General features: G+C 70.7%; 42 protein-coding genes and 2 tRNA genes. 15 read left to right on the top strand and 29 right to left on the bottom strand.

From position 1 onward, the window contains the following. From ACFYY2_RS28660 to ACFYY2_RS28725, 14 genes are all read right to left on the bottom strand, one after another. On the bottom strand, nt 1-204 hold a 204-nt coding region (locus tag ACFYY2_RS28660; protein WP_388748267.1), incomplete at its 3' end, for a hypothetical protein. A gap of 229 nt (nt 205-433) precedes the next feature. Then, on the bottom strand, nt 434-1,213 hold the full coding sequence (locus tag ACFYY2_RS28665) for a TIGR03936 family radical SAM-associated protein (RefSeq protein WP_388748269.1): 780 nt from the start codon (nt 1,211-1,213) through the stop codon (nt 434-436). Between the two features lie 122 nt (nt 1,214-1,335). Continuing rightward, complete coding sequence (locus ACFYY2_RS28670; protein ID WP_388748271.1) at nt 1,336-2,469, bottom strand: hypothetical protein; 1,134 nt, start codon at nt 2,467-2,469, stop codon at nt 1,336-1,338. A gap of 75 nt (nt 2,470-2,544) precedes the next feature. Next, nucleotides 2,545-4,470: a TIGR03960 family B12-binding radical SAM protein gene (locus tag ACFYY2_RS28675; RefSeq protein ID WP_388748273.1), complete on the bottom strand. Its 1,926-nt coding sequence runs from the start codon at nt 4,468-4,470 to the stop codon at nt 2,545-2,547. 50 nt (nt 4,471-4,520) lie between these two features. Beyond that, nucleotides 4,521-6,050, bottom strand: coding sequence for a CHAD domain-containing protein (locus ACFYY2_RS28680; RefSeq protein ID WP_388748275.1), 1,530 nt, complete (start codon nt 6,048-6,050; stop codon nt 4,521-4,523). Between the two features lie 51 nt (nt 6,051-6,101). Beyond that, entirely contained in the window at nt 6,102-7,292 is a 1,191-nt protein-coding gene (gene rodA / locus ACFYY2_RS28685; RefSeq protein WP_388748277.1) for a rod shape-determining protein RodA, read from the bottom strand. After that, nucleotides 7,292-9,469 carry a penicillin-binding protein 2 gene (mrdA, locus tag ACFYY2_RS28690; RefSeq protein WP_388748279.1) on the bottom strand — a complete coding sequence of 726 codons (2,178 nt, stop codon included), beginning with the start codon at nt 9,467-9,469 and terminating at the stop codon, nt 7,292-7,294. Before mrdA ends, rodA begins: the two co-directional genes overlap by 1 nt. Nucleotides 9,470-9,542: 73 nt before the next feature. Then, nucleotides 9,543-10,205: a rod shape-determining protein MreD gene (gene mreD, locus ACFYY2_RS28695; protein WP_388748281.1), complete on the bottom strand. Its 663-nt coding sequence runs from the start codon at nt 10,203-10,205 to the stop codon at nt 9,543-9,545. An 11-nt stretch (nt 10,206-10,216) separates the two neighbouring features. Then, nucleotides 10,217-11,263: a rod shape-determining protein MreC gene (gene mreC / locus ACFYY2_RS28700; RefSeq protein WP_388748283.1), complete on the bottom strand. Its 1,047-nt coding sequence runs from the start codon at nt 11,261-11,263 to the stop codon at nt 10,217-10,219. Between the two features lie 98 nt (nt 11,264-11,361). Next, nucleotides 11,362-12,381 carry a rod shape-determining protein gene (locus ACFYY2_RS28705; RefSeq protein ID WP_073746922.1) on the bottom strand — a complete coding sequence of 340 codons (1,020 nt, stop codon included), beginning with the start codon at nt 12,379-12,381 and terminating at the stop codon, nt 11,362-11,364. A 293-nt stretch (nt 12,382-12,674) separates the two neighbouring features. Next, a complete protein-coding gene (gene ndk / locus ACFYY2_RS28710) occupies nt 12,675-13,088 on the bottom strand; it encodes a nucleoside-diphosphate kinase (RefSeq protein ID WP_033299402.1) in 414 nt (137 codons plus the stop codon). An 86-nt stretch (nt 13,089-13,174) separates the two neighbouring features. Further along, complete coding sequence (locus ACFYY2_RS28715; RefSeq protein ID WP_388748286.1) at nt 13,175-13,543, bottom strand: DUF4233 domain-containing protein; 369 nt, start codon at nt 13,541-13,543, stop codon at nt 13,175-13,177. A gap of 3 nt (nt 13,544-13,546) precedes the next feature. Further along, complete coding sequence (locus tag ACFYY2_RS28720; protein ID WP_388748288.1) at nt 13,547-15,070, bottom strand: bifunctional folylpolyglutamate synthase/dihydrofolate synthase; 1,524 nt, start codon at nt 15,068-15,070, stop codon at nt 13,547-13,549. Between the two features lie 124 nt (nt 15,071-15,194). Further along, nucleotides 15,195-17,816, bottom strand: coding sequence for a valine--tRNA ligase (locus ACFYY2_RS28725; RefSeq protein WP_388748290.1), 2,622 nt, complete (start codon nt 17,814-17,816; stop codon nt 15,195-15,197). A gap of 138 nt (nt 17,817-17,954) precedes the next feature. Between ACFYY2_RS28725 and ACFYY2_RS28730 the strand changes: the two genes are divergently transcribed. Beyond that, the gene (locus tag ACFYY2_RS28730) at nt 17,955-18,959 is read left to right on the top strand and encodes a hypothetical protein (protein WP_388748292.1); all 1,005 of its coding nucleotides are present in this window, start codon (nt 17,955-17,957) and stop codon (nt 18,957-18,959) included. Nucleotides 18,960-19,026: 67 nt separating this feature from the next. Here the strand turns inward: ACFYY2_RS28730 and clpX are convergent, their stop codons facing one another. From clpX to ACFYY2_RS28755, 5 genes are all read right to left on the bottom strand, one after another. Continuing rightward, nucleotides 19,027-20,328: an ATP-dependent Clp protease ATP-binding subunit ClpX gene (gene clpX / locus ACFYY2_RS28735; RefSeq protein ID WP_329037264.1), complete on the bottom strand. Its 1,302-nt coding sequence runs from the start codon at nt 20,326-20,328 to the stop codon at nt 19,027-19,029. A 156-nt stretch (nt 20,329-20,484) separates the two neighbouring features. Continuing rightward, a complete protein-coding gene (locus ACFYY2_RS28740; protein ID WP_388748295.1) occupies nt 20,485-21,168 on the bottom strand; it encodes an ATP-dependent Clp protease proteolytic subunit in 684 nt (227 codons plus the stop codon). A gap of 67 nt (nt 21,169-21,235) precedes the next feature. Further along, entirely contained in the window at nt 21,236-21,841 is a 606-nt protein-coding gene (locus ACFYY2_RS28745; protein WP_327122356.1) for an ATP-dependent Clp protease proteolytic subunit, read from the bottom strand. 273 nt (nt 21,842-22,114) lie between these two features. Then, nucleotides 22,115-23,506 (bottom strand): trigger factor, encoded by a 1,392-nt coding sequence (gene tig / locus ACFYY2_RS28750; RefSeq protein ID WP_388748297.1) that lies wholly within the window; start codon nt 23,504-23,506, stop codon nt 22,115-22,117. Between the two features lie 150 nt (nt 23,507-23,656). Beyond that, nucleotides 23,657-23,733, bottom strand: a tRNA-Pro gene (locus tag ACFYY2_RS28755). Between the two features lie 179 nt (nt 23,734-23,912). Between ACFYY2_RS28755 and ACFYY2_RS28760 the strand changes: the two genes are divergently transcribed. Then, a tRNA-Gly gene (locus tag ACFYY2_RS28760) sits at nt 23,913-23,986 on the top strand. Between the two features lie 54 nt (nt 23,987-24,040). Here the strand turns inward: ACFYY2_RS28760 and ACFYY2_RS28765 are convergent. After that, nucleotides 24,041-24,235 carry a hypothetical protein gene (locus ACFYY2_RS28765; RefSeq protein ID WP_145801539.1) on the bottom strand — a complete coding sequence of 65 codons (195 nt, stop codon included), beginning with the start codon at nt 24,233-24,235 and terminating at the stop codon, nt 24,041-24,043. Nucleotides 24,236-24,714: 479 nt separating this feature from the next. Between ACFYY2_RS28765 and ACFYY2_RS28770 the strand changes: the two genes are divergently transcribed. Beyond that, nucleotides 24,715-25,878, top strand: a complete 1,164-nt coding sequence (locus ACFYY2_RS28770) for an acyltransferase family protein (RefSeq protein ID WP_388748300.1) — start codon at nt 24,715-24,717, stop codon at nt 25,876-25,878. A gap of 61 nt (nt 25,879-25,939) precedes the next feature. Here the strand turns inward: ACFYY2_RS28770 and ACFYY2_RS28775 are convergent, their stop codons facing one another. After that, nucleotides 25,940-26,440 (bottom strand): HD domain-containing protein, encoded by a 501-nt coding sequence (locus tag ACFYY2_RS28775; RefSeq protein ID WP_388748302.1) that lies wholly within the window; start codon nt 26,438-26,440, stop codon nt 25,940-25,942. 151 nt (nt 26,441-26,591) lie between these two features. On the opposite strand from ACFYY2_RS28775, the gene ACFYY2_RS28780 reads away from it, so the two are divergent. Continuing rightward, complete coding sequence (locus ACFYY2_RS28780; protein ID WP_388748304.1) at nt 26,592-27,770, top strand: cation:proton antiporter; 1,179 nt, start codon at nt 26,592-26,594, stop codon at nt 27,768-27,770. 120 nt (nt 27,771-27,890) lie between these two features. Here ACFYY2_RS28780 and ACFYY2_RS28785 read toward each other — a convergent pair whose 3' ends face one another. Further along, entirely contained in the window at nt 27,891-29,036 is a 1,146-nt protein-coding gene (locus tag ACFYY2_RS28785; RefSeq protein ID WP_388748306.1) for a PP2C family protein-serine/threonine phosphatase, read from the bottom strand. Between the two features lie 105 nt (nt 29,037-29,141). Between ACFYY2_RS28785 and ACFYY2_RS28790 the strand changes: the two genes are divergently transcribed. Next, a complete protein-coding gene (locus ACFYY2_RS28790) occupies nt 29,142-30,374 on the top strand; it encodes a GNAT family N-acetyltransferase (RefSeq protein WP_388748308.1) in 1,233 nt (410 codons plus the stop codon). A 32-nt stretch (nt 30,375-30,406) separates the two neighbouring features. Here the strand turns inward: ACFYY2_RS28790 and ACFYY2_RS28795 are convergent, their stop codons facing one another. Further along, a complete protein-coding gene (locus tag ACFYY2_RS28795; protein ID WP_388748310.1) occupies nt 30,407-31,228 on the bottom strand; it encodes an Fpg/Nei family DNA glycosylase in 822 nt (273 codons plus the stop codon). A 74-nt stretch (nt 31,229-31,302) separates the two neighbouring features. Further along, nucleotides 31,303-31,791 (bottom strand): ribose-5-phosphate isomerase, encoded by a 489-nt coding sequence (locus tag ACFYY2_RS28800; protein ID WP_388748312.1) that lies wholly within the window; start codon nt 31,789-31,791, stop codon nt 31,303-31,305. Nucleotides 31,792-32,042: 251 nt separating this feature from the next. On the opposite strand from ACFYY2_RS28800, the gene ACFYY2_RS28805 reads away from it, so the two are divergent. After that, nucleotides 32,043-33,482 carry an amino acid permease gene (locus ACFYY2_RS28805; protein ID WP_388748314.1) on the top strand — a complete coding sequence of 480 codons (1,440 nt, stop codon included), beginning with the start codon at nt 32,043-32,045 and terminating at the stop codon, nt 33,480-33,482. A gap of 119 nt (nt 33,483-33,601) precedes the next feature. Here the strand turns inward: ACFYY2_RS28805 and ACFYY2_RS28810 are convergent, their stop codons facing one another. Then, entirely contained in the window at nt 33,602-34,195 is a 594-nt protein-coding gene (locus ACFYY2_RS28810) for a biotin transporter BioY (protein WP_388748316.1), read from the bottom strand. Nucleotides 34,196-34,453: 258 nt separating this feature from the next. On the opposite strand from ACFYY2_RS28810, the gene ACFYY2_RS28815 reads away from it, so the two are divergent. From ACFYY2_RS28815 to ACFYY2_RS28825, 3 genes are all read left to right on the top strand, one after another. Continuing rightward, complete coding sequence (locus ACFYY2_RS28815) at nt 34,454-35,848, top strand: amino acid permease (protein WP_388748318.1); 1,395 nt, start codon at nt 34,454-34,456, stop codon at nt 35,846-35,848. 119 nt (nt 35,849-35,967) lie between these two features. Next, complete coding sequence (locus tag ACFYY2_RS28820) at nt 35,968-37,383, top strand: amino acid permease (RefSeq protein ID WP_388748320.1); 1,416 nt, start codon at nt 35,968-35,970, stop codon at nt 37,381-37,383. Nucleotides 37,384-37,419: 36 nt separating this feature from the next. Beyond that, the gene (locus ACFYY2_RS28825) at nt 37,420-38,070 is read left to right on the top strand and encodes a CatB-related O-acetyltransferase (protein WP_388748322.1); all 651 of its coding nucleotides are present in this window, start codon (nt 37,420-37,422) and stop codon (nt 38,068-38,070) included. On the opposite strand, the gene ACFYY2_RS28830 is transcribed toward ACFYY2_RS28825, so the two are convergent. Continuing rightward, nucleotides 38,058-39,023, bottom strand: coding sequence for an ArsR/SmtB family transcription factor (locus ACFYY2_RS28830; RefSeq protein ID WP_388748324.1), 966 nt, complete (start codon nt 39,021-39,023; stop codon nt 38,058-38,060). The genes ACFYY2_RS28825 and ACFYY2_RS28830 overlap by 13 nt on opposite strands. 59 nt (nt 39,024-39,082) lie before the next feature. Here ACFYY2_RS28830 and ACFYY2_RS28835 point away from each other — a divergent pair, with 59 nt between their 5' ends. Continuing rightward, complete coding sequence (locus ACFYY2_RS28835) at nt 39,083-40,270, top strand: MFS transporter (RefSeq protein ID WP_388748326.1); 1,188 nt, start codon at nt 39,083-39,085, stop codon at nt 40,268-40,270. Nucleotides 40,271-40,418: 148 nt separating this feature from the next. Continuing rightward, nucleotides 40,419-41,060 (top strand): superoxide dismutase, encoded by a 642-nt coding sequence (locus ACFYY2_RS28840; protein WP_388748328.1) that lies wholly within the window; start codon nt 40,419-40,421, stop codon nt 41,058-41,060. A 124-nt stretch (nt 41,061-41,184) separates the two neighbouring features. Here the strand turns inward: ACFYY2_RS28840 and ACFYY2_RS28845 are convergent, their stop codons facing one another. From ACFYY2_RS28845 to ACFYY2_RS28855, 3 genes are all read right to left on the bottom strand, one after another. Next, on the bottom strand, nt 41,185-42,654 hold the full coding sequence (locus ACFYY2_RS28845) for a pyridoxal phosphate-dependent decarboxylase family protein (protein ID WP_388748330.1): 1,470 nt from the start codon (nt 42,652-42,654) through the stop codon (nt 41,185-41,187). Beyond that, on the bottom strand, nt 42,644-44,017 hold the full coding sequence (locus ACFYY2_RS28850) for an MFS transporter (protein ID WP_388748332.1): 1,374 nt from the start codon (nt 44,015-44,017) through the stop codon (nt 42,644-42,646). The genes ACFYY2_RS28845 and ACFYY2_RS28850 overlap by 11 nt, the downstream gene beginning before the upstream one ends. Nucleotides 44,018-44,139: 122 nt before the next feature. After that, nucleotides 44,140-44,790: a DsbA family protein gene (locus ACFYY2_RS28855; RefSeq protein ID WP_388748334.1), complete on the bottom strand. Its 651-nt coding sequence runs from the start codon at nt 44,788-44,790 to the stop codon at nt 44,140-44,142. Nucleotides 44,791-44,922: 132 nt separating this feature from the next. On the opposite strand from ACFYY2_RS28855, the gene pepN reads away from it, so the two are divergent. The 4 genes from pepN to ACFYY2_RS28875 all read left to right on the top strand — a co-directional run bounded on the left by pepN (nt 44,923) and on the right by ACFYY2_RS28875 (nt 53,406). After that, on the top strand, nt 44,923-47,514 hold the full coding sequence (gene pepN, locus ACFYY2_RS28860) for an aminopeptidase N (protein WP_388748336.1): 2,592 nt from the start codon (nt 44,923-44,925) through the stop codon (nt 47,512-47,514). 172 nt (nt 47,515-47,686) lie between these two features. Further along, nucleotides 47,687-48,694: a hypothetical protein gene (locus tag ACFYY2_RS28865; RefSeq protein ID WP_388748338.1), complete on the top strand. Its 1,008-nt coding sequence runs from the start codon at nt 47,687-47,689 to the stop codon at nt 48,692-48,694. 187 nt (nt 48,695-48,881) lie between these two features. Next, nucleotides 48,882-52,190 (top strand): S8 family serine peptidase, encoded by a 3,309-nt coding sequence (locus ACFYY2_RS28870; protein WP_388748340.1) that lies wholly within the window; start codon nt 48,882-48,884, stop codon nt 52,188-52,190. Between the two features lie 187 nt (nt 52,191-52,377). After that, nucleotides 52,378-53,406, top strand: a complete 1,029-nt coding sequence (locus ACFYY2_RS28875; RefSeq protein ID WP_388748342.1) for an aspartate-semialdehyde dehydrogenase — start codon at nt 52,378-52,380, stop codon at nt 53,404-53,406. The last annotated feature ends 143 nt before the right edge of the window (nt 53,407-53,549 follow it).

A 53,549-nucleotide genomic window follows, 5' to 3' on the forward strand; every position in this document is an offset into this window, starting at 1 on the left:
CGGGGCGGCCTCTTCGGGTTCGGTGGCGGCCGGCACGGCCGGCGTGGCCGGCGTGGCCTCCTCGGCGGGGGCCGTGCCCTGCGCGCCCGACGGCGGGCCGGCGGGGCGGGATGCCGCACGGCGCCTGCGGCGCGGCGGCAGCTTGTCCCCGGGGGTGTTGTCTTCGGTGTTACCGGTCGGGCCGGTTTCGTTCTGCTCGTGCATGCGGGCGGTTCTCCCGTCGCGCTCCCGGGCGCCACACCTGGTTCCGGTCCGACGCGATGCGCGCGGTGTGCGCGGTACCGCCGTCCGGGGCGCGGGCGCCGCACGGGAGCTGATGTCTGGCTCGCCGGTTCCGTACGCGCTGCGCACGGCCTGGCGAAAGTCTTATGGGGCGGTGCGCGGCCCGACCCAGGTGGCTCCCGAGTCGAAGGGCTGCGCTACGACGACCGCCTTACGCGGAACCCGTACCTTCCGGCGCCGTCGCGGCGGCGGCCGGATCGGCCGTGGAAACGGCCGGGGCTGCCTCGCGGTCGGGCGCGAGCGGGTCGGTCACCGTGCCGGACTCCTCGTCGAAGAGACCCTGCGCCAGCCTGGTCACCGCTGCGGGGACCGGCGGCGTCAGGTCGGCCACGGCTCGGAGACCTGATAGGACGTCGTCGGGTCGCACGGCAGGTGTCACGTGCCGCACTACCAGCCGCAGTATCGCACAGGGCCTGTCCCCGGGCCTATCGGACTGCGGATCAAGGGCCTGCAGGTCGGCGACGGCGGCGCGGGCGTCGAAGCTCCGCATGCCGTTCTTCGCCCGGCGCTGGACCTCGACGGTCTCGGCGTCCAGGAAGGCGGCCACGGCCCTCTTCGCGTCCTCGACGCCGACGCCGTCGAGCCGCATCTCCCACACCGAGGCGGTCAGACGTTCGGCGAGGCCGGAGGTACGGACCTCGACCGCGTCGATGACGTCGAGTCCGTCGGGCATCGACGCGTCGAGCAGCCCGCGGAGGGTCTCGGGGTCCCGCGCCTCGGTGAGCGCGATCTCCAGGAACTCGGCCTCGCTGCCCGTGCCCGTGGGGGCGGCGTTGGCGTACGACACCTTGGGGTGCGGGGTGAATCCGGCCGAGTAGGCCATGGGAACCTCGGAACGGCGCAGGGCCCGCTCGAAGGCACGCTGGAAGTCTCTGTGACTGGTGAACCGGAGGCGGCCCCGCTTGGTGTAGCGCAGTCGGATGCGCTGCACCGCCGGTGCGGGCGGCGGGCCTTCGGGCTGTCGCTTGCCCAGTGGTTCTTCTCCTCGGTGCGGGGCGGCCGCGGTGGCGTGCCGCCCACGAAGTACAGGGTGCCCCGGGGTGCCGTTCCGGCTCACCCCCGCTCGACGGTTCTACCGACCTGCGGGGAGATCTCGGACGCGGGCGCCGCGCTGGGGACAGTCGTTGTCCTACCCAGGGTACGCGCCGCGGACCCTCCCGTTTTCCGCGCGTCCCCGACCTGCGGCGCTCCCACCAGTGCGCGCCATGCGTCGTGGCGTGCCGCACGCAGCGTCTCCCGGGCCGAGGACAGCACTCCGCGGACCGCGCGGCCCGCGTCCAGTGCGGCCTGCCGGGCGGGAGCCCAGACCGCGTCGCGCAGGAAGTGGCCCACCGGCGTGCACAGAGTGCGGTAGACCCACACGGCCGGGACGCCGACCAGATGCCGGGCCAGCCAGGCCAGCACCCGGCCGGCCGCGCGCGAGACGAACCCCGCGATCCGCCAGGCGACACCGACGGCGGCCACGATCTCCCGGCCGAGGGGGGCCAGGACACGTCGGTACACCCAGGCGACCGGATGCACCAGAAGGGTCGTGAACAGCCACACGACACCGGTCCACAGCCCCTGCCCCAGAACCGCCATCCCCCGCCCCACCAAGCCCAGCACCCATGCCACGCCTCGTCCCAACGGCGTCAGCACACTCCCGTACACCCACACCACCGGAAGCACGAGCAAGGTCGTCACCAGCCAGGCCGCAGCGATGCCGAGCGGCCTGAGGAGGTAGCGCCACACTCCGACCGAGGGCCACACCAGCAGCAGGGTGACGAGCGCGGTCGCCGCCGGGACCAGCAGTCGGGTGTACGTCCACCGCAGCCCGTGCCAGGCCGGGACAAGCACGGCCGAGTGGAGCCACGCCAGCGGGACGACGACCCCGTACCGGACGACCGGCACGACGACGTAGCGCCACAGCCCCACCCAGGGCCATACGAACAGGGCCGTGGCGAGCCAGGCGAGTGCCTTCACGGCAGGAGCGAGCACCTGGTCGCGGAACCAGTCCGCCGCCCGGGACAGGGGGCGCAGCAGCAGCCGGTCGAGGAGGCGGCCGCCGGCCACGAGCAGGTCCCACAGCATGCGGACCGGCAGGACGAGCACCAGCACCACGATCCGCACCGGGATCCTGACGAGGGTGGTCAGACAGCCCTCCCCGCCCTCGTACGGCGCGGGAGTGCGGTGCTTGTCGAGGTCCATGCCGGTAAGGACGCGAACGCCCGGCCCAGGGTTTCCCGGGCCGGGCGTTCGTCACCGGGCTGTCACCCGGAGGGTCTACTTCACGACCGTGAGCGGCAGCAGCTTCTTGCCGGTCGGGCCGATCTGGATGTCCAGGTCCAGCTGCGGGCACACGCCGCAGTCGAAGCACGGCGTCCAGCGGCAGTCCTCGACCTCGGTCTCGTCGAGCGCGTCCTGCCAGTCCTCCCAGAGCCAGTCCTTGTCGAGCCCGGAGTCCAGGTGGTCCCAGGGCAGGACCTCCTCGTACGTCCGCTCGCGGGTGGTGTACCAGTCGACGTCCACGCCGAAGGCGGGCAGCGTCTTCTCGGCGCTCCTCATCCAGAGGTCGTAGCTGAAGTGCTCGCGCCAGCCGTCGAAGCGGCCACCGGACTCGTAGACGGCGCGGATGACGGAACCGACGCGGCGGTCGCCGCGGGAGAGCAGGCCCTCGACGATGCCGGGCTTGCCGTCGTGGTAGCGGAAGCCGATGGAGCGCCCGTACTTCTTGTCGTCCCGGATCTTGTCCCGGAGCTTCTTGAGCCGGGCGTCGGTGTCCTCGGCGCTGAGCTGCGGCGCCCACTGGAAGGGGGTGTGCGGCTTGGGCACGAAGCCGCCGATGGAGACGGTGCAGCGGATGTCGTTCTGCCCGGAGACCTCGCGGCCCTTGGCGATCACGTTGACCGCCATGTCGCCGATCTGGAGGACGTCCTCGTCGGTCTCGGTGGGCAGGCCGCACATGAAGTACAGCTTCACCTGGCGCCAGCCGTTGCCGTACGCCGTGGAGACCGTACGGATCAGGTCCTCCTCCGAGACCATCTTGTTGATGACCTTGCGCATGCGCTCGGAGCCGCCCTCGGGGGCGAAGGTGAGACCGGACCTGCGGCCGTTGCGGGTCAGCTCGTTGGCCAGGTCGACGTTGAAGGCGTCGACGCGGGTGGAGGGCAGCGAGAGGCCGATCTTGTCCTCGGTGTAGCGGTCCGCGAGGCCCTTGGCGATGTCGCCGATCTCGCTGTGGTCCGCGGAGGAGAGCGACAGGAGGCCGACCTCCTCGAAGCCGGTGGCCTTGAGGCCCTTCTCGACCATCTCGCCGATGCCGGTGATGCTTCGCTCCCGCACGGGGCGCGTGATCATGCCGGCCTGGCAGAAACGGCAGCCGCGGGTGCAGCCGCGGAAGATCTCGACGGACATCCGCTCGTGGACGGTCTCGGCGAGGGGCACGAGGGGCTGCTTCGGGTACGGCCATTCGTCGAGGTCCATGACCGTGTGCTTGGACACGCGCCACGGGACACCGGACTTGTTGGGCACGACTCGGCCGATGCGGCCGTCGGGGAGGTACTCGACGTCGTAGAAGCCGGGGACGTAGACGCCGCCGGTCTTCGCGAGGCGGAACAGCACCTCCTCGCGGCCGCCCGGGCGGCCCTCGGCCTTCCAGGCGCGGATGATCTCGGTGATCTCCAGGACGGCCTGCTCGCCGTCGCCGATCACCGCGCAGTCGATGAAGTCGGCGATCGGCTCGGGGTTGAACGCGGCGTGGCCGCCCGCCAGCACGATCGGGTGGTCCACGGTCCGGTCCTTGGACTCCAGCGGGATTCCCGCGAGGTCCAGGGCCGTGAGCATGTTGGTGTAGCCGAGCTCGGTGGAGAAGCTCAGGCCGAACACGTCGAAGGCGCCGACGGGGCGGTGGCTGTCCACGGTGAACTGCGGGACCCGGTGCTCGCGCATCAGCTCCTCTAGGTCCGGCCACACGCTGTACGTGCGCTCGGCGAGGACGCCGTCGCGCTCGTTGAGCACCTCGTACAGGATCATGACGCCCTGGTTGGGGAGCCCGACCTCGTAGGCGTCCGGGTACATGAGTGCCCAGCGGACGTCGCATTCGTCCCACGGTTTGACGGTGGAGTTCAGCTCACCGCCGACGTACTGGATGGGCTTCTGCACATGCGGGAGCAGAGCTTCGAGCTGTGGGAAGACCGACTCGGCAGACATCTGAGGACCTTCGTAGCTGGCAGGGGTGACCATCAAGCGTAACCCGGTGCTCAGCCTTCCAGTGCCGCCCGCAGCCGGGGCCGCGACGCCCGCGCCCACGCCTCGGGCAGTTCCCGCTCCCGTTCCCGCGCCGCCGCCTCCTCGCGGCCGTACAGGACTCCCCAGGTGAAAGCGGACTCCCCAGCTCCGTGGGCCTCCACCGCGAGGGCGCGCAGGGCCTCCCGGGCCATGACGCTGTCCTGGTGGTCGCCCAGGACCGTCTGCACGGACTTCATCCGGCGGGAGAACTTCTTCGCGGGCCGGCCCAGCGCCGGCCTGGCCGCGTCCGCCGCGTAGCGCACGCGCTTGGTGGCCTTGCGCGCCTCGTGCATCGCCACGTCACGCCCCGGGCCGGGCGGCAGGTCGAGCGCGTGGCCGACCCGGGCGGCGAGGCGGGCGTAGTCCTTGAGCACCGCGCGCGGCAGGGCGTCCCCGGGGTCCTGCGCGGCACCGCGCCGGAGCGGCGGATCGCCGACGAGGGCGTCCAGGGCGTCCAGCAGGTCCAGGTAGCGCCCGCTGTCCAGGGCGTCGGCGACCCGGCGCCGCGCTCCGGCGTCCGCGGCGGCGGAGGACCGCTCCAGCCGGGCGCTCACCGGGCCGAGGACCAGGGTGTCCGGCAGCCCCGCGACGCCGGAGCGCAGCCGGGCGTCGAGGACTTCCCGGTCGCGGCCGGCCCCGAGCTCGCCGGCCAGCCACTTGAGTTCGTCGCGGAGCGGATCGGTGACGGCGCGGTCGAGGATCCCGCGGTACGTCCTGAAGGCGCTGCGCAGCCTCCGCGTGGCGACCCGCATGAGGTGGACGGCGTCGGGCAGGTCGCGGCGCACGGCGGGATCGAGCCGGACGACGGCTTCAGTCTGGTGGCGTACGTAGGCGAGCACGTGGTCGCCGGCGGTGCGCGGCGCTCCGGCCGCCGTCGCGGGCTCGCGCCGCTTCCCGGGGGCCGTCTCGGCCAGTGCCCTGGCGAGCTTGGACGGGGAGGCGGACGGCTGGACCCCGGCCTTGCGCAGCCGCCGCTCCACGGCGTCGAGGACGGCGGGGTCCACGTCGTCGGCCAGCTCGACCTCCAGCTCCGTCCAGGCCGCGGTGGTACCGCGGCCTTCCTCCGTGAGGCGCTCGGCGAGGACTTCGTCGACGCTCAGTTCGGCGAGCAGGGCGCCGTCCTCGTCGAGGAGGTGGTGGACGTCGCGCGCGGAGAGGATCCGCACGACGGGGACGACCTCCGCGTGGCGCACGCGGGAGCGGAGCAGTCCGGCCAGCTCGGCCGGCAGGTCGTCACCGAGCGGCGCCCGGATCTCGTCACGGACGTCGGCGGACACGGGGAACTTGAGGTGCCATCCGGCGTCCCCGCCGCCGGTCCGGCGCCTCAGCGTGAGGGATCCGGCGGCCAGGGAGAGGTCTTCGGTGTCGTAGTAGACGGCATCGAGTTCGCTCGGGCCCCGGTGGACGACGGCCGAGACCCCGGCCGCACGGGTCAGGTCCGGCAGCCGGGTTCCGGGAGTCGCGTCGTACTTCCGCTCGACCTCGCGCTTCGAGTCCGCCATAGGACGAATCTATCCGCGATCGGCCCCGTCATGCAGGGCGGTCCTCCGGGCTCAGGCCGTTATCGGCCGCTGCACCCGGATCGACTGGAGCAGACCGATCGCCACCCAGACGGCGAACATCGAGGACCCTCCGTAGGACACGAAGGGCAGCGGGAGGCCCGCCACCGGCATGATGCCCAGCGTCATGCCGATGTTCTCGAAGGACTGGAAGGCGAACCAGGCGATGATCCCGGCGGCCACGACCGTGCCGTACAGCTCGGTGGTCTCCCGGGCGATCCGGCAGGCGCGCCACATGATGACACCGAGCAGCACGATGATCAGTCCGGCCCCGAGGAAGCCGAGTTCCTCGCCGGCCACGGTGAACACGAAGTCGGTCTGCTGCTCCGGGACGAACTGCCCCGTCGTCTGCGAACCGTTGAAGAGGCCCGTCCCCGAGAGACCGCCGGAGCCGATCGCGATGCGGGCCTGGTTGGTGTTGTAGCCGACTCCGGCCGGGTCGAGCGCCGGGTTGGCGAAGGCCGCGAAGCGGGCGATCTGGTAGTCGTCGAGCACGCCGAGCTGCCAGACGGCCAGCGCGCCCGCCGTGCCCGCGCCGAGGAGTCCGAAGATCCAGCGGTTGGACGCCCCGGACGCGAGGAGCACGCCGAGCACGATGACGGCCATGACCATGACGGAGCCGAGGTCGGGCATCAGCATGACGATCCCCATCGGGATGACGGCCACACCGAGGGACTTGGCGACCGTCCGGTGGTCGGGGTGCTGCTGGTCGCCCGCGTCGACGCGGGCCGCCAGCAGCATCGCCATGCCCAGGATGATCGTGATCTTGGTGAACTCCGACGGCTGGAGCGAGAACCCGCCGGGCAGGAGGATCCAGGCGTGCGCGCCGTTGACGGTCGCGCCCAGCGGGGTGAGGACCGCGAGGACCAGCAGCACCGAGATGGCGTAGAGGACCGGCACCGCGCCCCGGAGGGTGCGGTGGCCGAGCCAGATGGTGCCGATCATCAGCGCCAGGCCGATGCCCGTGTTCAGCGCGTGCCGGAACAGGAAGTAGTACGGGTCGCCGTGGGTCAGCGAGTCCCGCCCGCGGGTCGCTGACCAGACCAGGAGCGAGCCGACGAAGGAGAGCGCGACCGCCGAGCCGAGCAGCGGCCAGTCCAGCCGCCGCACGACGGAGTCGCGGGCGGTGAGTCTGGCCCAGGCGGAACGCTCGGGGGCGTAGCGCGAGACGGAGAAGCCTGCCATCAGTCCCGCCTCCCCGGGGCTCCGGCGACGACGGCGGCGAGAGCCTGCGTGCCGTCCTCGGCGGGCGGCTCGGGGACGTAGGGCTTGATCTTCGGCGACTCGATCTGTCCGTCGGGCTTGATCCTGGGCAGGGTCTTCTGGGGCTTCGGCAGGAGGGCCTTCTTGAGGTTCTGCTTGCCGGCGGAGTCGAGCCCGTAGAGCGCGTTGTAGATGTTGCGCACGGCGGGACCGGAGGCCCCGGAACCCGTACCACCCTGAGAGATCGTCATGACGATCGAGTAGTCCTTGGTGTACGTGGCGAACCAGGAGGTCGTCTGCTTGCCGTAGACCTCGGCCGTGCCCGTCTTGGCGTGCATCGGGATCTTGTCCTGGGGCCAGCCGCCGAACCGCCATGCGGCACTGCCCCGGGTCGCGACTCCCGCGAGGGCTTCGTCTATCTCGTCGCGCGTGTCTCCCTTGAAGGGCAGCTTGCCGTGCGCCCGGGGCTTGATCTCCTGGACGGTCCTGCCGTCGCCGCTGACGATCGCCTTGCCGACCGTCGGGTCGTACAGGGTGCCGCCGTTGGAGATCGCCGCGTAGATCGTCGCCATCTGGATCGGGGTGACGAGCGTGTCGCCCTGGCCGATGGAGTAGTTGACGGAGTCACCGGCACGCATCTTGTAGCCCTCGATGCAGCCTTCGTACGCGATCTTCTCGACGTACGTGCCGTCCTTCTTGCCCTGCTTGCACCACGACGTCTTGTTGGCGTCGTAGAAGCTCTGCTTCCACTGGCGGTCGGGGACCCGGCCGGAGACCTCGTTGGGGAGGTCGATGCCGGTCTCCTTGCCGAGGCCGAACTGGTGGGCGGTCTTGTAGAACCAGTCGCCGGGGTTCTTCTTCGGCTTGTTGCCGCCGTCCTTCTGCCACTCCCTGTGCGCCAGGCCGTAGTACACGGTGTCGCAGGAGACCTCCAGGGCACGGCCGATGGTGATGCTGCCGTAGCCCTGGGACTCGAAGTTCTTGAAGGTCTGGCCGCCGATGGAGTACGAGCTCGGGCACGGGTAGTTGCCCTTGAACGGGTAACCGGCGTTGACCGCGGCGGTCGAGGAGATCACCTTGAAGATGGAGCCCGGGGCCGCGGTGCCCTGGATGGCCCGGTTCAGCAGCGGGAAGTTGGACTTCTTGCCGGTGAGCTTGGCGTAGTCCTTGGCGGAGATGCCGCCGATCCAGGCGTTGGGGTCGTACGTCGGCAGGGACGCCATCGAGACGATGCGGCCGGTCTTGGCCTCCATCACGACGACCGCGCCGGAGTCGGCCTTGTAGAGCTCGTTGGTGTTGCGGTCCATCTCCTTGCGGGCCGTCTCCATCGCCTTGTTGAGCTCGTACTCGGCGACGGCCTGGACCCGGGCGTCGATGGACGTGACGACGCTGGCACCGGGCTCGGCCTCGTCGTTCTGCGCCTGGCCGATGACCCGGCCGAGGTTGTCGACCTCGTAGCGGGTGACACCGGCCTTGCCGCGCAGTTCCTTGTCGTAGGTGCGCTCCAGACCCGAGCGGCCGACCTGGTCGGAGCGCAGGTAGGGCGAGTCCGTGTCCTGGGCCTTGGTGACCTCGTCGTCGGTGACCGGTGAGAGGTAGCCGAGCACCTGCGCGGTGTTGGCCTTGCCGGGTGCGGCGTAGCGGCGCACGGCGGTGGGTTCGGCGGTGATGCCGGGGAAGTCCTCCGCGCGCTCGCGGATCGTGAGGGCCTGCTGCGTCGTGGCCTCGTCGGTCACCGGGATCGGCTGGTAGGGCGAGCCGTTCCAGCAGGGCTGCGGGGTCTTGGCGTCGCAGAGCCGGACCTTGTCCTGGACGTCCTTGGCCTTCATGTCCAGGACGTCGGCCAGCCGGGTGAGCACCCCGACGCCGTCGTCCTTCATCTTCATCAGCTCGGTGCGGCTGGCGGAGACGACGAGGCGGGTCTCGTTGTCGGCGAGGGGCACGCCGCGCGCGTCGAGGATCGCTCCCCGGACGGCGGGCTGCACGACCTGCTGCACGTGGTTGTTCTTGGCCTCGTCCGTGTACTCCTGCCCGTTGCGGATCTGGAGGTACCAGAGCCGCCCTCCGAGCGTCAGGAGCAGCGAGAAGACGAGGACCTGGACGACGACGAGACGGATCTGGACCCGCTGGGTCCGTCCGGTCTCCGGAATGTTGCTCACGGGGCACCCCCGGTGGTGGTCGCGCCGCGGTCACGGGGGTCGCCCCCGGTGCCCGTCCGGTGCCGGTACGGCCTCACAGTCGCTTGACCCCCTTGATCCTTCCTGCGCGTGCGGCGCGGCTGCGTGCGGCCCTCAGGCGCATCCCGCCCCGCTGGCTGCCGATCCGCAGCCCGGTGCCCGAGGCCAGCCAGCCGGCGGCGACGTCACCGCTGCCGGAGCTGTCGGCCACGGGGTCGTTCTCGGTACGTCTGGCGAGCGCCATGATCAGCGGCACGGTGAAGGGCGCGAGGAGCAGGTCGTACACGGCGGCGGTGAACAGCAGGCTGCCCAGGCCCACATGGCGGGCCGCGGTGTCGCCCACGAGGGCGCCGACCCCGGCGTACAGCAGGGTCGATCCGATCGCCGCGGCGACGACGAACGCCATCGGGGTGAACGCCGACTTCAGCTGGCCGTTCTCGGGGCGGGCGAGGCCGGCGACGTAGCCGATGACGCAGAGCACCAGGGCGTAGCGCCCGGCCGCGTGGTCGGCGGGCGGCGCCAGGTCGGCGAGGAGGCCCGCGCCGAAGCCGATGAGGGCGCCGCTGACGGGCCCGTAGACGAAGGCGAGCCCGAGCACGACGAGGAGCACCAGGTCGGGCGTGGCGCCCGGGAGCTGGAGACGGGCGAGCACGGAGACCTGGATGACGAGGGCGACCACGACCAGGGAGACGGAGAGCAGCGTCCGGTTGATACGCATGGGGATCAGCTCTATTCCTGGTCGTTCGCCGCGTCACCGGCGGGTGTGTCGGCGTTCGCGGAGGGGCTGCCGGAGGCGTCCGTGCCGGGCTTCTCGTTGACGTTCCCGACGACCTTCCCACTGGCGTCGACGAGGTCGCCGTTGGGCTGCACGGTGACCGTGACGGTCGGGGTGGGCTTGGGCTTCTCCGGCTTCTTGGGCTGCTTCGGCAGGACCATGTCGCGGGGGTCCTCCCGGGGCGCCTGGACGACGACGCCGACGATGTCGAGCTTGGTGAAGCCGACGAACGGGCGGACGTAGACGGTCCGGGTCAGGTCACCGCCCGACGGGTCCACGCGCACGACCTGTCCGACCGGCACGCCGGGGACGAAGGGCTTGTCCTTGCTGGATCCGAAGGTGACCAGCCGGTCGCCCTTCTTCACCTCGGCCTTGCCGTTGAGGAACTGGACCGAGAGGGGCCGGGAGCCCTGTCCGGTCGCGAAGCCGAGCTCGTCGGTCTTCTCCAGACGGGTGCCGACGGTGAAGTCGGGGTCGTTGGCCAGCAGGACGGTCGCGGTGTTCGGGCCCACCGTGGTGACCCGGCCGACGAGTCCCTCGCCGTTCAGCACGGTCATGTCGCGCAGGATGCCGTCGTTCGTCCCCGCGTCGATGGTGATGGTCCAGGAGAAGCCCTGGGCCGCTCCTATGGCGATGACCTCGGCGCCCTTGATGCCGTACTGGCCGGCTCCGGCGCTCTTGAGCATGGTGTCCAGCTGGCGGACCTTGCTGGTGTTGCGGTCGTCGCTGCCGAGCCTGGTCTTCAGCGCGGCGTTCTCCTGCTCCAGGGCCGCGATCCGGTCGTGCCGGTCACCGGACTCCCGTACGGCGCCGATGGCGTTGCCCACCGGGTCCACCGCTGCCGCGACGCCGTTCTCCACCGGTCCGAAGACCGTGGCGGCGGCCTGCCGGGCCCCGTCGACCGGTGACTCCTCGCCACCGCGGATATCGACCGTGATCAGGGCGAATGCGATGGCGATCAGCAGCACCAGGAGCAGCCGGCTCTCTCGTGTGTCCCTCACGTGCGGCGGCCGTGCCTTCCTCGTCGGAATGTTCGTGCCTGTATACCAACGTTCCGCCGTACGGGGCGGTTTGCGCCCGTACGGCGGAACATCGTCTTCTACCTTCGTGGCTGGGCGTCCAGCACCTGCTGCAGCGCCTCGAACTCCTCGACGCACTTGCCGGAGCCGAGTGCCACCGAGTCCAGCGGGTCCTCGGCGATGTGGATCGGCATGCCCGTCTCGTGCCGCAGGCGCTCGTCGAGACCCCGCAGGAGCGCGCCGCCGCCGGTGAGGACGATGCCGCGGTCCATGACATCACCGGAGAGCTCCGGCGGGCACTTGTCGAGCGTGGTCTTCACGGCGTCGACGATCGCGTTGACCGGCTCCTCGATGGCCTTGCGGACCTCCGTCGCCGAGATGACGACGGTCTTGGGCAGGCCCGAGACCAGGTCGCGGCCGCGGATCTCGGTGTGCTCGTCCTTCTCCATCTCGAAGGCCGAGCCGATGGTGATCTTGATCTGCTCCGCGGTCCGCTCACCGAGGAGGAGCGAGTACTCCTTCTTGATGTGCTGGATGATCGCGTTGTCCAGTTCGTCACCGGCGACCCGGATCGACTGGGCAGTGACGATTCCCCCGAGCGAGATCACGGCGACCTCGGTGGTGCCGCCGCCGATGTCGACGACCATGTTCCCGGTGGCCTCGTGGACCGGCAGTCCCGAGCCGATGGCCGCGGCCATGGGCTCTTCGATGATGTGCACCTGGCGGGCGCCCGCCTGCGTCGACGCCTCGATGACGGCGCGTCGCTCGACCCCTGTGATGCCGGAGGGCACACAGACGACGACCCGGGGGCGGGCGAGGTAGCGGCGCTTGTGGATCTTGAGGATGAAGTAGCGGAGCATGCGCTCCGTGATCTCGAAGTCGGCGATCACGCCGTCCTTCAGCGGCCGCACGGCAACGATGTTGCCCGGCGTGCGGCCGATCATCTTCTTGGCCTCGGCGCCGACCGCCAGGATTCCGCCGGTGTTGGTGTTGATGGCCACGACGGACGGCTCGTTCAATACGATGCCGCGCCCCCTGACGTACACCAGCGTGTTGGCAGTCCCGAGGTCGATAGCCATGTCACGGCCGATGAACGACATTGAGTTCCCCTTGTTCCCCATGAGGATGCGTCGGGCCTTCCCAGAAAGCGAAGAATGGCTTGTTTTAGGTAGGCGAGGGTTGGCGCTGCGGGCGTGGAAGCTTCCATCGTAGTGCCGTATGCACGGACACAGCGCGAGGGTCCTTCGCCATGACGAGCGGAACGGCTGCCCGTTCCACCCATGGTGACGTTACGTCGGAGGGATGCGTTCCCGCGATACGGGACCCTATGCCGAAGGGCGACCGAATTACTTCGGTCGCCCCAGGTCATGAGCGCTGTTTGGCGGAGCCGAAGTCAGGAAAGGCCGGGAAAGAAAAGCTTGAGTTCTCGCTCTGCGGACTCCTCGGAGTCCGAGGCGTGGATGAGGTTCTCGCGGGTGACCGTGCCGAAGTCACCGCGGATCGAGCCGGGCGCGGCGGCGATCGGGTCGGTCGGGCCGGCGAGCGCGCGGACGCCCTCGATCACCCGCTCGCCTTCGGCCACAAGAGCGACGACGGGGCCGGAGGCCATGAACTCGACGAGGGGCTCGTAGAACGGACGGCCCTTGTGCTCGCCGTAGTGCTGCTCCAGGGTCTCCTGGTCGAGCGTGCGCAGCTCCAGCGCGGTGATCGTCCAGCCGGCCTTGCGCTCGATGCGGCCGACGATCTCGCCGATCAGCCCACGCCGGACGGCGTCGGGCTTGAGAAGGACGAGGGTGCGCTGGGTCATGTGCGGCTCCTTGCAGAACTTTCGGTGCGGGTGAGGGCGAGATTACAGGGCTGTGGGAGTGGTCCGACGGCCGGGCTCACTCTGCGTCATCCTTGGGCCGGAGCCTGGGCGCTCTCCTGCGCCTCGGCCTGCGCCGCCCACCGTGCCTTCGCCTCGTCGATCTTGCGGCCGTAGTGCACGGACGCCCACCACAGGGCGCCGAAGGCGATCCCGAGGATGTACATCATCGGGACGAAGAACCCGCTCAGGACCAGCGCGATCTGCAGCGCCCAGCCGAGCTGGACGCCGCCGGGCCTGGTGATCACGCCGCACAGCAGGAGGGACACCAGCATCCCGGCACCGCAGACCGCCCACACCGTGCCCATGGACATGCCGTCCAGCTTCATCGCCACGAGTCCGGCGAAGCCGATGACGAAGAACTCCCCGATCAGCGTCGATGCGCAGAGCGTACGCACAGGTCAGCGCCTTCCCAGGAGCAGCCGGGCCTCGCCGACCGTGATCACCGAACCGGTCACCAGGACGCCGGCGCCCGCGTATTCGGCCTCCTCCTCGGCGAGGGTGATGGCCGCCTCCAGGGCGTCGTCCAGACGGGGCTCGACCTGGACGCGCTCGTGGCCGAAGACCTCCACGGCGATCGCGGCCAGCGCGTCCGCGTCCATGGCACGCTCGCTGGAGTTCCGGGTGACGACGATCTCGGCGAAGATCGGCTCGAAGGCTTCGAGGAGACCGCGCACGTCCTTTCCGTCACTGGCGCCGACGACGCCGATGAGGCGCGTGAAGTTGAACGCCTCACTGACCCCCTCCGCGGCCGCGAGGGCGCCGGCCGGGTTGTGCGCCGCGTCCAGGACGACCGTCGGGCTGGACCGCACGACCTCCAGGCGGCCCGGCGAGAGGACCGAGAGGAAGGCCTTGCGGACCACCTCGACGTCGAGACTGCGGGCCTGCTCGGCACCGATCCCGAAGAACGCCTCGACGGCCGCGAGCGCCACCACGGCGTTGTGCGCCTGGTGGGCGCCGTACAGCGGCAGGAAGATGTTGTCGTACTCACCGCCCAGGCCCCGCAGGGTCAGCAGCTGGCCGCCGACCGCGATCTCCCGGGAGACGATGCCGAACTCCATGCCCTCACGGGCGACCGTGGCGTCGACCCCGACGGCCTTCTTCAGCATCACCTGCGCGGCGTCGACCGGCTGCTGGGCCAGGATCACCGTCGCGTCCTGCTTGATGACGCCGGACTTCTCCTCGGCGATCTCGGCCGGTGTCGTGCCGAGCCGGTCCGTGTGGTCGAGGGAGATCGGTGTGATCACGGCGACCGAACCGTCGATGACGTTCGTCGCGTCCCAGGTCCCGCCCATGCCGACCTCGACGACCGCCACGTCGACCGGCGCGTCCGCGAAGGCCGCGTACGCCATGCCGGTGATCACCTCGAAGAAGGAGAGCCGGTACGGCTGCTGCGCGTCGACCATCTCGACGTACGGCTTGATGTCGTCGTACGTCTCGATGAAGCGCTCGGCCGTGATCGGCGCGCCGTCCAGGCTGATGCGCTCGGTCACCGACTGGACGTGCGGGGAGGTGTAGCGGCCGGTACGGAGCTCGAAGGCGCCGAGCAGCGCCTCGATCATCCGGGCCGTGCTGGTCTTGCCGTTCGTCCCCGTGATGTGGATCGAGGGGTAGGCGCGCTGGGGCTCGCCCAGCACGTCCATCAGGGCGGCAATCCGGGTCACCGACGGCTCGAGCTTGGTCTCGCCCCAGCGGCCGGCGAGCTCCTCCTCCACCGCGCGCAGCGCTCTGTCCGTCTCGGGGTCGGCGGGGCGGTCGGGCACCGCCTCGGCCTGCGGCGGACCGGACTGGGTGCGCAGCGTGCGGCTCCCGGCCTCGATCACCGCCAGGTCGGGGTCGCGCTGGGTCTCTTCGTCGACGATCTCCGCGAAGGTGTCCTCGGGATCTGACGCGTCGTGCCGGTCTGAAGGGCGGGGCTCACTCACAGGGCCAGTCTACGGATGGCGTCGGACATCGCGCGCAGCGCCCGCCGCGGTACGCCGCCGGGGGCACGGCGAAGCCCCCGCGCTCCCGGTCGGTCGGGGGCACGGGGGCTCCGTGTTCAGGTCATCAGCCCTGGGGCAGATTCGCCAGCTGGGCGGTGATCCGCTCGATGTCGGCCTCCGCCTTGCCGAGCCGGCCGCGGATCTTGTCGACCACGTTGTCCGGCGCCTTGGCCAGGAAGGCCTCGTTGCCGAGCTTGCCGGTGGCCTGGGCCTTCTCCTTCTCGGCCGCGCCCAGGTCCTTCGTCAGGCGCTTGCGCTCCGCCTCGACGTCGATCGTGCCGGACAGGTCGAGGGCGACCTTGGCCCCGGCGACCGGCAGGGTCGCCGTCGCGTGGAAGTCGTCCCCGGCGGGCTGCAGGCGCAGCAGCTGGCGGATGGCGGCCTCGTGCGGCGCGAGCACCGTGCCGGTGACCGTCAGCTCGGCCGGGACCTTCTGGCCGGGCTGGAGACCCTGGTCGGAGCGGAAGCGGCGGACCTCGGTGACGACCTGCTGGACGAGCTCGATCTCCTTCTCGGCCGCGTCGTCGCGGAAGCCGCTGTCCTTCGGCCAGTCGGCGACGACGACCGACTCCTGGCCCGTGAGCGTGGTCCAGAGCGTCTCCGTCACGAACGGGACGATCGGGTGCAGCAGGCGCAGGGTGACGTCCAGGACCTCGCCGAGGACGCGCGCGGAGACCTTGGCCTGCTCGCCGCCGGCGAAGAAGGTGGTCTTCGAGAGCTCGACGTACCAGTCGAAGATCTCGTCCCACGCGAAGTGGTAGAGCGCGTCACTGAGCTTCGCGAACTGGAAGTCGTCGTAGAACGCGTCGGCGTCGGCGACGGTCTTGTTCAGCCGGGACAGGATCCAGCGGTCGGTGGCCGAGAGCTGCTCGACGGGCGGGAGGTCGCCCTCCACCGTGGCGCCGTTCATCATCGCGAACCGGGTGGCGTTCCAGATCTTGTTGGCGAAGTTCCGGGACGCCTGGACCCAGTCCTCGCCGATCGGGACGTCGGTGCCGGGGTTGGCGCCCTTGGCCAGGGTGAAGCGGACGGCGTCGGAGCCGTAGGTGTCCATCCAGTCCAGCGGGTCGACGACGTTGCCGAAGGACTTCGACATCTTCTTGCCGCGCTCGTCACGGACGAGACCCGTCAGGGCGATCGTCTTGAACGGGACCTCGCCGTCCATGACGTACAGGCCGAACATCATCATCCGGGCGACCCAGAAGAAGATGATGTCGTGGCCGGTGACCAGGACGTCGGTCGGATAGAACTTCTTGAGGTCCGGGGTCTCCTCGGGCCAGCCGAGCGTGGAGAACGGCCACAGGCCGGAGGAGAACCAGGTGTCCAGGACGTCGGTGTCCTGGGTCCAGCCCTCGCCCGTGGGCGGCTGCTCGTCGGGGCCGACGCAGACGACCTCGCCGTCGGGGCCGTACCAGACGGGGATGCGGTGGCCCCACCAGAGCTGGCGCGAGATGCACCAGTCGCGGAGGTTGTCGACCCAGTCGAAGTACCGCTGCTCCATCTCCTTGGGGTGGATCTCGACCCGGCCGTCGCGGACCGCGTCGCCGGCGGCCTTCGCGAGGGTCTCGACCTTGACCCACCACTGCAGCGAGAGGCGCGGCTCGACCGTCGTGCGGCAGCGGGAGCAGTGGCCGACGGAGTGGACGTACGGACGCTTCTCCGCGACGATCCGGCCCTGCCCGCGCAGCGCGCCGACGATGGCGGAACGGGCCTCGAAGCGGTCGAGCCCCTCGAAGGGACCGGGGACGGTGATGACGCCCCGCTCGTCCATGACGGTCATCGACTCCAGGCCGTGGCGCTGACCGATCGCGAAGTCGTTCGGGTCGTGCGCCGGGGTCACCTTGACGGCGCCGGTGCCGAACTCAGGGTCGACGTGCGTGTCGGCGACGACCGGGATGGTGCGGTCGGTGAGGGGCAGCTTGATGCGCGTGCCGACGAGGTGGGCGTAGCGCTCGTCGTCGGGGTGGACCGCGACGGCGGTGTCACCGAGCATCGTCTCGGCGCGGGTCGTGGCGACGACCAGCGTGTTCTCGCCCTCGCCGTACTGGATCGAGACGAGCTCGCCGTCGTCGTCCTGGTAGTCGACCTCGATGTCCGAGATGGCCGTCAGACAGCGCGGGCACCAGTTGATGATGCGCTCGGCGCGGTAGATCAGGCCGTCGTCGTACATCTTCTTGAAGACGGTCTGGACGGCGGCCGAGAGGCCCTCGTCCATGGTGAAGCGCTCCCGGGACCAGTCGACGCCGTCACCGAGGCGGCGCATCTGCCCGAGGATCCTGCCGCCGTACTCCTCCTTCCACTGCCAGACGCGCTCGACGAACTCCTCGCGGCCCAGGTCGTGGCGGGACTTGCCCTCCTCGCCGAGCTGCTGCTCGACCTTGTTCTGGGTGGCGATGCCGGCGTGGTCCATGCCGGGGAGCCAGAGCGTCTCGTACCCCTGCATCCGCTTGCGGCGGGTGAGGGCGTCCATGAGCGTGTGCTGGAAGGCGTGGCCGAGGTGCAGGGAGCCGGTGACGTTGGGCGGCGGGATGACGATCGTGTACGGAGGCTTCTCGCTCTCCGGGTCGGCCGTGAAGTAACCGCGCTCCACCCAGCGCTCGTACAGCTTCCCCTCTACCTCGGCCGGCGCGTACTGGGTCGGCAGTTCGGGGATGCTGGCTGGCTGCTGCGCTGCGTTCTCGGTCACGGCACACAGTTTAGGGGCGTCACAGTCCTGCACTGAAACCGGTTTGCTGAGTAACGGTGTGCCCCCGGACGCCCTGTGCGGACGCGGCTTCCGTCAGGATGTGCGGAACGCATAAGCATTCTGGAGGGGGACAGCACCATGAGCCACAACCAGCCGGGTCCGTACGGCGGTCAGCCGCCGCAGGGCCAGCCTGGACCGTACGGCCAGCAGCCGGGCCCGTACGGCCAGCAGCCCGGCCCCTACGGCGGTCCGCCGCCCCAGGGGCCGCCGCAGGGCCAGCCCGGCTACGGCTACCCGCAGCAGGCCCCTCAGGGCGTTCCGCCGCAGCCCGGCTACGGCTACCCGCAGGGCCAGCAGCCGGGCCCGTACGGCCAGCAGCCGCCCACTCCCCCGTACGGCGGCCAGCCGGCGTACCCCGGCATGCCTCCGCAGCCGGGCGCCCCGAAGAAGAAGACGGGCCTGATCATCGGCGCGGCCGTGGTGGCGCTGGCCGTGGTCGCGGGCGGTGTGTACTTCTTCACGTCGGGCGGAGGCAGCGCCAACGGCGACGTGGCGGACTCCACCAAGGGCTACAAGCTGACGCCCGCCGCCTCGGTCGACGACTACAAGAAGGACTCCAAGGAGTCGGCCTCGGGCCCGATGACGGGCACGGAGAAGAAGGACGCCGAGGCCCTGGGCATGAACAACCCCCAGAAGGCCGAGGCCCAGTACGCGAGCGGCGACCTCGCGAAGAACATGCTCACGACCAAGATGCTGATGCTCAGCGGCGCCTGGGGCGAGGTCTCCGATCCGGCGAAAGCCGTCGACCGAATGTTCGGGCAGGCCAAGGCCGGGATCTCCGAGAGCGACAAGGACGCGGAGATCTCCCTGGTCGGCAGCCCCAAGAACGTGACGCCGCCCGGCTTCAAGGGTGCGCTGATGAAGTGCCAGGACATGAAGATGCTCAACTCCAAGGCGGACGGCACCCCTACGGGCGGTCCCAAGGAGATGGTCATGCCGGTCTGCATCTGGGCCGACTACAGCACTGTCGCCGCCGTGATCGGCTTCGACATCGGCGGTGCCATGACCAACAAGCCGATGACCCAGGACGAGGTGGCCGCCCTCGCGGCCAAGCTGTACAACACCTCGCGCACCAAGGTCTGACCCTCAACGCCGAAGGGGCGCCCGGCCGTCGGCCGGGCGCCCCTTCGCGTGTGTCGTTGCGCCGCCGCTACGCGGACTTCTCGTGGCGGCCGCCGCCCTCGTTCTTGCCGATCGTGCGCGGCTCGCGCGGGACCAGCGTCGGGTTGACGTTGTTGCGGACGACGTCCGGGGTGATGACGACGCGGGCCACGTCCTTGCGGGACGGCACCTCGTACATCACGGACTGCAGGACCTCTTCCATGATGGCGCGCAGGCCTCGCGCGCCCGTCTGGCGGAGGATCGCCTGGTCGGCGATTGCTTCGAGGGCCTCGCGCTCGAAGTCCAGCTCCACGCCGTCGAGTTCGAACAGCCGCTGGTACTGCTTCACCAGGGCGTTGCGCGGCTCGACCAGGATCTGGAGCAGCGCCTCACGGTCCAGGTTGTGGACCGAGGTCAGCACGGGGAGACGGCCGATGAACTCGGGGATCATCCCGAACTTCACCAGGTCCTCCGGCATGACCTCCTGGAACTGGTCGCTCGCCTGGATCTCCAGCTTGGAGCGGATCGTGGCGCCGAAGCCGATGCCCTTGGCGCCGGCCCGCGACTCGATGATCTTCTCCAGACCCGAGAAGGCGCCGCCCACGATGAACAGCACGTTCGTCGTGTCGATCTGGATGAACTCCTGGTGCGGGTGCTTGCGTCCGCCCTGCGGCGGCACGGAGGCGGTGGTGCCCTCCAGGATCTTCAACAGGGCCTGCTGGACGCCCTCGCCGGACACGTCCCGCGTGATCGACGGGTTCTCGCTCTTGCGGGCGACCTTGTCGATCTCGTCGATGTAGATGATCCCGGTCTCGGCCTTCTTGACGTCGTAGTCGGCGGCCTGGATCAGCTTGAGCAGGATGTTCTCGACGTCCTCGCCGACATAGCCGGCCTCCGTCAGCGCCGTCGCGTCCGCGATGGCGAACGGGACGTTGAGCATGCGGGCCAGCGTCTGCGCGAGCAGTGTCTTGCCGGAGCCCGTGGGGCCCAGCAGCAGGATGTTGGACTTGGCGAGCTCGATCGCGTCGTCACGATTCGAGCCGCTGCCGTTCTCTCCGGCCTGGACCCGCTTGTAGTGGTTGTACACAGCGACCGAGAGGGCCTTCTTCGCGGGCTCCTGCCCGACGACGTACCCCTCGAGGAACTCGTAGATCTCGCGCGGCTTGGGGAGTTCCTCCCACCGCACCTCGGAGGTCTCGGCGAGCTCCTCCTCGATGATCTCGTTGCAGAGATCGATGCACTCGTCGCAGATGTACACACCGGGTCCCGCGATGAGCTTCTTCACCTGCTTCTGGCTCTTTCCGCAGAACGAGCACTTGAGCAAGTCGCCGCCATCACCGATGCGTGCCACGAGGTGCTTCCCCTTCGCCTGGGAGCAGCCTGGTTCAGCGGCTCCTGGTGCCTCTATCCGACGGTACCTTGCCTGGCCCCCCGTTCGGGCCCCCCTTGGCACGGTTCACACGGCCGTGGCCGTGCATACGGAATGTGCCAAGGGGAAAGACCGACGTCAGACGGACGCGCCGGCTGTGGTCTTACGGGTGGAGACAATCTGGTCCACCAGACCGTACGCCAGTGCGTCCTCGGCGGTAAGGATCTTGTCACGCTCGATGTCCTCGCTGATCTTCGCCAGCGGGGTCGTGGAGTGCTTGGCCAGCATCTCCTCGAGCTGCGTGCGCATCCGCAGGATCTCGTTGGCCGCGATCTCCAGGTCGGAGAGCTGCTCGCGGCCGGTCTGCGAGGAGGGCTGGTGGATCAGGACACGGGCGTGCGGGAGCGCCATGCGCTTGCCCGGGGTGCCCGCGGCCAGCAGGACGGCGGCGGCGGAGGCGGCCTGTCCCATGCAGACGGTCTGGATGTCCGGCTTCACGAACTGCATCGTGTCGTAGATCGCGGTGAGCGCGGTGAACGAGCCGCCGGGGCTGTTGATGTAGATCGAGATGTCGCGGTCCGGGTCCATCGACTCCAGGCAGAGCAGCTGCGCCATGACGTCGTTGGCCGAGGCGTCGTCGATCTGGACGCCGAGGAAGATCACGCGCTCCTCGAAGAGCTTCGCGTACGGGTCGTACTCGCGCACACCCTGCGAGGTGCGCTCGACGAAGCGCGGGACGACGTAGCGGTTGTCCACCTGCGGGCCGGTGTAGAGGCCGCTCGCGGAGGCGCCGGGGAAGTTGTTCATGTGGGTGTTCACCATCCTGGTGGCGTATCTGTGGGCTGGAGGTCTCGGCGTACGAGAGGGTGCGGGGTGGTGCACGCCCGGATCAGGCGCCGGTGCCGCCACCGCCCGGGATGCCCGACGCGAACGTGATGATCTCGTCGATGAGGCCGTAGTCCTTGGCCTCCTCGGCGGTGTACCAGCGGTCGCGGTCGCCGTCGCGGATGATCGTCTCCACGGTCTGACCGGAGTGGTGGGCGGTGATCTCCGCCATCCGCGTCTTCGTGCGGAGCAGGTACTGCGCCTGGATCTTGATGTCCGAGGCCGTACCGCCGATGCCGGCCGAGCCCTGGTGCATCAGGATGTCGGTGTTCGGGAGCGCGAAGCGCTTGCCCGCCGTGCCACCGGTGAGCAGGAACTGGCCCATCGAGGCCGCCATGCCCATCCCGATGGTGACCACGTCGTTCGGGATGTACTGCATGGTGTCGTAGACCGCCATGCCCGCCGTCACCGAGCCGCCGGGGCTGTTGATGTAGAGGTAGATGTCCTTGTCCGGGTCGGCGGCAAGGAGCAGAAGCTGTGCGGTGATCTTGTTGGCGATGTCATCGTCGACCTGCTGACCGAGGAAGATGATGCGCTCGCCGAGCAGTCGGCTGTAGACCTGGTCACCGAGGCCTCCACCGAGGGACGGCTCTCCGGCGGCGTAGGGCATCAGATTCGTCACGTATCCACCTGCTCGTCTCTGACGGCTCCGGCCGTCTCAGCGTCTTCGTACCGGATAGGTCGGGACTACCCGACCCTTCCTCTTCATGGACCCTAACGCGCAGGTGGGACAACGCCATCCCGCTTCCCCAACTGTTCGCTGGGAGCGCAAGGTCGGCAGTCCGCACAAGGGTTCCAGGGTGCGGGCCGATACGACGGCGGGCCCCGGACGCGGTACGTCCGGAGCCCGCCGTGCGGTTCAGATCAACGGGAGGAGCGAGGCTCAGGCCTCGTTCTTCTCGTCCTTCTTCTCGTCGGCTGCCTCGGTGTCACCCTCGGCGGCCTCGACCGTCTCCGTGTCCTCGTCGTCCTCGAGCTCGACGACCTCACCGTTGGTGTCGGTGACCTTGGCGGCCTCGACGACGACGGCGAGCGCCTTGCCGCGGGCGACCTCGCCGACGAGCATCGGCACCTGGCCGCCTTCGACGACGGCCTGGGCGAACTGGTCGGGGCTCATGCCGGAGGAAGCGGCACGGCGCATGAGGTGCTCGGTGAGCTCCTCCTGGTTGACGTTCAGCTTCTCCTTGTTGACGAGCTCGTCAAGGATGAACTGGGTCTTGATGCCCTTGATCGCCTGCTCGGAGGTCTCGGCCTCGAACTCCTCGAGCGTCTTGCCCTGGATCTCCAGGTACTTCTCGAGGTCGAGACCCATCTGGCCGAGCTGGTGGTGCTCGAGGTTGTGCTTGCGGGTCTGGACCTCGTCCGCGAGCAGCTTCTCGGGGATCGGGACCTCGGCCAGCTTCAGCAGCTCGTCGAGGACGCGCTCCTGGGCCTGCGTGGCCTGGTCGTACTGCTTGGTGTTCTCGAGGCGCTTGCGGCTGTCCTCGCGGAGCTCGGCGAGCGTGTCGAACTCGCTCGCCATCTGCGCGAAGTCGTCGTCCAGCTCGGGCAGTTCGCGGGCGGCGACGGCGGTGACCTTGACGGTGACCTCCGCCTCCTTGCCCTCGGCGGAGCCGCCCTTCAGCTCGGAGGTGAAGGTGGCCTCGCCACCCGCCTCCAGGCCGGTCACGGCGTCGTCGATGCCGTCGAGGAGCTCGCCGGAACCGATGGTGTACGAGACACCCGCGGCCACGCCGTCCTCCAGGACCTCTCCGTCGACCTTGGCCTCCAGGTCGATCGTCACGACGTCGCCGGCGGCGGCGGCGCGCTCGACCGGGTTGGTGGAGGCGAAGCGCTCACGGAGCTGCTCCACGGCCTTGTCGACGTCCTCGTCGGTGACCTCGAGTGCGTCCACGGTGACCTCGATGCCGGAGTAGTCCGGGATCTCGATCTCGGGACGGACGTCCACCTCGGCGGTGAAGGCCAGCAGTTCGCCGTCCTTGAGCTCGGTGATGTCAACCTCGGGCTGGCCCAGAACGTTGAGCTCACCCTCGTTGACAGCCTCGGTGTAGAACTTCGGGAGGGCGTCGTTGACGGCCTCCTCGAGCACGGCACCGCGGCCGAACCGCTGGTCGATGACGCGGTTGGGGATCTTGCCCTTGCGGAAGCCCTTCACCGTGACCTGCTGGTTGATCTTCTTGTACGCCGCGTCGAGGCTGTCCTTGAGCTCCTCGAAGGGCACCTCGATGCTGAGCCGAACCCGGGTCGGGTTCAGGGTCTCCACGGCGCTCTTCACGGTTCGGTCTCCTTGGTGGCTGACTTCTTGGGGTTCTGCTGGGCCGCCGAGCGGCGGCTTCGCGGACCGAGCCCGGTACATCAGACACACGGGCACGCATTTTGCATAGTAACGGCAAGGGGGATGACTCCCACAATGCGATCTTGCCGGTGGTCGGGGTGGCCGGATTCGAACCGACGACCTTCCGCTCCCAAAGCGGACGCGCTACCAAGCTGCGCCACACCCCGTCGGTGCGACACGAAGGGTACATGCAGACGAGCGGTGCGTCGGCCTCTTTGCACGGACCGTCACCGGGAGTCGCGGGGGTCGTCACGGGGGCGCGGCGATACGGGTGTGCGCGCACCTTCCCGGACCCGCTACGATGCTTCCCGTACCGAGGTCCGCAGGGACCCGCGGTGCGGCGCTTGCGGGCGTAGCTCAATGGTAGAGCCCTAGTCTTCCAAACTAGCTACGCGGGTTCGATTCCCGTCGCCCGCTCCACACGGAGAACCCGGTCCGGCAGTCGACTGCCGGACCGGGTTCTTTCGTATGCCGTCAGAAACTGATCTGGTTGATCGTGTCGGCTATCGAGTTCATGAATCTGTTGATCGACGGCGCCATGCCCGTCGAGGCGAGGAAGAAGCCGAACAGTACGGCGACGACCGCCGGACCGCCCTTGAGGGACCCGCCGCGGATCAGCACCACCAGGACGATCCCCAGCAGAAGCACCACAGACAGTGAAATGGCCACGACTGATCACACCCTTGGTCGGTCCGCCTTGCCGGCCCGGTGGCATGCGGCCCGGCACACCTCCGTCGCGCCCATCGTGCCACCAACTCCCCCGTGGCTGCTGCTGGGTGACGCAGCGGACTGACCGGATCGCGCCATCCTCGCGCCCGCGCGCGCCCGGGCGCACCCCGGCGCGGAAGGGGGCCCCGCGCAGTGGCGCGGTCCGTAGGCGGCATTCCGCTCCCCGTCGCGCGCAAGGCGGTTCGAATATCGGCCGACGTGATCGTTTCCATATCCCCACACTTCATCCACGGCGATTTTCCGGGTGTTCGTGCGACGTAATTCACTCTCACCAATCACTCGCCGAAATGCACCATTTAAGACGGATGAATCACTACAGAACGGGCACGAACGACAGGTTTCGTTTTCGACTCCCCGGGCAGACGCGATATCTCTTCAGGGTTTTACGCATACCGATCCACGGGTCTAAGGTGCATGAGATGTCCAAAGCTCCGAGCGAAATTCAGCGGTCCCCGATCACCCCGGAGAGCCGGGAGTCGGAGCCCAGACACCCGCGGACCCCGACCCCCGCAGGGCCTCTCTCCCAGGCCCCCGGAACCACCCCCGTGCGCACCGCGGCGCCCGTACCGGCCAAGCGGCGCGACGCGTACTTCGACAACGTGAAGTACCTCGCCATCGTGCTCGTCGCCGTGGCCCACGCGTGGGAGCCGGTGATGGACGGCAGCCGCACCGCTCGGGCGCTGTACATGGTCGTCTACACCTTCCACATGCCGGCGTTCATCCTCGTCTCCGGCTACTTCTCGCGCTCGTTCGACATGAGCGCGCCCAAGGTGAGGCGTCTGGTCACCGGGGTCCTCGTGCCGTACGTGCTCTTCGAGACGGCGTACTCGCTCTTCAAGCGCTTCGCCGGCGGTGCGGACGACACGCAGATCACCCTGCTCGACCCGCTGTTCCTCACCTGGTTCCTGATCGCGCTGTTCATCTGGCGCGTGACCACCCCGATGTGGCAGTCGCTGCGCCATCCGCTGCCCGTGGCGCTGACCGTGGCCGTACTCGCCTCGGTGACGCCGGGCATCGGCGACGACCTGGATCTGCAACGCGTGTGCCAGCTCCTGCCGTTCTTCGTGCTCGGCCTGCTGATGAAGCCCGAGCACTTCCAGCTGGTCCGGCGGCGCGAGGTGCGGCTGATGGCCCTCCCGCTGTTCGCCGGAGCGCTGCTCTTCGCCTACTGGGCGGCGCCGCGCATGCAGCTGGGCTGGTTCTACCGCAGCAGCGCGGCCCAGGAGCTGGACGCCCCCTGGTGGTCGGGGGCCGTGATGACCCTCGCCATGTTCGGGTGCGCGCTGCTCCTCACCGTCGGCTTCCTGTCCTGGGTCCCGCGCCGGCACACGTGGTTCACCGTGCTGGGCGCCGGAACGATCTGCGGCTACCTGCTGCACGGCTTCCTGGTGAAGGGGGCCGGCTACTACGGGCTCTTCGACCGCTACGAGTGGCTCAAGGGCCCCGCGGGGCTGACCGCCGTCTCCCTCGTCGCGGCCGTGGCGGTCACCCTGCTGTGCACCCCGCCGGTGCGTCGTGCGCTGCGCTTCGCCACCGAGCCGGACATGAACTGGGCGTTCCGCCGGACCCCCGCCAAGCACTGAGGCCAAGCGCTGGACCTGTCCGGATCGACCCCGTCGCGACGGGGCCGGTCCGCTCCGCGGGTCAGCCCGTTCCGGGGTTGGCTTGATCCCGCCGTTCGCCGGGCCTTCCGCCCGTCCCGAGCCCGAGCAGCCCACGCACCTGCGCATATTTCTCGGTCAGCCGGGTACGGGTCGCCGGCTCCAGCACCGCCAGCCGTTCCGGATCCGCGTTGTGGGCGAGATCCGACTCCTTGATGAGCAGCGCTCCGGGCGTGGCGAGAATCCGCCCGGTGTACGCGCAGAGGTCCTCGCCGTCCCGCTTGGTGACGGCGAGGACCATGTCCTTGACCTCCCGGGGCAGCGCGGCGTCGTCCAGCCACTGCCGGGAGAGTGCCCCGTCCTCCACCGCGTCGTGCAGCCAGGCGGCCGCGATCTGCTCCTCGCTGCCGCCCCGGATCCGTACTCCCTCGGCGACCGCGGCCAGGTGCTCGGCGTACGGGCGTCCGGCCTTGTCGGTCTGGAGGCGGTGGGCCTCGCGGGCGACGGACTCCACCTCGGACAGGGTCAGATACGCGGTCGGCATGGCCCGACCCTACGCCCCGCCCCGACGTCCTCCACCGGGTCCGGAGAGCCGGCCCGGATCGTTCGGTAAACTAATTACTGACGATTTCTTGACGCTCTCTTGACCCGCCGAAGGAGACAGGCTCATCGGACACGCAGACACGCTCATCGCCATGGGAGGCGCGTTCCTCGCGGCCGCCGTCCTCGCCCGGGTGGGCGGGCGCATCGGACTGCCCACCATCCCTCTCTTCATCCTCGCCGGCATCCTGCTCGGCCCGCACACGCCCGGGGTCGTCCTGCTCGACGATCCGCACGACCTGGAGATGCTCTCCGCACTCGGTCTGGTGCTGCTCCTCTTCTACCTCGGTCTCGAGTTCCACCTGGACGACCTGAAGACGGGCGGGCGCAGGATGGCGCTGGCCGGCGGCACCTACCTCGCCCTGAACGTCGGCGCGGGTCTCGGCTTCGGCTTCGCGCTGGGGTGGGGCACGTCGGAAGCACTGGTGCTCGCGGGGGTGCTCGGCATCTCGTCGTCGGCCATCGTCACGAAGGTCCTGGTCGACCTCGGCCGGATCGGGAACCCGGAGACGCGTCCGATCCTCGGCATCATCGTCGTGGAGGACGTCTTCCTCGCCCTCTACCTGGCGGCGCTGCAACCGATCCTGTCCGGCGCGGACAGCCTCGGCGCCGCGGTGCTCGACGGTGGCAAGGCCTTCGGCTTCCTGCTGCTGCTCGCCCTGATGGCCCGCTTCGGGACGAGACTCGTCGGCAAGCTCATGAACACGAAGGACGACGAACTCCTCGTCATCTCCTTCCTCGGGGTCGCGGTCTTCGTGGCCGGTGTCTCGGAGTGGTTCGGGGTCGCCGACGCGATCGGCGCGTTCATGGTCGGCCTGATGCTGGGCAGCACCTCCTCCGGGGAGCGCATCCTCAAGCTGGTGCACCCGCTCCGGGACGCGTTCGGCGCGATCTTCTTCTTCGCGTTCGGGCTGTCCATCAACCCCGGCGACCTGCCGAGCGTCCTGTGGCCGGTGCTGGCCGCCGTCGCGGTGACCGTGGCGATGAACGTCCTCGCGGGCCTGGCCACGGCGAGGATCTACGCCTTCGGCCCCCGGGCCACGGCGAACATCTCCACGACCCTGCTGGCCCGGGGCGAGTTCGCGCTGATCCTCGCCACCATGGCCGCGGGAGCGGGCCTGGACGAGAGGCTTTCGCCGTTCATCGCCGGGTACGTCCTCCTGCTCGCGGTCCTCTCCCCCCTGGCGGCCGGCCGTTCGCACTGGCTGGCGCGGATCCTGCCCGGGGCCCGGACCCGGGAGCGGGAGGCGGACAAGGAGGCGGTGCCGGTCTGAGCGGGCGGACGGCACGGGTGCGCGGGCCCGGGTGTCCGCGCACCCGGCAGATCCTCACGTTCGAGTGACGGGCGGGGCGTCCTGTTGACGCCTGTACCGTTTCAACCGGTTGCGTACGGTTCAGGCGCGGCGGGACAGCAGGAGGAGCGCGCGGTCGTCGTTGACGTCCTTCGCGCAGGCCTCGATCAGATGCCAGGCCGCGCCCTCGAAGCCCGTCGCGACGTAGCGGTCGGCCTCGCCGGTCAGCCGGTCGATGCCCTCGGCGATGTCCCGGTCGGAGGCCTCCACCAGTCCGTCCGTGAACAGCATCAGGACGTCGCCGGGGGCCAGCGACCCCTTCACCGCGTCGAACTGCGCCCCGTCGTAGACCCCCAGCAGGGGCCCCTCGGCCGCCATCTCCTCCCACCTGCCGCTCCCCGCGTGCAGCTGGAGCGCGGGAGGATGGCCGGCCGAGAGGAGCTCGTAGTCGCCGGACTCCAGGTCCATGACGAGGTGGATGGAGGTGGCGAAGCCCTCGTCCCAGTCCTGCCGCAGGAGATAGCCGTTGGCCGCGGGGAGGAAGCCGTGCGGCGGCAGGGAGCCCAGGAGCCCGCCGAACGCCCCGGACAGCAGCAGTGCGCGGGAGCCCGCGTCCATGCCCTTGCCCGAGACGTCGGTGAGCACGACCTCCAGGGTGCGCCCGCCGTTCGTGCGGGCCGCGACGACGAAGTCGCCGGAGAAGGACTGTCCACCCGCCGGCCGGAGTGCCATCTCGCGGTGCCAGCCCTGGGGCAGTCTCGGCAGGGCGCTCTGGACCCGGATCCGCTCGCGCAGGTCGAAGAGCATCGTGCCGCCACGCCGCCACGGCACCCCCACCCTGGCCCTGAACTGCGCGAGGACCAGGCCGAAGAATCCGCAGGCCGCGACGACCAGGACCGTGCCCGGCGTGACCCGGGCGGGCCCCTCCGTGTAGGGGCCGAGGGCCAGGGACTCCACGATCAGGGCCGCTGCCGCGGTGGCGTAGAGGCTCAGCAGACTGGCGGGGCGCAGCAGCAGGCCGCCCGCGACGATCGGCAGCGTCAGGGCCGTCGGTGAGCACCAGACCGGGTTGAGCAGGGTGCAGACGGTGATCGCCGGAATGATGACCAGGAGGCCTGCCAGGGCTATCCAGTCGCTTCCGTCACCGCGGAAGTAGTCGACTCCGGACCGGCGCAGCGCGATGCGCGCCCGGTGCATGGATCTTCGCCACCGGGCGGTGTAGGTGTCTGCTCCTCTGCGACGGGCCATTGCCCGGACCTTATCCACCCGGAGGCCTCCGGTGCAGGGGTACCCCCGTGGCAATGCCCGCGAAACCTGGTCGCCAGGACGTCTCGGCCCTGGTAGGCAGGGCGCATGACCACAGAATCGCGTGTGCTGTCCCGCTCGGACTGGGACGCCTGGCTCGGCTGTCTCGAAGCGGCGTTCGGCGGTGTTCCGATCTCCCCCGAGGGCCGGGAGATGTACGCCGCGCTCGCGGAGCCGGACCGGTCGCTCGGCCACTGGGACGGCCCGGAGTGTGTGGCGACGGCCGGGGCCTACAGCTTCAGGGTGACCGTGCCGGGCGGCCGTGCGGTGCCGGCGGCGGGGATCTCGATGGTCAGCGTCGCCGCGACGCACCGCAGGCGGGGGCTGCTCACCGCGATGATGCGGCGTCAGCTCGACGACATCCGCTCCTGGGGCGAGCCCGTCGCGGTGCTGCTGGCCTCGGAGCCCGCGATCTACGGACGGTTCGGCTACGGCGCGGCGACGTCGGAGACGAACCTGCGGATCGACAGCTCCCGGGTCCGGGTCGCCGTGCCCGCGGGCACCGACGCGGTGCGGCTGCGCCGGCTCCCGCCCGCGGAGGCACTCGGCGCGTGCGAGTCCGTGTACGGGCGGCTGGCGGCGTCGCGTCCCGGCACCCCGCTGCGGCAGCCGGGCTGGGAGCGGGTGCCGGTCAGCGATCCGGAGAGCGCCCGGAAGGGGGGCTCCCCCCTGAACTGCGTCCTCGCGGAGCGGGACGGCGAGGTGACGGGCTACGTCACCTACCACGTACGCCCCGACTGGGACGACTCCGGGCCGAGGGGCACGGTGGCGGTGCGCGACCTGATGGCGCTGGACCCCGCGTCGTACGCGGCGCTGTGGCGCTTCCTGTTCGGGATCGACCTGACGTCGGTGGTCGAGTGCCGCAACCGGCCCGCGGACGACGCGGTGCTCCGGCTGGTCTCGGACGTGCGCCGGTGCGAAGTGCGGTCGCGTGACGGGCTGTACGTCCGGCTGGTCGATCTGGGACCGGCGCTGGAGGCACGGAGCTACCGCACGCCGGTGGATGTGGTGCTGGAGGTGGAGGACGCCTTCTGCCCGTGGAACGCGGGGCGTTGGCGGCTGACGGCGGACACCGAGGGCGTCGCGACCTGCCGTCGGACGCAGGACCGGCCCGAAATCTCCCTCTCGGTGCGAGAGTTGGGGTCCGCCTATCTGGGCGGGGTGTCGCTGACGACACTGGCGGCCGCGGGTCTCGTGCGGGAACTGCGGGCGGGTGCGCTGGCCGGGGCGGCCCTCGCCTTCTCCTCGGACACGCAGCCCTGGTGCCCGCACGGCTTCTGAGGGCCCCGGGGCACGACGGGCGTGACAGACCCTCAGCGTCCGCCTGCGGACGGCTGGCAGGTCGGGCACCAGAAGAGGTTACGGGCGGCGAGTTCGGCCGTGCGGATGCCGGAACCGCAGATGTGGCAGGCCTGCCGGGCCCGCCGGTAGACGTAGACCTCACCGCCGTGGTCGTCGACCCGGGGCGGCCGGCCCATCGCCCCGGGCAGGTGCTCGGGCCGGACGGTGTCGATCCGGTTGTGCCGTACGCCCTCGCGCATCAGGACGCGCAGATCCGCCCAGAGCGCGTCCCACTCACCGCGCGTCAGGTCCTTGCCGGGGAGGTAGGGGTCGATGCCGTGCCGGAAGAGGACTTCGGCCCGGTAGACGTTGCCGACTCCGGCGACGACCTTCTGGTCCATCAGCAGGGCGGCCACCGTGACGCGGCTGCGGGAGACGCGCCGCCACGCGCGCTCGCCGTCCTCGTCGGTGCGCAGCGGGTCCGGGCCCAGCCGGTCGTGTATCGCGCGCTTCTCGGGTCCGGTGATCAGGGCGCAGGTGGTGGGACCGCGCAGATCGGCGTGGTGACCGTCGTTGAGCAGGCGCAGCCGGACGGTGCCGGTGGGCGGCGGGGCCGGGACCGTGCCGAAGCCGAGCTTGCCGAAGAGGCCGAGGTGGATGTGGATCCAGACCGATCCCTCGAAGCCCAGGAAGAGGTGCTTGCCGTGGGCGTCGACGCCGGTGAACGTGCGGCCGTCCAGCAGTGCGGCGCTTCCGGCGAAGGTGCCCTGCGGGCTGCTCACCCGCACCGGGCCGCCGGTGAACCGCTCGTGGTGGTCGGCCGCGAGGCGGTGGATCGTATGCCCCTCGGGCACGGCTGGTCTCCTGGGAACGCGGGTGTGCCGCCGGGCGGGGCCCGACGGCACGAGGGAAGCGGGTGCGGGGCGGGTCAGCCCTGCTGCGGGTGGTGGGCCGGGACCGGGGGGAGTTCCCCGGTGTTCTCGTACGCCGCGAGCATGCCGATGCGGCGGGCGTGCCGCTCCTCGCCGGTGTACGGAGTGGTCAGGAAGATCTCGACGAACCTGGTGCACTCCTCGGCCGTATGCATGCGGCCGCCGATGGAGATCACGTTGGCGTCGTTGTGCTCGCGGCCGAGAGCGGCCGTCTGCTCGCTCCAGGCGAGCACGGCGCGCACGCCCTTGACCTTGTTCGCGGCGATCTGCTCGCCGTTGCCGGAGCCGCCGATGACGATGCCGAGGCTGCCCTCGTCGGCGACGGTCCGCTCGGCGGCGCGGAGGCAGAACGGCGGATAGTCGTCCTGGGCGTCGTAGATGTGGGGACCGCAGTCGACGGCCTCGTGGCCGTGGGCCGTGAGCCACTCGACGAGGTGGTTCTTCAGTTCGAAGCCGGCATGGTCGGAGCCGAGGTACACGCGCATGGTGCGAAGTGTGACACGGACCGGGCGGGGTAATCGTCAGCGGGGTCGGGACCCACCGGGCTGTCGCGGCGGGTCGCTTCCTGTGCGGGACCTGTGTGCCATCCCACTCCGGCAACGATCGGGTCAAGGAAACGGATTAAGGGGTTCCGTTTCTGCTTCCGGTCGGGCTTGAATGCGTGGCCTTGCCTCCGCACCACCCCAGGCGGGGGCAACACCGACACACGTGATCAGAAAACGTAAGGATTCGATCCATGACGTCGCAGACGACTCTGGCAGGTCCGGGCCAACAGCCCGGTGAGCCGGGTAAGCCCGACTCCCCGGACGGGCTCAAGGCCGGTCTCAAGAACCGTCACCTCTCGATGATCGCCATCGGCGGCGTGATCGGAGCCGGCCTCTTCGTCGGCTCCGGGGCCGGGATCGCCGCCGCCGGGCCGGCCATCCTCCTGTCGTACGCGCTGGTCGGCCTGATGGTCGTCTTCGTCATGCGGATGCTCGGCGAGATGGCTGTCGCCCGGCCGAGCTCCGGCTCCTTCTCCGCCTACGCCGACCGGGCCCTGGGCCGCTGGGCCGGCTTCTCCATCGGCTGGCTCTACTGGTTCTTCTGGGTCGTGGTGCTCGCCGTCGAGGCCACGGCGGGCGCCAAGATCCTCGAAGGCTGGGTCCCGGGCGTGCCGCAATGGGCCTGGGCGCTGATCGTCATGGTGGTGCTGACGGCCACCAACCTGGTCTCCGTGGGCTCGTACGGCGAGTTCGAGTTCTGGTTCGCCGGGATCAAGGTCGTCGCGATCGGCGCGTTCGTCGTCGTCGGCCTGCTCGCGGTCTTCGGCGTACTCCCGGGCTCGGACGCCGGGGGGTCCGGATTCGCCCACCTCACGGACACCGGCGGCTTCTTCCCCGAAGGGCCGGGAGCCGTCCTCACGGGTGTGCTGATGGTCGTCTTCTCCTTCATGGGCAGCGAGATCGTGACGCTGGCGGCGGGCGAGTCCGAGGACCCGCGGCGCGCCGTCTCCAAGGCCACCAACAGCGTGATCTGGCGTATCGCCGTCTTCTACCTGGGCTCGATCCTCGTCGTGCTGACCCTGCTGCCGTGGAACGACCCGTCGATCGTCGAGGACGGCTCCTACGTCGCCGCGCTCAACGTCATCGGCATCCCGCACGCGGGCCAGGTCATGGACGTCATCGTGCTGACGGCCGTGCTCTCCTGCCTCAACTCGGGTCTCTACACGGCCTCGCGCATGGCGTTCTCGCTGGGACAGCGCGGGGACGCCCCGAAGGCCTTCGCCACGGTGAACAAGCGGGGCGTGCCCCAGGTGGCGATCCTCTCGTCCGTCGTCTTCGGCTTCGTCGCGGTGTTCTTCAACTACCAGTGGCCGGACACGGTGTTCGCCTTCCTGCTGAACTCGTCCGGCGCGGTCGCCCTGTTCGTGTGGCTGGTGATCTGCTTCACCCAGCTGCGGATGCGCGGCATCATCCTGCGCGAGTCGCCCGAGAAGCTCGTCGTACGGATGTGGCTCTTCCCCTACCTGACCTGGGCGACGATCGCGATGATCTCCTTCGTCCTGGTCTACATGCTGACCGACGACGCCGGACGCGAGCAGGTCCTGCTGTCGCTGCTCGTCGCGGCGCTGGTGGTGGCCGTCTCGCTGGTGCGGGACGCCCGCGGCCGGAAGGCGGCGGCACCGGTCGAGTGACCGGCCCGCCCGTCTGACGGCGGGTGCCGGCACCATCGCCGGGTGCCACAGAAGACGCGAAGGGGCCCGCAGGTCGTGTCAGTCCACGACCGGCGGGCCCCTTCGGCGGTGTGTGCGGCTCAGCCGCGACGCCCGATGAGCTTCCAGGAGGCGGGGAGGGCGCCCATGGCCAGCGCGGCCTTGAGTGCGTCTCCGATCAGGAAGGGCACCAGGCCCGCCGCGACGGCGGCACCGAACGACATGCCGGTGGAGAGCGCCAGGTAGGGCACGCCGACCGCGTAGATGATCAGGGAGCCGACCGCCATGGTGCCCGCGGTGCGCAGGACCGAGCGGTCACCGCCGCGGCGGGCGAGGCCGCCGACGACCGTGGCGGCGAGGAGCATGCCGAGGACGTAGCCGAAGGACGCGCCGCCGGCCCCGGAGCTGCCCTCGGAGAACCACGGCATGCCGGCGATGCCGACGAGCGTGTACAGGGCCAGGGACAGGAAGCCGCGGCGGGCGCCGAGGGCGGTGCCGATGAGCAGTGCCGCGAAGGTCTGGCCGGTGACGGGGACCGGGGAGCCCGGGACGGGCACGGCGATCTGCGCGGCGATGCCGGTGAGCGCGGCGCCGCCGAAGACGAGTGCCGTGTCGACGGCGTAACGGTTCCGGGCCGCCGGCAGCAGGTCGGCGAGGACCGCTCCGGAACGGACGGGGGCGGCAGCAGTGCTCATCAGGACTCCGCGGGTGAGATCGGCAGGGCAGGACTGATGGTGACGTTAGCCGACTGATTATCGCTCGATCACCATCAGCCGCCCACAAAGCGGTGGTTGACGGCTTAGTCGGGTTCGCACAAACGGTGTTGCGCAATCTCTCCTCGACGTGACACTGGTCACTGAGGTGAGGGAACGCCCCGGCTTCGGTTCGGGAAGGGACATCAGGCCGTGAGACTGTAGGTTCCCCATAAATGATCCGAGAGTGACCCCCAGCTCATGCACGACGCGCCCCCCACGCACTCCCCCGCACCCTCCGAACCCCTGACGCACGGCCTGAAGCAGCGCCATCTGACGATGCTGGGGCTCGGCGGAGTGATCGGAGCGGGTCTCTTCGTCGGCTCCGGGGCCGGGATCGCGGTCGCCGGACCGGCCGTCGTCGTCTCGTATCTGATCGCGGGCACGCTGGCGATGCTCGTGATGCGGATGCTGGGCGAGATGTCGGCCGCGATGCCCGCCTCCGGGTCGTTCTCCGTCCACGCGGAGCGCGCCCTCGGCCGCTGGGCCGGGTTCGGGGTGGGCTGGCTCTACTGGTTTCTGCTGGTGGTGGTCCTCGCCGTGGAGGCGACCGCCGCCGCGCAGATCGCCCATGGGTGGGTGCCCGCGGTGGACCAGTGGCTGTGGGTGCTGCTGTTCATGGTGGTGTTCACCGCGGCCAACCTGACCGCGGTGAAGAACTTCGGCGAGTTCGAGTTCTGGTTCGCCGCGCTCAAGGTGACCGCCATCGCGGCCTTCCTGGTGCTCGGCCTGCTGGCCGTCCTCGGCCTGCTCCCGGACACGGATCCGGTGGGCCTGACGAATCTGACCGGCCGGGGCGGGTTCCTGCCGAACGGCTGGAGCGGGGTCGTCTCCGGTGTGCTCACCGTGGTGTTCGCCTTCGGCGGGCTGGAGGTCGTCACGATCGCGGCGGCCGAGACCGACGATCCGGCCCGCGCGGTGGGCCGTGCGGTGCGCAGCGCGGTGGTGCGCATCCTCTTCTTCTACGTCGGTTCGATGCTGGTCGTCGTGACCGTGCTGCCGTGGACCGCGCAGCGGGCGGGGCTGAGCCCGTACGTGAAGGTCCTGGACTCCCTGGGCGTGCCGTCGGCGGGGCAGATCATGAACATCGTGGTGTTCGTCGCGCTGCTCTCCGCGCTCAACGCCAACCTGTACGGATCGTCACGCATGATCTTCTCGCTGGCCGAGCGCGGGGAGGCGCCTCGCGGTCTGCTCAGGGCCGCGGGCGGGCCGGCCGGCGGCGGGGTCCCCCGGCGCGCGGTGCTGGCCTCGGTGGCTTTCGGGTTCGTCTCCGTCCTGCTCAACCTCCGCTGGCCCGACACGGTGTTCCTCTACATGCTCAACTCGGTCGGCGCGGTGCTGCTGTTCGTGTGGGGCCTGATCGCGGCCTCCCAACTGCGGCTGCGGCGCACGCTGGAGCGCGAGGCGCCCGGCGGCCTGGCGCTGCGGATGTGGTGCTTCCCGTATCTGACCTGGGTGACGCTGGCCGGTCTGCTGGGCGTCCTGCTGCTGATGCTCACCGACGACACGGCCCGCCCGCAGGTGCTGTGGTCGGCGGGGGCCACCGGCGCCGTGCTGGTCGTGGCGGCCGTGCGGGAGTCACGGGCCCAGCGGTAGGCGGGTGGGCACGATGTGTGAACCCGGTGACCGTATAGCGGACAGCCGTTCCCTGCCGCCGGGACGCGTGTTCAGACTGTGGGCCGTCCCCTGTCCCCACCAGTGAACAGAGCCGCCCCATGTCCCGGACCTCTGCGCCGCCCCCCACGGACTCCGCAGCCCCCACCGCCGACTCCGCCCTCACCCACGGCCTCAAGCAGCGTCACCTGTCGATGATCGCCCTCGGCGGTGTCATCGGTGCCGGGCTGTTCGTCGGCTCGGGCGCGGGCATCGCCTCCGCGGGCCCCTCCATCGTGATCGCCTACGGCATCTCCGGACTGCTGGTCATGTTCGTGATGCGGATGCTCGGCGAGATGTCCGCTGCCAATCCCGCGTCCGGCTCCTTCTCCGTCCACGCGGAACGGGCGATCGGACCGTGGGCGGGCTTCACCGCCGGGTGGTCGTTCTGGGTGCTGCTCTGCGTCGCCGTCGGCCTGGAGGGCATCGGCGCCGCGCAGATCGTCACGGGCTGGCTGCCCGGGACCCCCGAGTGGGCCTGGGTGGCCCTGTTCATGCTGGTCTTCCTCGGCACGAACCTCGCCGCGGTGAAGAACTTCGGCGAGTTCGAGTTCTGGTTCGCCGCGCTCAAGGTCGTCGCGATCAGCCTCTTCCTGGTGCTCGGCGTGCTGGCGATCCTCGGCGTGCTGCCCGGCACGGACTCCCCCGGCGCCTCGAACCTCACCGCGGACGGCGGGTTCCTGCCGCACGGCTCGAACGGGTTCATCATCGGGCTGCTGGCCTCCGTCTTCGCGTACGGCGGCCTGGAGACGGTCACCATCGCGGCGGCGGAGTCCGAGAACCCGGTGCGGGGCGTCGCCAAGGCCGTGCGCACGGCGATGTGGCGGATCGCGGTCTTCTACGTCGGCTCGATGGCGGTCGTCGTCACCCTCGTCCCGTGGGACGACCCCCAGGTGGCCGAGGTCGGCCCGTTCTACGCGATGCTCGACCACCTCGGCATCAGCGGCGCCGCGGAGATCATGAACGTGGTCATCCTCGTCGCCCTCCTCTCCGCGATGAACGCCAACATCTACGGCTCATCGCGCATGGCCTGCTCCCTCGTAGCCCGCGGCCAGGGCCCGAAGGTCCTCGGCAAGGTCTCCTCCGGCGTCCCCCGCAACGCCGTGCTCGCCTCGTCCGTCTTCGGGTTCCTCTGCGTGCTGCTCAGCTACTGGCGCCCCGAGGACGTGTTCCCGTGGCTCCTCAACATGATCGGCGCGGTGATCCTGGTCGTCTGGATCTTCATCGCCGTCTCGCAGCTGATCCTGCGCAGGCGGACCGAGCGGGAGGAACCGGACCGGCTCGTCGTCCGCATGTGGCTCTTCCCGGTGCTGACCATCGTGGCGCTGGCCGCCATGGCCTGCATCTTCCTCCTGATGCTGCGCCAGCCCGGCACGCGCGACCAGCTGCTGGCGACCGGTGCGCTGACCGCCGCGCTGGTCGTGACCGGTCTGGTGCGCCAGAAGCGGGCCGGGCGCGCGGCCCCGGCGCAAACCTGAGTGCGGGCGGCACGGTCCTTCTGCGAGGGTGCCTCCATGAGCCCCCTTCTCCCCGCGGATCCGACCGTGCTGCACCCGATGCCCGGCCAGCCGAGGGTGGTGCAGCTGAAGCCCCTGGTCACCTCGCCGCTCATCGAGGCCGGCGCGTACTCCTACTACGACGACCCCGATGACGCGACGGCGTTCGAGACCCGCAACGTGCTGTACCACTACGGCCCGGAGAAGCTGGTCATCGGCCGGTTCTGTGCCCTCGGGACCGGTGTGCGGTTCATCATGAACGGCGCCAACCACCGTATGGACGGGCCCTCCACGTTCCCCTTCCCCACCATGGGCGGCTCCTGGGCCGACCACTTCGACCTGCTGACCGGACTGCCCGGCCGGGGCGACACCGTGGTCGGCCACGACGTGTGGTTCGGCCACGGGGTGACCGTGATGCCGGGCGTGCGCATCGGCAACGGCGCGATCCTCGCCACCGGTTCGGTCGTCACCTCCGACGTGCCGGACTACGGCGTCGTCGGCGGCAACCCGGCGAAGCTGATCCGCACCCGCTACGACGAGAAGGACGTCGCCCGGCTCCTCGCCGTCGCCTGGTGGGACTGGCCGGCCGAGCACATCACCGCGCACGTGCGCACCCTCATGTCCGGCAGCGTCGACGACCTGGAGGCGGCGGCGCCTCAGCCCGGCTGAGCCCGCAGGAGCACGTCGCCCGCCTCGGTACGGAAGTACAGGACCGAGCGGCCGGACCTGCGGCGCCCGGCGAGACCGGCGTCCAGCAGCACCTTCACGTGCCTGCCCACCGATCCGAGGCCCTGACCGGTCAGAGCCACCAGTTCCGTGGTGCTCCGGGGCCGGTCGAGGAGCACGAGGACCCCGGCCCGCGCGGGTCCGAGCAGCCGGCCGAGGCTGTCGGGCGCCACGGGCCGGCCGGCGTCGAAGAGGGCTCCCGAACAGGCGTACACGATCGCGTAGCGCTGCGCCGCGGCGTCCCAGGAGACCCAGCCCTGACGCGGCGTGACCGGGATGAACACCAGGGTGGCGTCGTCCAGTTCACGTGGGGGGTAGTCACGCGGGTTCACCTGGAGCCTGCTGCCGCCCAGCCAGCGCACACCGGGGTTCAGGCTCTCCAGCGCCCCGGCCCAGCCGCCCCGGCTCAGCTGACCGGCCCGGGCCACGATGTCCGCCTCGATGATCCGGCGGCGACGCGGCCAGTCCGGGCGCACGAGGTGTTCCCACACCCATTCCAGCAGGTCGGCGGCGCACCGCGGCAGATCGGCGTCGCGCAGCGCGGCCGGGAGCGGGCCCCCTCCCGAGACCTCCAGATCGGCCCGGGCCTCTTCCACGGACGTCTGTCGCACCCGGTCGAGCTCCTGGGCGAACGTGCCGGGGCCGCTGGGTGTGGGCGTGAGGAAGTCCGCGTTCCAGTGGCCGCCGAGGCCGGCCGGGGCGAGGCGGGCGGCGGCCGGATCGCCGGCCAGGCGCTCCCGGTAGGCGGGTCCGTGGGTGTCCAGCCATGCGCGCTCGGCGGGGTTCGCCGCGGTCCCCCGCACCAGGAACTGGAGCGTGGCCGTGACCTCGGCCAGTTCCGACACGACGAATCGGCCTGCCGCCAGCGTGTCCGCGTTGACCTGCCACCACCCCATGTTTCGCCTCCGCGCGAAACAGTAACGGCCGCACCGGGCACCGGCCGAGACTCCCCGGCATGCTCACCTACCGGGAAGTCTTCCGCGTGCCGCAGTTCGGTGCCCTCTTCACGACCGGCGCCCTGCAGGGCGCCGCCGCGACCACGGGCCAACTGGCCCTCGGCGTCCTCGTGTTCTCGTCGACGGGATCCCCGCTGCTCTCGGCGCTCTCCATGTTCGGCTCCTCGCTCGCCCAGCTGGCCGGCGCGACGCTGCTGATGTCGGCGGCCGACCGGCTCCCCCCGCGCGCGGCGCTGAGCTGCGCGGCGCTCGCCTTCGGCGCCTGTACGGCAGTCCTGGCCCTGCCCGGGCTGCCCCTCGTCCTGGTCTTCGCCGTGGTCCTGGGCGAGGGGGTCGTGGCCGCCGTGACCGGCGGGGTGCGGTACGGACTGCTCGGCGAGATCCTGCCCAGGGACGGATACCTGCTGGGCCGCTCGGTGCTCAACATGTGCTCCGGCACCATGCAGATCGTCGGGTACGCGCTGGGTGGCGTCCTGGTGGCCGCCCTGTCCCCGCGCGGCACGCTGCTCGTCGCCGCCGCGCTGTACGCCGCCGGAGCCGCCGCGGCCGGGCTCGGCCTCGCACACCGGCCGGCCAGGGTCACGGGCAGGCCGTCGGTGCGCGAGACGTCGCGGACGAACGCGCTCCTGTGGTCCTCGGCCCCGCGCAGGCACGTCTACCTCTCACTGTGGCTGCCCAACGGCCTGGTCGTCGGCTGCGAGTCCCTCTTCGTGCCGTACATGCCGGACCGGGCGGGACTGCTGTTCGCCTGCGCCGCGTTCGGCATGCTGATCGGGGACACGGTCACGGGGCGCCTCCTCCCGGCGCGATGGAGGGGACGGCTCGGCATCCCGCTGCTTCTGCTGCTCGCCGCCCCCTACCTCCTGTTCGCGCTGCGGCCGGGGCTGCCGTGGGCGCTCGCTCTGGCCGCTCTGGCGTCGACGGGCTTCTCGGCGAGCCTCCTCTTCCAGGAGCGGCTGATGGCGCTGACCCCGGACGCGGCCGCCGGCCAGGCCCTCGGTCTGCACGCGTCCGGGATGCTCGCGCTGCAGGGGATCGCCGCGGCACTCGCGGGCACGGTGGCCCGGTGGACCTCCCCCGCCGCGGCGATGGCGGTGATGGCCGCGGCCTCCGCCCTGGCGACCCTCTGCCTGGCACCGGGGCTGGTCCGGGAGCGCGCGCGGAGCACCGTGCGGCCCGTCACCTGAGGGCGGTCTCCGGTTCCGGCGGACCACGAGCGGCCGGCCGGACCCGTCCCAGGACCATGGGCTGATCACTTCCGGCCCTTCCTCCTGCTAGCCTGCAATTGCGAAGGACTTGCAATAACAACCAGGCAGCAGTTGGAGGGTTCGACCCATGGCCACGTACACGCTCCCGGAACTCCCGTACGACTACGCGGCGCTCGAACCGGTCATCAACCCGCAGATCATCGAGCTCCACCACGACAAGCACCACGCCGCGTACGTCAAGGGCGCCAACGACACCCTCGAACAGCTCGAAGAGGCGCGGGACAAGGGTGCCTGGGGGGCAGTCAACGGCCTCCAGAAGAACCTGGCCTTCCACCTCTCGGGCCACATCCTGCACTCGATCTACTGGCACAACATGACCGGTGACGGCGGCGGCGAGCCCCTCGCGGCGGACGGCGTGGGCGACCTGGCGGACGCGATCACGGAGTCCTTCGGCTCGTACGCCGGCTTCAAGTCCCAGCTGACGAAGGCCGCGGCGACCACGCAGGGCTCCGGCTGGGGCGTCCTCGCCTACGAGCCCCTCAGCGGCAGGCTGATCGTCGAGCAGGTCTACGACCACCAGGGCAACGTCGGCCAGGGCTCGGTCCCGATCCTGGTCTTCGACGCCTGGGAGCACGCCTTCTACCTGCAGTACAAGAACCAGAAGGTCGACTTCATCGAGGCGATGTGGCGCGTCGTCAACTGGCAGGACGTGGCCAGGCGCTACGCCGCGACCAAGGAGCGCGCCGACGTGCTGCTGCTGGCCCCCTGACGGACCCGATGCGTCCTGCCTCGTGATCGTCTTCTCAACCTTCACCGGGCAGGCGGATGAACGGTGAGCCCCCGCGAGGACATGACTCGCGGGGGCTCACCCATGCCGTGCGCCGCGGGCGGCGTCAGATCCGGAAGACGGAACCGATGAACTCGGCCAGCAGGCGCTCCTTGAGGGCACGCGGCAGTGCGTCGAGCAGGACGAGTACGGGTGCCATCCGCTCCGGGAGTCCGCCCCCGCCGCCGAGTCCGGCGAAGGCGAGGACGGCGGCGGTCTCGTCCGGGCCGAGCGTCGCGGGATCCAGCCCGGCCGCGAACGACGCGAGGGCCGGGTCGACCGCCACCGGGTCCAGCGCCCGGGCCTTCGCCAGCGCGGCGGTGAGGTCGTCGAGGAGCGGGCCGACCTGGCCGACGGTGGCCGGGGTCAGGGTGAGGTGGAGGTTGGGCGGCAGGCCGTCGAAGGAGAGCTGCGGCTGGAGGTACCAGCCCAGCTCGCGCATCTCGTCGGCCAGGTGCAGGAGCAGGCTGAGGTCGGGGGCCCCGTCCTGTCGGCCGGAGACGGTGAACGCGACGAGTCCCGCCGCGGGATCGCCCAGGACGTGCACGCCGTCGATGGACCGCAGTCCGGCGAGCAGCCGGTCCGACGCCTCCCCCACCCGGCCGGCGAGCGCGGTGTATCCGTCCTCGCCGACGTGCCGGAGGACGGCCCACGCCTGCGCCAGCAGACCACCGGACTTGGTGCCCTGCACCGTCGGGTTGACGACGGGGTAGCCGGGCCAGCCCGCGTGCGCGAAGTACTGGTGGCGGCGGAGCCCGGCGTCGCGGTGGAGGACCACGGAGGCGCCCTTGTCCGCGTAGCCGTACTTGTGCAGGTCCACGGAGAGCGACGTGACGCCCGGCACGGACAGGTCGAAGGGCGGCACCTCGCGCCCGGCGCGCCGCAGGTAGGGCAGGATCCAGCCCCCGATGCACGCGTCCACATGGCAGAGCACCCCGCGTGCGGCGGCCGCCGCCGCGATCTCGGCCACCGGGTCGATCACCCCGTGCGCGTACGAAGGCGCCGAGGCGACCGCCAGCACGGTGCGGTCGTCGAGCGCTGCGGCCATCGCGCCGGCGTCGGCCCGGAAGGTGACGGGGTCGACGGGCACGACGACGGGGTCGACGCCCAGGTAGGCCGCGGCCTTGTGGAAGGCCGCGTGGGCGGTGGACGGCAGCACCATCCGGGGCTCGGTGATCCCGCGCTCGGAGCGGGCGTGGTCGCGGGCGGTCTTGACCGCGAGCAGGATGCTCTCCGTGCCGCCGCTGGTGAACGTCCCCTGGGCGCCGGGGGCGCCGAGCAGGGCGGCGACGGCCGCCACCAGGTCGTTCTCCAGCCGCGCGACGCTCGGGAAGACCGTGGGGTCGAGCGCGTTGACCGTCGCGAAGGCGGTGTACGCCTCGGCGGCCAGCTCGTCCAGACCCTCCAGCCCGGCGTCGTAGACGTAGGCGAAGGTACGGCCCCCGCGCGTGGGCGCGTCCGCCTCGCGCAGGGCGCGCAGTTCGGCGAGCACCTCGGTGGCGGGGCGGCCGTCGGGCAGGGCGGGTTCAGTCGGCACGGGCGGGCTCTTCCTGGAGGGGGTGGGGCGCGGTCGGAGTCGCGCGGTAGCGGCTCAGCAGCAGGAGGCTCGCGGCGGCGAGGACGGCGGGCAGCACGCTCATCCCCGCGGTGATGCCCGTGAGGGCCGCGGCGGGCTGCTCCACCTGGTGCGCGGCGTCGGACGAACGGAAGCCGGTCACGGCCAGGACGAGGGCGAACACGCCCGCGCCCAGGGCGAAGGCCAGGGTCTCGGCGGCCGTCCACAGCCCCGTGAAGGTGGCGGCCCTGCGCCTGCCGGTGGCGACGGCGTCGGCGGCCAGGGTCTCCGCGAGCATGGTGAGCGGGAGCAGTTGCAACCCGGCGTAGGCGATGCCGACGAGGACCACCGCCGCGTACCCGACGGCCTGGCCCGCGACGCCCGTGAGGCCGAGGAGCACAGCGCCGGCCGTGTAGAGCAGCGACGCGCACCACTGGGCGTACGTCACGCCCTTGTGCCGGGCCAGCAGGTTCCACAGCGGCATGAAGAGGACCAGCGGGCCGATCAGGCAGACGAACAGCGGGGTGACGGCGCCCGCCGATCCGAGGGTGTACGTCGCGAAGTACTGGACCCCGGCGAGCATGACGCCGATGGCGAGGGCCTGGAGCGTCCACATTCCGGCCAGGTACAGGAACGGCCTGCTGGAGCGGGCCGCGGCGAGCTGCGCCCGGAGGGAGGGTTCGGCCTCGCTGCGCGCCACGGCCGGGGCGCGGCGGGTGGCGGCCCACGCCCCGAACATCCCGGCGGCCAGAAGCAGGGCGACGACGGCGCCCATCGTCCGGTAGCTCTGCGGGGTGTCGCCGTCGGCGTGGGCGATCGCGGGGGCGAGCGCGCCGGACAGCAGGATCGCGACGCCGAGGAACCCCACCCGCCAGCCGAGGACGCGCCCGCGTTCACGCGGGTCCTCGGTCATCTCGGCGGGCATGGTCACGTACGGCACCTGGAAGACGGCGTACGCGGTGGCGGCGAGGAGGAACAGGGCGCCGACGTAGGCGGCGGCCGCGGCTCCGCGCAGCGGCGGGGCGGCGAAGATCAGCGCGAAGAGCGGCGGCAGCGTGCAGGCGCCGGCCAGGAGGAACGGGCGGCGCGGTCCGCCGCGCAGCCGGCTGCGGTCGGAGAGCGCGCCGACGAGCGGGTTGACGAGGACGTCCCAGGCCTTGGGCAGGAACACGGCGGCGCCCGCCACGGCGGCGGGCACGGCGAGGACGTTGGTGAGGTAGTAGAGGAGGATCAGGCCGGGCACGGTGGCGAAGGTGCCCGTGCACAGGGAGCCGAGCCCGTATCCGATCCGCACGGTGGGCGGCAGGGGCGGGGCCGCGGGACGGTCCGGACCGGCATCTGGCATGGCCAGATCATGAACGACGGTTCACCGCTTCGGCAATACCCGGGATCCGCGCGGACGCACCGCCGCCGCACCGCGGGCCGGACCGGTCGCCCCGGCCCGGCCCGCGGTGCGGCGGCACGGGATCAGTCGAAGACGGGGCCCTGGGTCCGGGTCCGCTTGAGCTCGTAGAAGCCGGGGATGGACGCCACCAGCAGCGTGCCGTCCCAGAGCTTCGCCGCGTCCTCGCCCTTCGGGGCGGGGGTGACGACGGGACCGAAGAAGGCGACCTGCTCGCCGTCCGCACCGGGCACGGCGATGACCGGGGTGCCGACGTCCTGGCCCACCTTGTCGATGCCCTCCTGGTGGGAGGCGCGCAGCTCCTTGTCGTACGCGTCCGAGTCGGCGTACTCCAGCAGTTCGGCCGGCAGGCCGACGTCCGCCAGGGCGCCCGCGTACGCCTCGCGGGTGAGGCCCTCACCGTTGTTGTGGATGCGGGTGCCGAGCGCGTTGTAGAGGGGGCCGACGACCTCGTCACCGTGCTTCTGCTGCGCGGCGACGACGATGCGGACGGCTTCCCAGGCCGTGTCGCGCATGATCTCGGCGTACTTCTCGGGGAGCTCGTCCAGCCTGCTCTCGTTGAGGACGGCGAGGCTCATCACGTGCCAGCGGACCTCGACGTCGCGGACCTTCTCGACCTCCAGCATCCAGCGGGAGGTCATCCACGCCCAGGGGCAGAGCGGGTCGAACCAGAAGTCGACCGGGACCTTGCCGCCGGCCGTGCTGTTCTCGGGCATGTCTCTCCTCATGAGGTCGGTCTGCACCTCCCCGCAGAACACCGCGGAGCACTCCGGCCATTCCCGTGTGTGGGGGCGGAGTGCCGCATGCGAGGATCAAAGGTGTTCGAAAGAGACACGAAGGAGTGTTCCGTGCCCGGTGAAAACCTGTCCCGCGACGAGGCCCGCGTGAGGGCCGAGCTGCTGACCGTCGACGGATACGAGGTCGCCCTCGACCTGCGTTCCGCCGTCGGCGAGCCCAGCGGGTCCGACGGGGAGGCCGGTCCGCGCACCTTCCGCTCGCGGACGACGATCCGCTTCCGTGCCGCCCTTGCCGGGGCGTCGACCTTCGCCGACCTGGTGGCCCCGGCCGTGAGCGCCGTGACGCTGAACGGGAAGGACCTGGATCCGGCGGCCGTCTTCGACGGCACCCGGATCGCGCTGGACGACCTCGCCGAGGGCGGCAACGTCCTGGTCGTCGACGCGCTGTGCGCGTACAGCCGGACCGGCGAGGGCATGCACCGCTTCGTCGACCCGGAGGACGGCGAGGTCTACCTCTACACGCAGTACGAGCCGGCCGACGCCCGGCGCGTCTTCGCCAACTTCGAGCAGCCCGACCTCAAGGCTCCCTACCGCTTCGAGGTGACGGCGCCCGAGGGCTGGCGGGTGTGGAGCAACGGCGCGGAGGAGTCGCAGGACGGCGAGGTGCACCGGTTCGCGGAGACCCTGCCGATCTCGACGTACATCACGGCGGTCGTCGCGGGCCCCTACCATCACGTCACCGACAGCTACACCCGCACACTCGACGACGGCACGAAGCTGGAGATCCCGCTCGGCGCGATGTGCCGCAAGGGGCTCGCGCGGCACTTCGACGCCGACGACATCTTCCTCATCACGAAGCAGGGCCTGGACTTCTTCCACGACCACTTCGACTACCCGTACCCGTTCGGGAAGTACGACCAGGCGTTCGTGCCGGAGTACAACCTCGGCGCGATGGAGAACCCGGGCCTCGTCACCTTCCGCGAGGAGTACGTCTACCGGGGCAAGGTCACCTCGGCGTCCTACGAGCGCCGGGCCAACGTCATCCTGCACGAGATGGCGCACATGTGGTTCGGCGACCTGGTCACCATGCGGTGGTGGGACGACCTGTGGCTGAAGGAGTCCTTCGCCGACTTCATGGGGACGTTCTCGATGGTGGAGGCGACCCGTTTCACCAACGGCTGGATCACCTTCGCCAACAACCGCAAGGCCTGGGCGTACCGCGCCGACCAGCTGCCGTCCACCCATCCGGTCACGGCCGACATCCGTGACCTGGAGGACGCCAAGCTGAACTTCGACGGGATCACGTACGCCAAGGGCGCCTCCGTGCTGAAGCAGCTGGTGGCCTACGTGGGCCGGGACGCCTTCCTGGAGGGCGCGCGCCGCTACTTCAAGCGCCACGCCTTCGGCAACACCCGGCTGGGCGACCTGCTGTCGGTGCTGGCCGAGACGTCCGGGCGCGACATGACGGCCTGGTCGCGCGCGTGGCTGCAGACCGCGGGCGTCAACACCCTGACCCCGGTCGTGACCTGCGACGACGAGGGCCGCGTCGCGGAGCTCGCCGTGACGCAGGAGGCCGCCGCCTCGCATCCCGAGCTGCGGCCGCACCGGGTCGCGGTGGGCCTGTACCGGCTCACCCCGGAGGGCACCGTGGAGCGGTACGCCCGCGCCGAGACCGACGTCGCGGGCGAACGCACCGTCGTCGCGGAGCTGGCCGGGGCCGAGAGGCCCGACCTGGTGCTGGTCAACGACGACGACCTCACGTTCTGCAAGGTGCGTTTCGACGAGCGCTCGCTGGACACCCTCCGCGAGCACCTCGGTGACATCACCGACCCGCTCGCCCGGGCGCTGTGCTCGTCGGCGCTGTGGAACCTGACGCGTGACGCGGTGCTGCCGGCCCGGGACTTCGTCTCCCTCGTGCTGTCGTCCGCCGGCCGCGAGTCGGACATCGGGGTCCTGCAGATGCTGCACACCTGGGCCCGCTCGGCCGTGGACCACTACGCCGCGCCGGCCTGGCGCGAGGAGGGCGGCCGGGCTCTGGCCGAGGGCGCGCTGCGTGAGCTGCGGCGCGCGGAGCCGGGCAGCCAGCACCAGCTGACGTGGGCCCGGTTCTTCGCGGCGGTGGCGGCCTCGGACGCGGACCTCCGGCTGCTGGCCGGGCTGCTCGACGGCTCGGCCGTGATCGAGGGCCTGGACGTCGACCAGGAGCTGCGCTGGGCCTTCCTGTCCCCGCTGGTCTCGCACGGCGCGGCGGACGAGGCGGCGGTGGACGCCGAACTCGCCCGCGACGACACCGCGTCCGGCAAGCGGCACCACGTGCGGTGCCTCGCGTCGCGGCCCTCGGCGGCGGTCAAGGCCCAGGCGTGGGCGGCGGTCGTCGAGTCGGACAAGCTGTCCAACGCCCTCGTCGGGGCGACGATCGCCGGTTTCGAGCAGGCCTCGCAGCGTGAGCTGCTGGCGCCGTACACGGCCTCGTACTTCGAGGCGATCGAGCGGGTGTGGGCCGAGCGCTCCATCCAGATCGGCATCGACGTGGTCAAGGGCCTGTTCCCGCAGCTGCAGGACGACCCGGCGACGCTCGCCGCGACGGACGCGTGGCTGACCTCGCACCCGGACGCGGCACCGGCGCTGCGGCGACTGGTGCTGGAGGCGCGGGACGACCTGGCGCGGACGCTGCGCGCCCAGGAGCGCGACGCGGCGGAGTGAGTACCCGGCGCGCGCCCCCGCACACGCGTGCGGGGCGCGCGCCGTACATTCCCCGCCGCGACCACTCTTTTCGACACTCGAACTGCTGCGCTTTTGAACGGCGTTGTCCTGGAATGTCGACGGGCGTGTAACACCCGCCATCGCGGCGCGGACCTGCGGGAACCTCCCGGGCATGACCCAGAACACCCCGCTCTCCCTCCACACCGTCTCCGCGGTGCGCCACCGCGTGCAGTCCGCCGCCCAGCTGCGCGCCCGGGGCGTGACGGCGGCGCAGACCGCCGCGCAGTGCCTGCCCGGCGGCCCCTGGCAGCAACTGCTCCCCGGCGTCTACCTGCTGCACGACGGCCGGGCGACGGACGAGGACCGGGTGCACGGCGCGCTGCTGTACGGCGGCAGGCCGCCGTCCACCGCCCGCCGGGGCGTCCCGGCCCAGGCCGGGCCCGGTTACGGCGAGGCGATGGTCACCGGCCTGGCAGCCCTGGCGCTGTACGGCTTCGCGTCCGCACCCCCGACGATCGCGCTGCACCGCATCGACGTCCTGGTGCCACGCACCAGGCGACTGCGGTCCACCCGGTTCGTCCAGGTGACCAGGGCGGCCGTCCTGCCGAGGCCGCAACGGCGCTCCGGGGTGCCGCTGGCGCCCGTGGAACGCGCCCTCGCCGACACGGTGTCCGCGCTCACGGACGCCTCGACGGTCCGCAGGATCCTGACGGAGGCGGTGCGCGGCGGACACTGCGAACCGGCGGCGGTCGTGAGGGAGATGAACGCCGCCAAGCTGCTGGGCCGCCCGCACGTGGTGGACGCCGTGGAGGCGCTGCTCGTCGAGGGCCGCTCGGTCGCGGAGGGCCGGCTGTACGAGATGGTGCGCGCCCACGGACTGCCGGAACCCCTGTGGAACGTCGAGCTGTCGCTTCCCGGCGGCCGCTTCCTCGGCGGGGTGGACGCCTACTGGCCGGAGCAGGCCGTCGCGCTCGAACTGGGCACCCGCTCACCGCGCGAGGACCGTGTCGCCTTCGCGGCGGAGCGCGAACACCTGGAACGCCTCGGGGTCACGGTGGTGCGGGTGACCCCGGGGCAGCTGCGCGAGGTCATGGCACAGCAGGCGGTGGTGCTGCGCACGGCGATGATGGCGGCCGAGGACCGCGAACCCGCCGCGTACGTGGTGGTCCTGCCGCGCTGAGCACGAGGTGCGGGCCCGTCAGGGACCGCGAGAGAGACGCCGGTTGGCGCAACCGGACCAGTGGCGGATCTCCGCCATGTCCCGTTTTGATCCCCGTCAAGTCTCCACAAACCCCTGTCATTTACGAAAGGCTGAGCGGTCATCGGGTACCGAATTCCGGACTCTCTCTTTCTTTCACAAAACAGGGATGCTCATGACCAAGGAATCCCCCAGCTCCATACCCGGGGCGAGACGCGCGGCCCGCATCGCGGCCGCGGCCGGCCTGGCGGCCGCACTGGCCGCCTCCGGCGCCGCCCCGGTCTTCGCCGCCGACGACCCGGCGCCCGCGCCGGTGAAGCCCGCCGCCGCGAGCGCCAAGGGCGACAAGCTGGGCGAGGCCGACGCCGGCGTACTGGCGAAGGCGCAGACCGAGGGTGAGAAGACCGTCACGATGATGGTCGCCACCAAGCCGGGTGCCACCGAGCAGGTGCGCGAGCAGCTGGACGCCGTCAAGGGGTCCGTGCTGGGACAGACGTACGACAAGCTCGGATACGTCCGGGCGACCGTGCCGACCGCGACCGCCGAGGCGACCATCAAGGCGGCGCAGAAGCTCTCCTCCGTCCAGGGGATCGACCTCAAGCAGGAGATCGAGCTGGACGACCCGACGCCCGCGGGCGACCGGGCCGCGGGGGCCCAGCAGAAGAAGGCGACGGGCAGCTACCCGGCGCCGGGCAAGCACACCCCCGCGAAGAACCCGTACAACCCGTCCTTCGAGACGGGCGCCGTGGACTTCGTGAAGCAGCACCCGAAGGCCGACGGCCGCGGGATCACCATCGGTGTCCTGGACTCCGGTGTCGACCTCGGCCACCCCGCGCTGCAGAAGACCACCACCGGCGAGCGCAAGATCGTCGACTGGGTGACGGCGACCGACCCCGTCAGCGACGGCGACGGCACCTGGCTGCGGATGACGGCCGGCGTGGCCGGCCCGACGTTCACCATCGGCGGCCGCACCTACTCGGCGCCGGAGGGGTCCTACAAGATCCAGCTCTTCTCCGAGGCCGCCACCAAGGGTGGCGACATGGCCGGGGACCTGAACCGGGACGGCGACACCACCGACGTCTGGGCCGTGCTCTACGACCCGGTCACCGGCACCGTCCGCGTGGACCTGGACGACGACGCGGACTTCGGCGACGAGGCCGTCCTGAAGCCGTACAAGGACAAGCACCAGGTGTCCTACTTCGGCAAGGACGACCCGCGGACCGAGGTCGCCGAGCGCATCCCGTTCGTCGTCGAGACCCGCAAGAACGTCGTCTACAACGCGGCCGGCGCCAAGGCCGACTTCGTCAACATCGGCGTGATCCAGAGCGAGCACGGCACCCACGTCGCGGGCATCACCGCGGCCAACGGCCTGTTCGGCGGCAAGATGAACGGCGCGGCGCCCGGCGCCAAGGTCGTCTCCTCCCGTGCCTGCTCCTGGTCGGGCGGCTGCACCAACATCGCGCTGACCGAGGGCATGATCGACCTCGTCGTCAACCGCGGCGTCGACGTCGTCAACATGTCGATCGGCGGACTGCCGCCGCTCAACGACGGCAACAACGCGCGCGCCGAGCTCTACAAGCGCCTCATCGACATCTACGGCGTCCAGCTGGTCATCTCGGCCGGCAACGAGGGCCCGGGCGTCAACACCATCGGTGACCCCGGTCTCGCCGACCACGTCATCTCGGTGGGCGCGTCGATCTCCAAGGAGACCTGGGCCGCCAACTACGGCTCCAACGTCACCAAGAAGTACGACATGCTCCCCTTCTCCTCGCGCGGTCCGCGTGAGGACGGCGGCTTCACGCCGACCCTGACGGCACCGGGCGCGTCGATCAACACCACCCAGACCTGGTTCCCCGGCGGTCCGGTCAAGGAGTCGGGCTACGCGCTCCCCGCCGGCTACTCCATGCTGCAGGGCACCTCGATGTCCTCGCCGCAGGCCGCGGGCGCCACGGCGCTGCTGCTGTCCGCCGCGAAGCAGAAGCACATCGAGCTGCCGCCGGCCGACCTGCGCACCGCGCTGACCAGCACCGCCACCCACATCGCCGGTGTGCCCGCGCACGCCCAGGGTGCCGGCCTGATCAACATCGTCGGCGCCTGGAAGCAGATCGAGAAGCAGGGCGCCCCGGCGCACGAGTACTCGGTCAAGGCTCCCGTCGACACGGCGATCGACTTCGCGCTGAAGACCCCGGGCTTCGGCACCGGTCTGTACGACCGTGAGGGCGGCCTGAAGGCCGGCCAGAAGAAGTCGTACGACGTCACCGTCACCCGCACCACGGGCCCGGACAAGGCCGTGAAGCACACGCTGTCGTGGAAGAACAACGACGGCACCTTCTCCCTGACCGGTTCGAGCACCGTCTCGCTGCCGCTCGGCACGCCGGTGACCGTCAAGGTGCAGGCGAAGCCGCGCTCGGCGGGCGTCCACAGCGCGATCCTGCAGGTGGACGACAGCAGGACCTCGGGCATCGACCAGCAGATCCTCTCCACCGTGGTCGTCGCCAAGGACCTCGTGAAGCCGGGTTACGCCTTCTCGACGACCGGCTCGGTGCAGCGCAACAGCACCACGTCGTACTTCGTGAACGTCCCCGAGGGCGCGGAGACCCTCGAGGTCGCGCTGAGCGCCCTGCGCTCGGGCAGCCAGACGCGGTTCATCTCCATCCACCCCTACGGGGTCGCGGTGGAGGACAGCTCCACGATCTTCTGCTACCCGAACTACGAGAACCCGGCCAACACCTGCCGTCCGGACACGCGCTCCTACAAGGCGCCGCAGCCGGGCGTCTGGGAGATCGAGGTCGAGTCCCGCCGCACGTCGCCGCTGCTGGACAACCCGTACAAGCTGGACGTCTCGCTGCTCGGCGCCTCCTTCGACCCGGCGGTGCAGACCATCCCCGAGGCGAAGATCGGCACCCCGGCGGCCGTGGACTGGACCGTCACGAACAACGCCGGTGACCTGAAGGGTTCGCTCAAGGGCGGCTCGCTGGGTTCGGCGGACGTCGAGCGCCCGTCGATCGCCACCGGTGGTCAGTACACCAAGACGTTCACCATCGGTGAGGGCGTCGAGAAGCTGGACGTCGCCATCGGCAACACCTCGGACGCCAACGCCGACATCGACCTGTACGTCGTCAAGGACGGCACCCAGGTCGGCGCGTCGACGACGGCGGGCTCCGAGGAGTCCGTCAGCCTGGTGGAGCCGGCCGCCGGCACCTACACCGTCATCATCGACGGCTACTCGGTCCCGGCGGGGACCACCGAGTACGACTACCGGGACGTGTACTACGCCCCGTCGCTCGGCACGATCAACGTCGACGAGTCGAAGGCCGTGAACCTGGCCAACGGCGCGTCCGCCAAGGTCGGCGCGGAGGTCGTCGTCGCCGGAGCGGCTCCCGAGGGCCGCCAGTTCTTCGGCGAGGTCCACCTGGTGAACAGCCGCGGCACCGCCGCGGGCACCGGAAGCGTCGTGATCGGCAAGGTCGCGCCGTAAGCACCGCGGCGGTGTGATCCGTACGACATGAGACAACTGTGGGGCGGGCGCTCGCAAGGGCTCCCGCCCCACAGCTCTGCGCGCAACCCGTCCGTCTGCCGGACAATGGATTGGACAAGGCGGCCATGGACACAAGCATCATGGACCGGCAACCGTGTCCGTTTCGCACATCCGTGAGGGAGTCCCCGTGAAGGTCGGAATCGTCGGCGCCACCGGTCAGGTCGGCACAGTCATGCTCAGGATTCTGGCCGAGCGGAAGTTCCCCGTCGCAGAACTGCGGCTCTTCGCCTCCGCGCGCTCCGCCGGCTCCGCCATCGCGTACGAGGGCACGGACGTCACCGTGGAGGACGCCTCCACCGCGGACTACACGGGCCTGGACATCGTGCTGTTCTCCGCCGGCGGCGCCACGTCGAAGGCGCTGGCCGAGAAGGTCGCCTCGCAGGGCGCCGTGGTGATCGACAACTCCTCCGCCTGGCGCAAGGACCCCGAGGTCCCGCTGGTGGTCTCCGAGGTCAACCCCCACGCGATCCGCAACCGCCCCAAGGGCATCATCGCCAACCCGAACTGCACCACGATGGCCGCCATGCCCGTGCTGCGCCCCCTGCACGACGAGGCACGGCTCGACGCGCTGACGGTGGCCACCTACCAGGCGGTGTCCGGCTCGGGGCTCGCCGGTGTCGCGGAGCTGCACGGCCAGGCGTCCAAGGTCGTGGCCGACGCGGACAGGCTGACGCACGACGGCGAGGCCGTGGACTTCCCCGAGTCCGCCGTCTACAAGCGCCCGATCGCCTTCAACGTGCTGCCGCTCGCGGGCTCGATCGTCGACGACGGTTCCTTCGAGACGGACGAGGAGCAGAAGCTCCGCAACGAGTCCCGCAAGATCCTTGAGATCCCGGACCTCAAGGTGTCCGGCACCTGCGTCCGGGTCCCGGTCTTCTCCGGTCACTCCCTGCAGATCAACGCCCGCTTCGGCCGCCCGATCAGTGTCGAGCGCGCCTACGAGCTGCTGAAGGACGCGGAGGGCGTCGAGCTCTCCGAGATCCCCACCCCGCTCCAGGCCGCCGGCAAGGACCCCTCGTACGTGGGCCGCATCCGGGTCGACGAGACCGTCGAGCACGGCCTCGCGCTGTTCGTCTCCAACGACAACCTCCGCAAGGGTGCCGCGCTGAACGCGGTGCAGATCGCGGAGCTGGTGGCGGCCGAGCTCAAGGGCTGACGCCCTCACATACGAGAAGGGGGGGGCCCCCCGGGCCGGGGGGGGGCCCGGGTGTTTTTTGGGAAGAGGGGGGGGGGCGGCGGGGGGGGGCGGGGGGGTGGGGGCCGCGGGGGGGGGGGGGGGGGGCGCCGCCCGCGCGGGAC

The organism is Streptomyces sp. NPDC001822 (assembly GCF_042892135.1).
Taxonomy (GTDB): Bacteria; Actinomycetota; Actinomycetes; order Streptomycetales; family Streptomycetaceae; genus Streptomyces.

Bases quoted from the DNA above. Each gene is read 5' to 3' on its own strand.
- ACFYY2_RS28825 (WP_388748322.1), top strand. From the start codon at position 37,420: ATGAGCCCCCTTCTCCCCGCGGATCCGACCGTGCTGCACCCGATGCCC.
- mreD (WP_388748281.1), bottom strand. From the start codon at position 10,205: ATGCGTATCAACCGGACGCTGCTCTCCGTCTCCCTGGTCGTGGTCGCC.
- ACFYY2_RS28830 (WP_388748324.1), bottom strand. From the start codon at position 39,023: ATGGGGTGGTGGCAGGTCAACGCGGACACGCTGGCGGCAGGCCGATTC.
- ACFYY2_RS28785 (WP_388748306.1), bottom strand. From the start codon at position 29,036: ATGGCCCGTCGCAGAGGAGCAGACACCTACACCGCCCGGTGGCGAAGA.
- ACFYY2_RS28870 (WP_388748340.1), top strand. From the start codon at position 48,882: ATGCTCATGACCAAGGAATCCCCCAGCTCCATACCCGGGGCGAGACGC.
- ACFYY2_RS28745 (WP_327122356.1), bottom strand. From the start codon at position 21,841: ATGCCCTACGCCGCCGGAGAGCCGTCCCTCGGTGGAGGCCTCGGTGAC.
- ACFYY2_RS28800 (WP_388748312.1), bottom strand. From the start codon at position 31,791: ATGCGCGTGTACCTCGGCTCCGACCATGCCGGCTTCGAACTGAAGAAC.
- rodA (WP_388748277.1), bottom strand. From the start codon at position 7,292: ATGGCAGGCTTCTCCGTCTCGCGCTACGCCCCCGAGCGTTCCGCCTGG.
- ndk (WP_033299402.1), bottom strand. From the start codon at position 13,088: ATGACCCAGCGCACCCTCGTCCTTCTCAAGCCCGACGCCGTCCGGCGT.
- ACFYY2_RS28850 (WP_388748332.1), bottom strand. From the start codon at position 44,017: ATGCCAGATGCCGGTCCGGACCGTCCCGCGGCCCCGCCCCTGCCGCCC.
- ACFYY2_RS28675 (WP_388748273.1), bottom strand. From the start codon at position 4,470: ATGTCTGCCGAGTCGGTCTTCCCACAGCTCGAAGCTCTGCTCCCGCAT.
- ACFYY2_RS28790 (WP_388748308.1), top strand. From the start codon at position 29,142: ATGACCACAGAATCGCGTGTGCTGTCCCGCTCGGACTGGGACGCCTGG.
- ACFYY2_RS28770 (WP_388748300.1), top strand. From the start codon at position 24,715: ATGTCCAAAGCTCCGAGCGAAATTCAGCGGTCCCCGATCACCCCGGAG.
- ACFYY2_RS28730 (WP_388748292.1), top strand. From the start codon at position 17,955: ATGAGCCACAACCAGCCGGGTCCGTACGGCGGTCAGCCGCCGCAGGGC.
- ACFYY2_RS28820 (WP_388748320.1), top strand. From the start codon at position 35,968: ATGTCCCGGACCTCTGCGCCGCCCCCCACGGACTCCGCAGCCCCCACC.
- ACFYY2_RS28855 (WP_388748334.1), bottom strand. From the start codon at position 44,790: ATGCCCGAGAACAGCACGGCCGGCGGCAAGGTCCCGGTCGACTTCTGG.
- ACFYY2_RS28840 (WP_388748328.1), top strand. From the start codon at position 40,419: ATGGCCACGTACACGCTCCCGGAACTCCCGTACGACTACGCGGCGCTC.
- ACFYY2_RS28805 (WP_388748314.1), top strand. From the start codon at position 32,043: ATGACGTCGCAGACGACTCTGGCAGGTCCGGGCCAACAGCCCGGTGAG.
- ACFYY2_RS28670 (WP_388748271.1), bottom strand. From the start codon at position 2,469: ATGGACCTCGACAAGCACCGCACTCCCGCGCCGTACGAGGGCGGGGAG.
- ACFYY2_RS28810 (WP_388748316.1), bottom strand. From the start codon at position 34,195: ATGAGCACTGCTGCCGCCCCCGTCCGTTCCGGAGCGGTCCTCGCCGAC.
- ACFYY2_RS28780 (WP_388748304.1), top strand. From the start codon at position 26,592: ATGGGAGGCGCGTTCCTCGCGGCCGCCGTCCTCGCCCGGGTGGGCGGG.
- ACFYY2_RS28680 (WP_388748275.1), bottom strand. From the start codon at position 6,050: ATGGCGGACTCGAAGCGCGAGGTCGAGCGGAAGTACGACGCGACTCCC.
- ACFYY2_RS28705 (WP_073746922.1), bottom strand. From the start codon at position 12,381: ATGTCGTTCATCGGCCGTGACATGGCTATCGACCTCGGGACTGCCAAC.
- ACFYY2_RS28835 (WP_388748326.1), top strand. From the start codon at position 39,083: ATGCTCACCTACCGGGAAGTCTTCCGCGTGCCGCAGTTCGGTGCCCTC.
- ACFYY2_RS28815 (WP_388748318.1), top strand. From the start codon at position 34,454: ATGCACGACGCGCCCCCCACGCACTCCCCCGCACCCTCCGAACCCCTG.
- ACFYY2_RS28740 (WP_388748295.1), bottom strand. From the start codon at position 21,168: ATGGTGAACACCCACATGAACAACTTCCCCGGCGCCTCCGCGAGCGGC.
- ACFYY2_RS28865 (WP_388748338.1), top strand. From the start codon at position 47,687: ATGACCCAGAACACCCCGCTCTCCCTCCACACCGTCTCCGCGGTGCGC.
- ACFYY2_RS28775 (WP_388748302.1), bottom strand. From the start codon at position 26,440: ATGCCGACCGCGTATCTGACCCTGTCCGAGGTGGAGTCCGTCGCCCGC.